This window comes from Pseudomonas sp. Z3-6 (genome assembly GCF_051131985.1).
GTDB classification, from domain to species: domain Bacteria; phylum Pseudomonadota; class Gammaproteobacteria; order Pseudomonadales; family Pseudomonadaceae; genus Aquipseudomonas; species Aquipseudomonas zanjanensis.
Map to the genome: position 1 here is coordinate 6845001 of NZ_CP071644.1, position 55857 is coordinate 6900857.

Here is a 55857-nt window from a genome sequence, read left to right on the forward strand (position 1 = left end):
TACCATACTCTAGCTCGACAGTTTTGAATGCAGTTCCCAGGTTGAGCCCGGGGCTTTCACATCCAACTTAACGAACCACCTACGCGCGCTTTACGCCCAGTAATTCCGATTAACGCTTGCACCCTCTGTATTACCGCGGCTGCTGGCACAGAGTTAGCCGGTGCTTATTCTGTCGGTAACGTCAAAACACTAACGTATTAGGTTAATGCCCTTCCTCCCAACTTAAAGTGCTTTACAATCCGAAGACCTTCTTCACACACGCGGCATGGCTGGATCAGGCTTTCGCCCATTGTCCAATATTCCCCACTGCTGCCTCCCGTAGGAGTCTGGACCGTGTCTCAGTTCCAGTGTGACTGATCATCCTCTCAGACCAGTTACGGATCGTCGCCTTGGTGAGCCATTACCCCACCAACTAGCTAATCCGACCTAGGCTCATCTGATAGCGCAAGGCCCGAAGGTCCCCTGCTTTCTCCCGTAGGACGTATGCGGTATTAGCGTCCGTTTCCGAGCGTTATCCCCCACTACCAGGCAGATTCCTAGGCATTACTCACCCGTCCGCCGCTCTCAAGAGGTGCAAGCACCTCTCTACCGCTCGACTTGCATGTGTTAGGCCTGCCGCCAGCGTTCAATCTGAGCCATGATCAAACTCTTCAGTTCAAACATCTTTGGGTTTTGAGAAAACCCTAAACTTGGCTCAGCAATCGTTGGTTACATCTTTGATTTCTCGCGGAGTAACTTGTGATGCTGATAATCTGTTGACTAGCAGTCTGACTCCACAAGCACCCACACGAATTGCTTGATTCAGTTGTTAAAGAGCGGTTGACTGAGTCTTTCGTCTCAACCGAGGCGCGCATTCTACAGCGCCCCGTGTATCTGTCAAGCGGTTATTTTAAGAAGTTTTCAAAGTTTCGCTTCGGAAACATCAACAACTTCAACCACTTGCGCTTCCGATCTCTCGTTAGCGGGAGGCGAATTCTACAGCGTTACTCGCTGCTGTCAACACCTCTTTTTCACCGCTTTCGACCGAGAAGATCGAACCGCCGATAGAGCCAAACATCACCGCTCTATCTGCTCCTTCCAAGCTTCGATGAACTGAAGCCCTGCATCTTCGAAACCTACTTAACTCATTGAATCTTAAGGAGTTTTCCGTTTCGACTGCGCCGGAAGTGGGGCGAATTATAGACTTCCAGAATCTGCCGTCAACCCCTAATTTCGCTTTTCTATCAATAAGTTGCGCAGCACCGGAAATCCCCCTTTAAAAACCCCTCTATATAGAAGAGAACGCTCAAAGAACCCCAGCCTGCCTGAATGCCGCCACTGCCGCTTCATCCAACCCCAACACTCGCTGCAATACCTCCAGCGTATGCTCCCCTAATAAAGGGGGCGCATTGCGATACTCCACCGGCGTCTCGGACAGTCGAATCGGGCTGGCCACCTGCGGCACGCTACCGGCCAATAGATGAGGCAATTCCATTGCCAATCCACGCGCTTGCACCTGAGGGTCGGCAAACACTTGGGCAAGGTCGTTGATTGGCCCGCACGGTACACCTGCCTGCTCCAACTGGACCACCCACTCAGCGGTGGTCTTGAACACCGTGGCCTGGCGGATCAACGGAATCAATACCGCACGGTTTGCGACCCGCAGCTTGTTCGTGGCAAAACGCGGATCATCAGCCCACTGCGGCTGCCCGGCCACCTCAGCGAACTTGCGGAACTGGCCGTCATTACCCACAGTAAGGATGAAGTCGCCGTCAGCCGTAGGAAAATCCTGATAAGGCACGATGTTCGGATGAGCATTGCCCAGCCGCTTCGGCGCATTGCCCGTAGTCAGGTAGTTCATCGCCTGGTTAGCCAGGCAAGCCACTTGGACATCCAGCAAGGCCATGTCGATGTGCTGCCCTGCGCCGGCATGATCCCGATGAGCCAGCGCCGCCAAAATGGCAGCCGTCGAGTACAACCCCGTGAGGATATCCGTCAGCGCAACCCCCACCTTCACCGGCCCCGCGCCCTCATCCCCCTCTGGGCGGCCGGTCAAGCTCATCAAGCCCCCCAGCCCCTGGATCATGAAGTCATACCCGGCGCGCTTGGCATAAGGGCCGGTCTGTCCGAACCCGGTGATCGAGCAGTAGATCAATTGCGGATTGATCGCCTTCAGCGAGTCATAGTCCAGGCCATACGCGGCCAGGCCGCCCACCTTGAAATTCTCGATCAGGATATCGGACTTGGCCGCCAGCTCCCGCACCAGCCGCTGACCCTCTGGCCGCGTAAAATCGATGGTCACCGACTGCTTGTTGCGATTGGCCGACAGATAATAGGCAGCTTCGGTCGTGTTCTCGCCTCTGGCATCCTTCAGGAAGGGCGGCCCCCAGGCGCGCGTATCGTCACCATTGCCGGGACGCTCGACCTTGATGACGTCAGCCCCCAGGTCCGCCAGGATCTGTCCGGCCCACGGCCCGGCCAAGACCCTCGATAAATCCAATACCCGCAGATGCGAAAGCGCGCCCATGACCGTTCTCCTATTAATAGAACGCCTGGATACCGGTTTGCGCACGCCCCAGGATCAGCGCATGAACGTCGTGCGTGCCTTCGTAGGTGTTCACGACTTCCAGGTTCACGAGATGACGAGCGATACCGAATTCATCGGAAATACCGTTGCCGCCCAGCATGTCCCGCGCCATCCGAGCAATATCCAAGGACTTGCCGCAGGAGTTTCGCTTCATGATCGAGGTAATCTCGACTGCCGCCGTGCCCTCATCTTTCATACGCCCCAAACGCAGGCACCCCTGCAGCGCAAGCGTGATTTCAGTCTGCATGTCGGCCAGTTTCTTCTGGATCAACTGATTGGCCGCGAGCGGACGACCGAACTGCTGGCGATCCAGCGTGTACTGGCGAGCGGTGTGCCAGCAGAATTCAGCGGCTCCCAAAGCGCCCCAGGAGATCCCGTAGCGCGCTGAGTTCAGGCAAGTAAACGGGCCCTTCAGGCCACGGACATCGGGGAAAATGTTCTCTTCCGGGACGAATACATTGTCCATGACGATTTCGCCGGTGATCGAAGCGCGAAGCCCGACCTTGCCATGGATCGCCGGCGCGCTCAGCCCCTTCCAGCCTTTTTCAAGAACGAAACCGCGGATATCGCCAGCATCGTCCTTGCCCCAGACGACAAAGACATCAGCGATCGGACTGTTGGTGATCCACATCTTGCTGCCCGTCAGGCTGTAGCCACCTTCCACTTTGCGTGCACGAGTAATCATCGCGCCTGGGTCTGACCCATGGTTCGGCTCGGTCAGACCAAAGCAGCCGATCCATTCGCCAGACGCCAGCTTCGGCAAATACTTCTGCTTTTGTGCTTCAGTCCCGAATTCATTGATCGGCACCATGACCAGCGAGGACTGCACACTCATCATCGAGCGATAACCGGAGTCGACGCGCTCCACTTCGCGAGCGATCAGGCCGTAGCTGACGTAGTTCAGCCCGCTGCCGCCGTACTGCTCAGGAATGGTTGCCCCCAGCAGGCCCACCTCACCCATCTCGCGGAAAATCGCCGGGTCGGTTTTCTCATGGCGGAACGCCTCCAGCACTCGCGGTGCCAGTTTCTGCTGGGCGAACTGCTCGGCAGTGTCGCGAATCATGCGTTCTTCTTCGGTGAGCTGCTGATCCAGCAACAATGGATCGATCCAGTTGAAGCTCGCTTTGCCGGCCATGAAAGAGTCCTCGCCAATTAAATGAAAATCGTGGATTGATCCTAGGCGCGGTTTCCTACAAGGGCAAACGAGGATTACGCACTATGCTGTGCTAATTTCTCACTCCGTAATCGCCGTAAACCCTGTTTAAGCAGCTATTGAGTGAGGCATACGTACATGCGCCGCAAAATCCCCAGTACCGCCGCCCTGGTCAGTTTCGAGGCTGCCGCACGCCATGAAAGCTTCACCAAGGCGGCACAGGAGCTTTCCCTCACGCAAGGCGCTATCTGCCGACAGATCGCCAGCCTGGAGGATTTCCTCAGCGTCGAGCTTTTCCGACGCTCGCGCCGTGGGGTCAAACTGACCGAAGCGGGTCTTTCCTACAGCCGCCGGGTTGCCACCCAACTGGATGCCGTCGAGCGCGACACACTTTCCGTGATGGGGCACACCGGCGCGAACGTGATTGAACTGGCCGTGGTTCCGACCTTCGGCACCCAATGGCTGCTGCCACGTCTCAAGGACTTCCAGCAGCAGCATCCGGAAGTCACCGTCAACCTGACCAACCGCACACGCCCCTTTCTCTTTGCGGACACAGAGTTTGACGCCGCCATCTACTTTGGCGACGCGGACTGGTCCGGTACCGAATCCCACAAGCTGATGGGCGAAAATCCGATGCCGGTATGCAGCCCTGCCTTACTGGGTGACCGGAAGAGCCTGACACCGGAGGCCATTGCCGATTTGCCCTTGCTCCAGCAGACCACTCGCCCGTATGCGTGGCGCCAGTGGTTCAACGCTCAGAACCTGAACATCGCACGAGACCTGACAGGCCCTCGTTATGAACTATTCTCCATGCTCGCCCAAGCGGCCATGCACGACATGGGCGTTGCGCTGATTCCGCCCTTTTTGATTCAGCGCGAGCTTGCAGAGCAACGTTTGGTCGTGGCCAACCGTAACGCACTGTCGAGCATCAAGGCCTACTACCTGATGATTCCAGAGCGAAAGGTCGAATCTGCCTCTCTTCGAGCTTTTCGTGATTGGCTGGTGAAACAAGCCACGAGCTATCACCTTGATTAATAAGGGAAAGCAAAAATCCTACTTAGGTAGTCAACTAACAAAAGTCGCTACAGATATAAGTTTATGTCGCATTCAGTCAATCTGTTATGAAACCCGTGCAGTAGTCTCCAAAGCGTCTAAATACATGGCTTAGAGCCATATCGCGCAGCGCATCAGCGCTTATTCATCTGGCCGATGGGAAGAATTGTCAATTTGAACCTAAATCCTTGGAAAGCACGGCCCACAAGGGCTGCCGATCGATAATTGCGACATTCGGTCACAGGGTGACTTGTAGTTAATTTTCCGTCACCCATCATAATCCCTTGAAGGGCTGAATTTTCGCCTGCAAAATGCCGCGCCCCGCCTGGTTTGGCGGGATCGTGCTGATCGGCCGCCCCAGCCGCACCATCCGAAGTGCCTGGGTTTACTCAATAAGATCACGCAGGAGATTTGACGTGCACATTGGTGTTCCCCTCGAAACCCAAACGGGTGAAACACGGGTTGCTGCTACCCCGGAAACCATCAAGAAGTTGATCGGCCAAGGCCATAAAGTCACTGTCCAAAGCGGCGCCGGTATCAAGGCCAGCGTTATCGACAGTGCCTATGAGGCAGCGGGCGCAACCATTGGCAGCGCCAGTGATGCATTCGGGGCCGAGCTGATCCTCAAGGTGATCGCTCCCAGCGACAGCGAACTGACACTGATCAAGAGCGGCACCGTTCTGGTGGGCATGCTCAATCCGTTCAACAACGAAACCATCGCCAAGCTGGCCGAACGCGGCATTACCGCTTTCGCCCTTGAGGCCGCGCCACGTACGTCCCGCGCCCAGAGCCTGGATGTGCTGTCGTCTCAAGCGAACATTGCCGGCTACAAAGCGGTGCTGCTGGCCGCTCATTACTATCCGCGCTTCATGCCGATGCTGATGACTGCCGCCGGGACCGTGAAAGCGGCGCGGGTATTGATCCTTGGCGCCGGCGTGGCGGGGCTGCAGGCAATTGCCACGGCCAAGCGTCTCGGAGCGGTGATCGAGGCATCGGACGTGCGTCCTGCGGTGAAGGAGCAAATCGAATCCCTCGGCGCCAAGTTCGTCGACGTGCCTTACGAGACCGACGAAGAGCGTGAATGCGCGGTCGGCGTCGGCGGTTATGCCCGGCCCATGCCGGCCAGCTGGATGCAGCGCCAGGCCCAGGCGGTGCATGAGCGCGCCAAGCAGGCCGACATCGTCATCACCACCGCATTGATTCCGGGCCGCAAGGCACCGACCTTGCTGAGTGCTGAAACCGTCGCGCAGATGAAACCCGGCTCGGTGGTCATCGACCTCGCGGCAGCCCAGGGTGGCAACTGTCCGCTGACCGTGGCTGATCAGGTGGTGATCGAGAACGGCGTCACCATCGCCGGCCCGACCAACCTGGCCGGCGAAGTCGCGGCCGATGCTTCGGCGCTGTACGCCCGTAACCTGCTGGACTTCCTGAAGCTGGTCTTCACCAAGGAAGGTCAGTTCGACGTGAACCTGGAAGACGACATTGTCGCCGCGTGCCTGATGTGCCGCGACGGCCAGGTCATCCGCAAAAACGCCTAAGCAGGGATTCAGACAATGGAAGAGCTCATCTCCCCCGGTATCTACAACCTGATCATCTTTGTGCTGGCCATTTATGTCGGTTATCACGTGGTCTGGAACGTAACGCCCGCGCTGCACACGCCATTGATGGCGGTGACCAACGCCATTTCGGCGATCGTGATCGTCGGCGCCATGCTCGCTGCAGCGCTGACCGTAACGCCGCTGGGCAAGACCATGGGCACCCTCGCCGTGGCCCTGGCCGCGGTGAACGTGTTCGGTGGCTTCCTGGTGACGCGCCGCATGCTTGAGATGTTCAAGAAAAAAGCCCCGAAAGCCGTAAAAGAAGAGGCGCCCAAGTAATGAGCATGAACCTGGTAACGACGCTCTACCTGATCGCGTCCATCTGCTTTATCCAGGCCCTCAAAGGCCTGTCGCACCCCACCACCTCCCGCCGCGGCAACCTGTTCGGCATGCTCGGGATGGCGTTGGCGGTGCTCACCACCGTGGGTCTCATCTATAAACTAGGTGCCGAGTTGGCAACCGCCGGCATTGGCTACGTCATCGTCGGCCTGTTGGTCGGCGGTACTGCTGGCTCGATCATGGCCAAGCGCGTCGAGATGACCAAGATGCCGGAACTGGTGGCTTTCATGCACAGCATGATCGGCCTGGCGGCGGTGTTCATTGCCATCGCGGCGGTCGTCGAGCCGCAATCGCTGGGCATCGTCAAGCAGTTGGGGGATTCGATTCCGGCGGGTAACCGTCTGGAGCTGTTCCTCGGCGCCGCCATCGGTGCAATCACCTTCTCCGGCTCGGTGATCGCGTTCGGCAAGCTCTCGGGCAAGTACAAGTTCCGCCTGTTCCAGGGCGCACCGGTACAGTTTGGTGGCCAGCACAAGCTCAACCTGATTCTGGGCCTGGCAACGCTGGGCCTGGGCCTGACCTTCATGTTTACCGGCAACCTCGGCGCGTTCGCCCTGATGCTGGCCCTGGCGTTTGTCCTGGGTGTACTGATCATCATCCCGATCGGCGGCGCGGACATGCCGGTGGTGGTCTCGATGCTCAACAGCTACTCCGGTTGGGCAGCGGCGGGTATCGGCTTCTCGCTGAACAACTCGATGCTGATCATTGCCGGTTCGCTGGTGGGTTCGAGCGGTGCGATTCTCTCGTACATCATGTGCAAGGCGATGAACCGTTCGTTCTTCAACGTGCTGCTCGGCGGTTTCGGCAACACCGCGGATGCTGCTGGCCCGGCAGGCTCGAAGGAGGCCCGTCCAGTGAAATCCGGCTCGGCTGACGACGCAACCTTCCTGCTGACCAACGCCGACACGGTGATCATCGTTCCAGGCTACGGCCTGGCGGTGGCCCGGGCGCAACACGCGCTGAAAGAGCTGACCGAGAAGCTGACCCACCATGGCGTGACCGTTAAATACGCGATCCACCCGGTGGCCGGTCGCATGCCAGGGCACATGAACGTCCTGCTGGCCGAGGCCGAAGTGCCTTACGACCAGGTGTTCGAGATGGAGGATATCAACTCCGAGTTCGGTCAGGCCGACGTGGTGCTGGTACTGGGCGCCAACGACGTGGTCAACCCAGCGGCGAAGAACGATCCGAAATCGCCGATTGCCGGCATGCCGATCCTCGAAGCCTTCAAGGCGAAGACCATCATTGTCAACAAGCGCTCCATGGCCAGCGGCTATGCCGGCCTGGACAACGAGCTGTTCTACCTCGACAAGACCATGATGGTGTTCGGTGACGCCAAGAAGGTCATCGAGGATATGGTCAAAGCCGTGGAATAACCCCATCGCTGTTTCACTCAAAAACGCCCCGACTTGTCGGGGCGTTTTGATTTGTATCAAGGCAAAATATTACCGATCCGGTAATGATGTTTTGCCTGAAACGCCCGTAATAGACGCCTAAAATGCGACCTTTGTAGCGGGTCGGGCACAGCGCTAATTCACTAGACTGCGCATCTTGCCTTCCAGCCCGAGATAACCCCTATGTACCGTGATCGCATCCGCCTGCCTTCGTTATTGAACAAAGTGATGAGCGCTGCCGAAGCAGCCTTGTTTATTCAGGACGGCATGACTGTCGGCATGAGCGGTTTTACCCGCGCTGGAGAAGCGAAAGCAGTGCCCCACGCCCTGGCTGAGCGCGCCAAGGTCACGCCGTTGAAAATCAGCCTGATGACCGGCGCGAGCCTGGGCAACGACCTCGACAAGGAGCTCACCGAAGCCGGTGTACTTGCACGACGCATGCCGTTCCAGGTCGACAGCACGCTGCGCAAGGCGATCAACGCGGGCGAGGTGATGTTCATCGACCAGCATCTCTCGGAAACCGTCGAACAACTGCGCAACGGCCAGCTCAAGCTGCCTGATATTGCCGTGATCGAAGCAGTAGCCATCACCGAGCAAGGGCATATCGTACCGACCACGTCGGTGGGCAACTCGGCCAGTTTCGCCATCTTCGCCCGGCAAGTGATCATCGAGATCAACCTGGCCCACAACCCGAACCTGGAAGGGCTGCACGACATTTATATCCCGACCTATCGCCCTACCCGCACGCCGATTCCCCTGGTGAAAGTCGACGACCGCATTGGCAGTCCCGCGATCCCGATCCCGCCGGAAAAAATTGCGGCCATTGTCATTACCAACCAGGGGGACTCGCCTTCGACCGTCGCGCCACCCGACAGCGACACCCAGGCCATTGCCGATCACATGATCGACTTCTTCAAGCAGGAAGTCGCGGCTGGACGCATGACCAATAAGCTCGGGCCGTTGCAGGCCGGAATTGGCAACATCGCCAACGCCGTGATGTGCGGACTGATCGATTCCCCGTTCGAAGACCTGACCATGTATTCCGAGGTCCTGCAGGATTCGACATTTGACTTGATCGACGCCGGCAAGCTGAGTTTCGCCTCTGGCAGCTCGATCACCCTGTCGGGTCGACGCAATGCCGACGTCTTCGGGAACCTGGAGAAGTACAAGGACAGACTGGTCCTGCGCCCCCAGGAAATTTCCAACCATCCCGAAGTGGTGCGCCGCCTGGGCATCATTGGTATCAACACCGCGCTGGAGTTCGACCTGTACGGCAACGTCAACTCCACCCATGTCTGCGGCACGCGGATGATGAACGGCATCGGCGGTTCGGGGGACTTCGCCCGTAACGCCCACCTGGCGATCTTCGTTACCAAGTCGATTGCCAAGGGCGGCGCCATTTCCAGTGTCGTGCCAATGGTCAGCCATGTAGACCATACCGAACATGACGTTGACATCCTGGTGACCGAGATCGGCCTGGCCGACCTGCGGGGCCTGGCGCCGAGGGAGCGGGCACGCGTGATCATCGACAATTGCGTGCACCCTTCCTATCGCCAGGCCTTGAATGACTATTTCGACGCCGCGTGCGCCTTGGGCGGGCATACCCCGCATATCCTGCGCGATGCACTGAGTTGGCACCTGAACCTGGAAGAAACCGGGCGCATGTTGGCCGTCTGATACAGCTCGATCACCGTTACCGCAAATACAGTTTTGGTTGCAGCCTGCCATTCGCTTCCATTGCGTCAAAAACTGTACTGCTGTACCGGTGTTTTCCTACAGTCTTTTCCCTCAAAACTGCCAGCAATGCATAAAATTGCACCAATAACGTGCAGACAGGTACAGTTGCTTCAATATCGACCAGTACACCGCTCTTTAACAGTTAACTGGTCTCTCACAATACAGGTGAACTGTATCTAGAGAGACTGGCCAAACGAGAGGATCATGGGCACCAGTTAAACCACTACCTAATCCCGCCACAAGCGGAAGGATGTCAACCATGGAACGTACACTCAGTTCCGAGCTGTTTTTCGAAGACAAAGCTGAAAAAAACCAGGCTTCCCTGCCTCTTCGCGTTATCGCCAACCTGATGTTGTGGCAGCGCCGCATCGCCAGCCGTCACCAACTGGCTCGTCTGGATTCGCGCCTGCTGGCTGATGCCGGTATCAGCGAAGCACAACGCTACGAAGAGCTGAGCAAGCCGTTCTGGCGCTAACTCAGCGTCGCTGGCCCTGACCCACCGGGTCCACTGCCAGCACCGAATTGAACAAACAAGACCCGTCGCGGATAACCGCGACGGGTCTTGTCGTTTCCGGGCCCCGATTTTTAGGGATGTCCGGAGGAAAATAACAGTTCCCATAAAAACAAAAACATACCAGTACAGTTATGCTTGAACCGTAACAACTCCATGCAAGCGTCCTACAGTGACTCGCAAGGGCTGTCAGCCAACGCGTTCCTGTCCTAATATCGAGGCGAACGTGGCGAAGCGAGTCGAACATGCGTCTCCTCTTCCAGCTACACGCACCGGCATCACCCTCATTCAAGGAGTTTCATCATGATCCGTCTTCGCCTGCTCAGCGCAGCTGCTCTCCTGGCCGTAGCCGCCCATTCCAACGCCAGCAGCTTCATTGTGACCACTGACTCCCTCGTCGGAGCGCTCAAAGCCACGTCCGACGTGACTTCCGATGCAACCTCGTCATTGCGTGACAACAAAATCGTTCAAGCCGCCCGTGACGACGCTGCCAGCTTCGTAGCCAGCGAAGGCGCCATCCGTGGTGTGAAACTGGAAAGTGCCCTGGATTACATCCGCCAACAGGCACCGCAACTCAACGCCACCGATGCGCAGCTGGCCCAGGCCATCCTGGTGATCTGATGCAACATGAAACATCGGGCGCCAATTGGTGTTCCGATGTTTCAGCACTGGCTCTGGCCCGCAGGTTTGCGCTAGCCTTCAGGCTCGCCATCAACCGTCGAGTCCCATGCGTTTTTACTCAGATCTGTTCATCGCGTCTTTCTTCGTCGTTTCTTGCTGGTCCGTGCCGGCCCATGCCTTCGATGTGTCTACCCAGCAAGTAGTGGTCAGCGGCTATGCCACGAGCATGGTGACGTCCGCGCCCTTCGACCATAAACTGATCGTCGCCGCTCGTGATGACGCTGCGGCCTTCATTGCCAGCGACGGGCAGTTGCGAGGTGCACAACTGGAATCGGCCCTGGACTACCTGCGCCGGACCCAGCCAAAACTTCATGCCAGCGACCTTGAACTGGCACAAGCAATTCTCGTCCAATAGTTATCCTTATTTTTCCGGAGTCGTTCCATGCGTAGCCCGCTGATTGCTGCCGCCCTCGGCCTGTTGGTTTTGGCCGATGTGGCCCAGGCACAAACCCTGGTAGCCACCAGTAACATCATCGTTCGCGCCTCCCAGCGCACGATCGATTTCACCTCCGACACCACCACGTCCATCCGTGATTCGAAAATCGTCCGCGAAGCCCATGACGATGCGGCCAGTTTTGTCGCCAGCAATGGTGAAATTCGTGGTGCTCATCTCGAGGCCGCCTTCGACACCTTGCGCACCCGCGTGCCGGAAGCCCGGGATGCCAGTGACCAGGTTCTCGCCGAAGCCATCCTCGCATTGTGAGGCGGTTCGCCGCCTGGATGGCGGCCGGGGTCTTGCTGCTCACCGCCAGCATGGCCCAGGCCGGCCTGCAACTGCACCTCAACGTCGAAGGACTGAGCCCGTCGCAACAGCAGGCCAGCCAGGCGCTGCTCGATGAAGCCATGCAGGCCCTGCCGCCGCGCTTCATCGAGCGACTGGACCGACGCATCAATGTCGGCTGGACCGACCAGATGCCCGCCAATGCCTACGGCCAGGCCTCGTTGGTGTCGCAACTGGACCTCAACAGCAACCTGCTCGACAGCCTTGTCGACGGCAGCGCCGCGACGCAAAAGACCCAGCGCCCCCACGGCACCGTCCGCCGGGAAATGCTCGCCACGGTCTTGCATGAACTGACCCACATCTACGACCGCTCGCGTCTATGGCCAGACGCCGAACGCACGCTGATCCAGCGTTGCACTCGACGCAACGGCAGCGCCGGGCTGATCGGCCTCCCCGATGAATGCCGGGGCCAGAACGACCGCCGCTTCACCCTCAGCGATGATCCGCGCTTGCTGGACCTCGCCGGCTGGCCGCAATACGTCGGCCGTCGCGGCGCGCGGGAACAGCACAACCGCCAGGTCGCCCGCAGCCCGGACCTCTATGAAACGAGCAGCCCCAAGGAGTTCGTCGCGGTCAACATGGAGTACTTTCTCCTCGACCCGAGCTACGCCTGCCGACGCCCGGCCCTGTATCGCTATTATCGGGAACACTTCGGCTGGGCGCCTGCCGCCAAGGATACCTGCGCCCAATCGTTCGCCTTCCTCAACGCCGGGAACGACTTCGCCAAGACGCCCCTGGGCAAGGTCGATCCAGAGCGGGTCTATGCCATTGATTACCTGCTGGCCGAGGCCAATCAGAACTGGGTAAGCCGCTGGGGCCACAGCATGCTCCGGCTGGTGATCTGCGCACCGGGCCGGCCACGCGGTCCAGACTGCCGGCTGGATCTGGACCAACACTTGGTGCTGTCCTACCGCGCCTTCGTGGGCGATGTGCAATTGTCGAGTTGGGACGGGCTGGTCGGCAAATACCCCTCGCGCCTGTTCATATTGCCGTTGGCCCAGGTGATCGATGAATACACCAAGACCGAGCTACGCAGCCTGGCATCGGTGCCGCTGAACCTGTCGCGCACCGAAATCGAGGAAACGGTCGAGCACGCCGCCGAAATGCACTGGAGCTATGACGGCAACTATTACTTCCTGTCCAATAACTGCGCCGTGGAGAGCCTGAAACTGCTGCGCAGCGGCAGCAACAACAAGCAGCTCAACGGCCTGGATAGCATCATGCCCAACGGTCTGCTGGAAGTGCTCAAGGGTCGGGGCCTGGCAGATACCAGCGTGTTGAATGACCCCAAGGAAGCATTGCGCCTGGGCTACCACTTCGACTCATTCCGCGAGCGGTACCAGGCCATGTTCGATGTGCTGAAGAAGTATCTGCCGATCAAGCAACAGACGGTGGAAGACTGGCTGGCCCTGGACGCCGCCGAACGCCGCGTCTGGTTCGACCAGGCGGACCTGCGCACCAGCGCGGCGTTGTTGCTGCTGGAGCAGGCCAGTTATCGTCGGCAGTTGTTGTTGGCGCAGGATGAAGTCAAACAGCGCTACCTCGGAGCCCGTGAGTTGCAGAACGGTGGTATGGAAAGGGCTAACGCGACGCTGCAGCAGATACTCGCCAACAGCGGCTTCCTCAGCCGCCCGGCCGAACTGCTGGGCAGCAGCGGCTACGGCTTGCCGCAACCCAGCGAGTGGCAACGCCTGGAATCGGAAAGCAGTTTGCGGCAAAAGCAACTGCAAACGCTGACAGGCGATCTGGACAAGGAAGTCCGGGCCTTGCTCGAACCGAGCCGCGCGGCTGAAATTGCTGCAAGCGAGGCCAATGTGAAGGAGATCGGCGAGCATTTGCGCGAGCTGCACAAGGCCGGGGGCGGGTTGGAGTTGCCCTGACGAACAGGGTCGTCATTGTGGCGAGGGAGCTTGCTCCCGCTCGGCTGCGAAGCAATCGTAAACCAGCCAATGCGCCCTCTCTGAAAAAATTGCATGAACCTGTTTGGGGCCGCTTCGCGACCCAGCGGGAGCAAGCTCCCTCGCCACAAAGGCAGTCCTGGTGCAAAAAAGGGGTTCAGAACCAAGTTCTGAACCCCTTTTTTTGGCTCAGCGCCGAACCAGGAATCAGCCCAGACGCGCCTTGCGTACACCATCAGCCAGTGCCGCACACAAGCTCAACACGCCATCGATCGCCTGTTCCGATGTGTCGGCGCTGGCGATATGGTCGATCAGCGCCGAGCCGACCACCACCCCGTCGGCCAGCCGTGCGATGGCCGCCGCCTGCTCCGGTGTACGAATACCGAAACCAATGCTGATGGGCAGATCGGTATGGCGGCGCAGGCGCGCCACGGCTTCTTCCACATGCTCCAGCGTCGCGGCGCCAGCACCGGTCACGCCCGCGACCGACACGTAGTACACAAAGCCCGAACTGCCGTTGAGGACCGTCGGCAAACGCACATCGTCAGTGGTCGGCGTGGTCAGGCGGATGAAATCCAGGCCAGCAGCCTGGGCCGGTTCGCACAGTTCGCTGTTGTGCTCGGGCGGCATGTCCACGACGATCAGGCCATCCACGCCAGCGTCCAGCGCCTCGCCAATGAAACGCTGCACACCATAACGATGGATCGGGTTGAAGTAGCCCATCAACACCAGCGGTGTCTCAGTGTTGTCTTTGCGGAACTCACGAACCATCTGCAGGGTTTTCGCAAGGTTCTGCTGGGCCCCCAGGGCGCGAATGTTCGCCAATTGAATCGCCGGGCCGTCAGCCATCGGGTCGGTGAATGGCATGCCCAACTCGATCACGTCGGCACCCGCCGCCGGCAGGCCCTTGAGGATCGCCAGCGACGTGTCGTAGTCCGGGTCGCCCGCCGTGACGAAAGTCACCAGGGCGGCTCGGTTCTGTTCCTTGAGTTCAGCAAAACGGGTTTGCAGGCGGCTCATCAGTGTTTCTCCTGCTGGGACTGTTCCATGTGGTGCATCACGGTTTGCATGTCTTTGTCGCCACGACCGGACAGGTTGACCACCATCAGGTGATCTTTCGGCAGGTTGGGTGCGCGTTTGAACACTTCGGCCAGGGCATGGGCGCTTTCCAGTGCAGGAATGATCCCTTCTAGGCGACAGCATTTGTGAAAGGCTTCGAGGGCTTCGGCGTCAGTGACCGAGGTGTACTGGACGCGGCCAATGTCGTGCAACCAGGCATGTTCCGGGCCGATACCGGGGTAGTCGAGCCCCGCGGAAATCGAATGGGCGTCGATGATCTGGCCGTCGTCGTCCTGCAACAGGAAGGTGCGGTTGCCGTGCAGTACGCCGGGGACGCCGCCGTTCAGGCTCGCCGCGTGCTTACCGGTCTCGATGCCATAGCCTGCGGCTTCGACGCCGATGATCTCGACACTCTTGTCGTCCAGGAACGGGTGGAACAGGCCCATGGCGTTGGAGCCGCCACCGATGCATGCCACCAGGCTATCCGGCAGGCGACCTTCCTGGGCTTGCAGCTGATCGCGGGTTTCCTTGCCGATCACCGCTTGGAAGTCACGCACCATCGCAGGGTAAGGATGCGGGCCCGCCACGGTGCCGATCAGGTAGAACGTACTGTCGACGTTGGTGACCCAGTCGCGCAGGGCCTCGTTCATGGCATCTTTCAGGGTGCCGGTGCCGGCGACCACCGGAATGACTTCCGCCCCGAGCAGCTTCATGCGGAACACGTTGGCCTGCTGGCGCTCGATGTCGGTGGTGCCCATGTAGATCACGCAATCCAGGCCGAAACGCGCGGCTACGGTGGCGGTGGCCACGCCGTGCATACCCGCGCCGGTCTCGGCGATGATGCGTTTCTTGCCCATGCGCCGCGCCAGCAGGATCTGGCCGATGCAGTTGTTGATCTTGTGCGCGCCGGTGTGGTTCAGCTCTTCACGCTTGAGGTAGATCTTGGCGCCACCGCAGTATTCGGTCAGGCGCTCGGCGAAGTAGAGCGGGCTCGGACGACCGACATAGTCACGCTGGAAGTAGGCCAATTCCTCGATGAAGGCCGGATCTTCCTTCGCCACTTCGTACTCACGGGCCAGATCAAGGATCAGCGGCATCAAGGTCTCGGCCACATAACGGCCGCCGAATGCGCCGAACAGGCCGTTGGCATCAGGGCCGCTGCGCAGGTTGAAAGAGGTCGTAGGCTGGGTCATCGGGCGCTCCAGGCAAATGCGTTGAAAGACAATGAGGTTCACTCTACCCCTGACATCCTTCAGTGAAAACCGATAAGATCGCCGCAACCTGTCAGGAAAACTCACAAATAAAATGAGCCACGACCTGCCCCCCCTCAACGCCTTGCGCGCCTTTGAGACTGCCGCCCGCCTGAGCAGCGTAAGCCAGGCGGCCGAACAGCTGCACGTTACCCATGGGGCCGTGAGCCGACAGTTGAAGGTGTTGGAAGAGCATCTGGGCGTCAGCTTGTTCATCAAGGACGGGCGCGGCCTGAAACTCACAGATGCCGGCGTGCGCCTTCGGGACGCCAGCACCGATGCGTTCGAGCGTTTACGCGGTGTTTGCGCGGAGCTGACACAAAGGACGGCGGACGCCCCGTTTGTACTGGGCTGCTCGGGAAGCCTGCTGGCGCGTTGGTTTATTCCTCGCCTGGGCAGGCTCAATGCTGACCTGCCGGATTTGCGCTTGCACCTGTCCGCCGGCGAGGGCGACCTAGACCCCAGGCGACCGGGATTAGACGCTTTGTTGGTATTCGCCGAGCCACCCTGGCCGGCCGACATGCAGGTGTACGAACTGGTGAGCGAACGGATAGGTCCCGTGATGAGCCCGCACTACGCCGGATTCGCTCGGTTGCAGGGTGCACCAGCCAGCGGGCTGCTCGATGAACCATTGCTGCACACCACCTCGCGTCCACAGGCTTGGCCGGCCTGGGCACGGCAAAACGACCTTGAACCCCAGGCATTGAAGTTCGGGCAAGGATTCGAGCATTTATATTATTTACTGGAAGCCGCCGTGGCGGGGTTAGGCGTGGCGATCGCGCCCGAACCGCTGGTGGCCGAGGACGTGCGCGCCGGTCGCCTGGTCGCGCCGTGGGGCTTTGATGAAACCGCGGCGCGACTGGCGTTGTGGCTACCCAAGCGCGCCGCGGACGGGCGCGCTCGGCAATTGGCCCAATGGCTCAGGCATGAGCTGGGCCAACCGGTTCAGTCACCGCGTTTGCACAGCAAGTAAGCAGCCAGCAAACCCAGCGCACCGACCGCGACACCGGCCGTGGTCCATGGGTGTTCCTGCGCGTAATCTCGCGTGGCGATCCCGGTCTCACGGGTTTTCACCTTGACCTCTTCATAGGCGTCGCTGAGCAGATGGCGAGAATGTTTCAGCGCGTTTTCGGCATTGGCCTTGAGCGACTTGAGGGTTTTACGCGACTCGTCCGAAGCGTCATCCTTCAGACTTTCCAACGACTTGAGCAGACTTTCGATCTCCGCTTCCATGCTTTGCAACGAGGCTTTGCGTAACGAAGTGCTGGCCATGGTGGCTCTCCTGCAGTGGTTGAGTTCGTGTGTGAATTGGGACTCCGACGGTTTGGGAAAGTGCAGTAAATCTGAACTTTCACCGCTTGAGCGGCCACACATGTAAGGCGAAAAATCGCTGCTAGGCTGTTAAAGACAACCAAGGAGAACGTTATGAGTGATCACCATACGTACAAAAAGGTCGAACTGGTCGGTTCCTCTCCCACCAGCATTGAAGACGCCATCAACAACGCCCTGGCCGAAGCCAGCAAAAGCCTCAAGCACTTGGAATGGTTCGAAGTCACGGAAACCCGCGGCCACATCGAAAATGGCCGGGCCGCGCACTTTCAAGTGACGATCAAGGTCGGCTTTCGGATTGCCAATAGCTGAGGTTCTTTGAACTTGCACGCTGGCGGAGTGCCATAGGGAGTGGCGATGCGCTATGGTCTGCGCATTACGTTTTCCAATACCTGCCCTATTTGATCCGACCAAGGAGTGCGAGCGATGAACAAATTGATGGTGGCCCTGGGTTTGCTGAGCCTTGCCGGTGGTGCGTTTGCGGCCGGCAAACCCTGCGAAGAGCTGAAAAGCGAAATCGCAGCAAAGCTGGACGCCAAGGGCGTGTCAGGTTATACGCTGGAAATCGTTGATAAAGGCGCAGCGGCTGACGCAAAAGTCGTCGGCACCTGTGAGGGCGGTACGAAAGAAATAGTCTACAAACGCGGCTGATAGCGCGTTCAGTTCAAAGCCGACGCACAGCGTCGGCTTTTTATTGACCGCGATTCAGCCCTTCATGACCTGCGCCAGCAACTCGTAGGAGTGCAAGCGATCGGCGTGCTCATACAGGTCGCTGGTAAAAATCAGCTCATCGGCCTGGGTCTGCTCGATCAGCACTTGCAGCTTGGCGCGAATTTTCTGCGGACCGCCGACCATGGCCAGCCCCAGGAAATCGCCGACCGCCTCCTTCTCATGGGGCAACCAAAGACCGTTCATGGATTCGACCGGCGGACGCTGCACCAGGCTCTGGCCGCGCATCAACGCCAGGATCCGCTGGTACACCGACGTCGCCAGGTAATCGGCCTGCTCATCGGTATCCGCAGCCACCAGCGGCACGCCGAGCATCACATAGGGCTTGTCGAGCACCGCCGACGGCTTGAAGTGGTTGCGGTAGATGCGAATCGCCTCGTGCATATATCGCGGTGCGAAATGGGAGGCGAATGCGTAGGGCAAACCGCGTTCACCGGCCAATTGCGCACTGAACAGGCTCGAACCCAGCAGCCAGACCGGCACGTTGGTGCCGGTGCCGGGCATGGCGATGATGCGTTGATCCGGGGTACGCGGGCCCAGGTAGCGCATCAGCTCGGCCACATCCTCGGGAAAATCGTCCGCGCTGCCGGAGCGCTCGCGACGCAGCGCCCGGGCGGTCATCTGGTCGGAACCTGGCGCGCGCCCCAGCCCCAGATCGATTCGACCCGGATAGAGGCTTTCCAGCGTGCCGAACTGTTCGGCGATGATCAACGGTGCGTGATTGGGCAGCATGACGCCACCGGAACCGACGCGAATGGTCGAAGTGCCCCCCGCCAGATAACCCAGCAGCACCGCTGTTGCCGAACTGGCGATACCGTCCATATTGTGGTGTTCGGCCACCCAGAAGCGGGTGTAGCCGTATTTTTCCACGTGCTGCGCCAAGTCCAGCGAGTTGTGCAAGGATTGAGCGGCATTGCCATCGGCGCGCACAGGCACCAGGTCGAGGGTTGAGAATTTCACGTCGGACAGCTGTTTCATGGGCCGGGATCTCCAACGGCGTTCCGGGCTTTTCCTACGGGTAAAAGCCTGCCGTTTCTAAAGGTGTGTGCCATTGCAATGTGGGCATATACCCGAGTTTCAATAGTTGCGACGAAATTTCCTACTAAATTCGTCGGCTAATCGACAAGGTGAACTTTTCCAGGCGGTCTATCCTCACAACCCAGACAGTTAAAAAACACCCAGGCGCGGCGTTCGCGCCGGATCTTCAGGAGGCAGACATGGCTATCATCAAGAAAGCATCGGCTCATTGGGAAGGTGACCTGAAAACCGGTATCGGCTCGATTTCCACGGAAACCGGCGTGTTGCGCGAGGCGCCCTATGGCTTCAAGGCGCGATTCGAAGGCGGCAAGGGCACCAACCCCGAGGAATTGATCGGCGCGGCCCACGCCGGCTGCTTTTCCATGGCCTTTTCGATGATCCTCGGCGACGCCGGGCTCAAGGCCGACAGCATCGACACCAACGCTGAAGTGACCCTGGACCAGGTCGAGGGCGGTTTCGCGATCACGGCGGTCAAGCTGATACTCAAGGCGAAAATCCCCGGCGCGAGCCAGGCGCAATTCGACGAATTGAGCAAGAAAGCCAAGGAGGGGTGCCCGGTTTCCAAAGTGCTGAACGCCAAGATTACCCTGGATGCGACGTTGGTGAACTGACCCATGAAAGGGTCGCAGCCTTCGCAGGCATTGTCGAAGGCTGCGATTTCTTGAACACGGTCGAGCTGTTTACCCTGGCGCAATTATGATCGAATGAAGCCCGCAGTTTCAGCGCACAGGCAGTGCGTGCTGCCATGAGGAATTCGAACATGAAACGATCAGCCCTGGTGGTCATCGGCTGCGCATTCGCTGCATCAGCCCTTGCGGCTCCCAAATCCTGTGAAGAGCTGAAAGGGGAAATCGAAGCGAAGATCCAGGCGAACAACGTGTCGTCCTACACGCTGGAAATCGTCACCAATGACGAAGTTCACGACCAGAACATGGTGGTGGGCAGTTGCGATAACGGCACGAAGAAAATCATCTACCAGAAGAACGACCGCTAGGGATTCCTACGGAACGCAATTGATCTGCCGTTCCTCGGCGACGATTTGACGCTTGTCGTCATAGAGCCGGGCGCTCGGCGTGAATGCCAGGTTGCGAGCCTCCAGACGATAGCGCTGGCCGGCCTCGAAATGGTCGTAACGCACGAGCATGTAGCACATCCGCTCTTGGGGTTCGGCCTGCATGCCCAACCCACCCCCACTGAATACTTCGAAGTCGAAGCGCACTTTCAGTTCGTGGCTGCCCGGCGAAACCTGGAAGAACCGTCCGTCGCGCAAGCGCTGGCCGTCCAGGCTTTCAGCCATCAGCATTTTGCCGCCCGGCATGGGCGTAGCAAAATCAACCCACGCCATGTTCGGGTCGACCTGGGGCAGCGGGCTCGTTGCGCAACCGCTCATGGAGACCAGGGCCAGTAACAGCAAGGATAAGCGCATGATGAGTTTCCTTAAAACCAGGTCCTGAGCATAGCGCCAATCACGTTTGTTGGCAGCCCGCCGGCGTACCTTGCCCCACCACCTTGCGCTGCTGATCGTAAAGCTTGGCCCATGGCCGGAAACCAATGCTGCCGGCCTGTAGCTGGTAACGTTGGCCTGCGTTGAAATCCTTGAATTTAAGGTTCAACCGGCAATCGCGCCACAGCGGCTCCGCGTCCGGGCCGATGTTGCCGGGTTCGACGGCAAACTGGTAGCGCACCGTCAACTCATGGCTGCCGGGTTGCACTTCGAAATAACGTCGGTCGACGGACATCTTGTCATCGACTTCCAGCGCCTGTAGCGCGGTGTCCTGCTGATTGCCCAGATCGATCCACGCTTGGGATGGATCGGGGTCAGGCAAGCCGGCACAACCGGTGAGCAACAACAGGCCACTCGTCAGCATCAACACGCGCATAGCGAAGCTCCAGGCAAGCGAGATAGTCTTGTGGGCAGACTTCCCAGGGTGATTCCAATTGATCAGGCCGCGTTCAAGCCATCGGTTACTCGACCGTGTTTTCCAGATTTTGTTTCCAGGCCTCCTGCTTTTGTTACTGAACGGTTGCGCTAGCGCCGGTTACTACAGCCAACTCGTCGGCGGGCAGCTGCGGTTGTTGCAGGCCCGCGAGCCTATCGACCAGGTCATTGCCGACCCCGCCCGCGATGCCCAGCTCAAGGCGCACTTGGCCCAGGCGCGTGAGGCACGGACGTTCGCCAGTAATCACCTGCATCTACCGGACAATCGAAGCTATCGCCTGTATGCGGATATTGGCCGGCCGTTCGTAGTCTGGAACGTCTTCGCCACGCCAGAGTTTTCCCTGGCACCGCACAACCATTGTTTTCCCATTGCCGGTTGCGTGGCTTATCGCGGTTATTACAGCCAGGGCGCCGCCCGTGGCGAGGCCGCGTTGCAGCGCTTGCAGGGCATGGACGTTACGATCGGTGGGGTAGAAGCCTATTCGACGCTGGGCTGGTTCGACGATCCGATCCTGAGTTCGATGATGCATTGGGGCGACGAACGCCTGGCGACGCTGATCTTTCATGAACTGGCGCACCAACGGTTTTATGTACAGGACGACACCGAATTCAATGAGTCCTTCGCCACCTTCGTCGAACAGGAAGGCACCCGGCAATGGCGCGCCAGTCGTGGGCTGGCGCCAGACAATGGCAAGCAGGTGCGCCAGCGCGACCAGTTCATCCAACTGATCCTCGATACCCGCCAGCGCCTGGAAAAGCTCTACGCCCAACCCTCGCCGGCCGAGGGAATGCGCCAACGCAAAGCGGCGGAGTTCGAACGCCTGCGCACCGACTATGAGCAACTGCGCGATACCCAATGGGCAGGCGACAAACGCTACGATGCCTGGGTCTATGCGCCCTTGAACAATGCACGATTGCTGCCGTTCGGGCTGTATGACCAGTGGGTGCCGGCGTTTGCGGCGCTGTTCAAGCAGAAGGATGGGGACTGGGTTGGGTTTTACGCGGCGGTGGAACAGCTGGGCAAATTGCCGGTCGACGAGCGCAAGGCGGCCTTGAAGGTGTTGGCGCAGCCGAAGACTTCCGCGGACTAGGCGGACGCCATCGCGAGCAAGCTCGCTCCCACTTAGGCATCTCCAACCTGTGACGAGGGAGCTTGCTCCCGCTCGGCTGCGCAGCAGTCGTCGCTTTTTTGGGGCCGCTTCGCGACCCAGCGGGAGCAAGCTCCCTCGCCACGGATAACGGGCACCAAGCCATCGCTGTCTCAAACTGCTTGCAAGCCACACAAAAAAGGGCATACCGATTCATCGGTATGCCCTTTCGATTGCTGCTTTCTTCCCCCTGGCCGAGGTACTCGTCGCAATTATGGGTTAACGCTGTCTTTCAAGAACTTGCCTGGTTTGAAGGCAACGGTGTTGCTGGCCTTGATCTTCACTGGCTCACCGGTTTGTGGGTTCTTGCCAGTGCGGGCGCCGCGGTGGCGTTGCAGGAAAGTGCCGAAGCCCACCAGGGTAACGCTGTCCTTGCGGTGCAGGGCGCCGGTGATTTCTTCGAGAACGGCGTTGAGGACGCGGTTGGCTTGTTCTTTGGTGAGGTCTGCTTTTTCCGCGATAGCGGCGGCGAGTTCTGGTTTACGCATGAATGAAGCCCCTTTGACGGTTTTTTTGTTGTTATGTCCGTGCTGTTCTCTTTGGAACAGCCCCTAAGGCGCCGCAGGCTCTACTCTGCGGCAGACGGGAGTGAGGATGGCACGGTGCCGAAAACCGCGCCAGTGTCCGGAAGACCTTTGTGGGACCAAAAGTAGGGTTTTTGCGACAGAACGACCAGTATTTACGCCAGCAGGGCTGGAAGCTCCTTGTTCAGCGCCAGTTTCTCCATCACTGCCGTGCCCGTCAGCGCGTAGCCCAACAGATTGCCTTGAGCGTCTCGGCACAGTGCCTTGATGTCCGCGCCCTGCCCTTCGACGCTCCACACGCCTTCGCTGCCTCGTGGTGGCGGCGACACGACCAATGGGCACACCGGGGTTTTTACGGTAATCGGCATGGCACCGTAACTGACGGCAGTCGGGTTGCCGGCCAGGGTTTGGGCCAAGGCTCGGGCGCAGCTCATCAGCGGCATGACATACAGCAGGTTCAAGCCGTCGACCTCGGCGCAATCGCCCAGGGCGTAGATATTGGCGTGGGAGGTTTTCAGGTGACGATCGACCACGACGCCGCGGTTGACCACCAGCCCGGCGGCCGCCGCCAGGTCGATGCGTGGACGCAGGCCGATGGCCGAGACCACCAGGTCGCAGGCGATCACCTGGCCGTCGGACAGGTGCGCCTCCAGCCCATCGGCGACCTTCTGCAAGCGGTTGAGCACAGGGCCCAAGTGGAAGCGCGCACCAAGGCTTTCCAGCCCGGCCTGGACCGCTGCCGCAGCGGCCGGATGCAGCAGCGTCGGCATGACTTGCTCGCACGGCGCCACCAACTCGACTTCGTAGCCCCCCAGGCTCAGGTCGTTGGCGAACTCGCAGCCAATCAGACCGGCACCCAACAACAACACCCGGCGCTTGCCGACGGCCGCAGCCCTGAAGCGCGCGTAGTCTTCCAGGTCGTTGATGGGAAAGATCAGGTCCGCCGCGTCGCCCTGTACCGGCACGCGCACGGTTTCGGCGCCCCAGGCCAGGATCAGGTCGCGGTAATTCACCGCCTCCTCGCCGATCCACAGCCGTTTGTGGCCCGGATCGATACCGCTGATGCGCGTGTGGGTGCGCACCTCGGCCTTGAGTTGTTCGGCCATGGCCCCCGGTTCAGCCATGCTCAAACCGTCGGCATCTTTGTTCTTGCCAAAGCCCGTGGAGAGCATCGGCTTGGAGTATGAACGACCGTCGTCCGCGGTGATCAGCAGCAGCGGGGTTTCGCTGTCGAGCTTGCGAAACTCCCGGGCCAGGTTATAACCGGCCAGCCCAGTACCGACGATGACGACAGGTGCACTCATGTTGCTCTCCATTTAAATGAAACGATCAGTTGATTTCGATCATTTCGAAATCCATTTTGCCGACACCGCAATCCGGGCACAGCCAGTCCGCCGGCACATCCTCCCAGCGCGTGCCGGGCACGATGCCATCGTCAGGCCAGCCGTCAGCTTCGTTGTAGATCAGGCCGCAGACGATACATTGCCACTTCTTCATTCCAATACTTCCTCGAGATGTCAGGCCTTGGCCGGTATTTTCCGGCTCAGGGCCGTTTTGTACTGATCGGTCGCGCCAGATGCAAGCACGATCGGCAGGCAGCAGGCCGGGCCGGTCAAAACCCGTGACCGACATGGTAAGCTCGCGGCCTCATTTGCTGCCATTCAAGACCTCTGTGCCGCATACAAATTCGATTTTTCCTACACTCCAATGGCTGCCCCAGCACCTGCTGTCGCCCCGCCCCGATGCCGGTGTACTCGATTGGTTGTTCGACGAAGGCTCCCTGACCCGGCGCCTCACGCGCCTGTCGGACGGCCATTTCAGCGTGACCCCATTGTTCGAAGGCTGGCAGCCATTGCGCGCCGACGAATGTGCCGCGCTGGACCTGACCGAGGGCAGCGAAGGTTGGGTACGCGAGGTGTATCTACGCGGTCGCGACCAGCCCTGGGTGTTCGCCCGCAGCGTGGCGGCGCGCAGCGCCTTGCAGGGTGACGGGTTGCAGATGGACGAGTTGGGCAGCCGCTCCCTGGGCGAATTGCTGTTTTGCGACCAGGCGTTCCAGCGCCGGGCCATCGAGGTTTGCCATTACCCCGAGGCCGGCTTGCCGGAAGACGTACGCGCCAGTGGCCTGTGGGGTCGCCGTTCACGTTTCGACCGCGGTGCGTTGAGCGTGCTGGTGGCGGAAATCTTCCTGCCCCGCTTGTGGACCGTTGCCCGCGCCTATTCGGAGAATTGCTGATGTACGTGCAACTGCTCAAATCCTTGAATCGCCTGAACCCACGGGCATGGGACTTCGTGCAACTGACCCGCATGGACAAGCCCATCGGCATCTACCTGCTGCTGTGGCCGACGTTGTGGGCACTGTGGATTGCCGGTGAAGGCTCGCCGTCCATCGCCAACGTGGTGATTTTCATCCTCGGTGTGGTGCTGACCCGTGCTGGCGGCTGCGTGATCAACGACTGGGCCGACCGCAAGGTGGACGGCCACGTCAAACGCACCGAACAACGCCCGCTGGTGAGCGGCAAGATCAGTTCGAAAGAGGCGCTGGTGTTCTTCGCCGTGCTGATGAGCGTGAGTTTCCTGCTGGTGTTGTGCACCAATGCACCGACCATCCTGCTGTCCCTCGGCGGCCTGGCCCTGGCATTCAGTTACCCGTTCATGAAGCGTTATACCTACTACCCGCAAGTGGTGCTGGGGGCGGCGTTCTCCTGGGGCATGCCGATGGCGTTCACCGCCGAAACCGGGCATCTGCCGGCGGCCGCCTGGTTGCTGTACATCGCCAATCTGCTGTGGACAGTGGGCTACGACACCTATTACGCCATGACCGACCGGGACGACGACCTGCGCATCGGCGTGAAGTCCACGGCGATTCTGTTTGGCGATGCCGACCGGGTGATCATCCTGACGCTGCAAGGCCTGGCCTTGGGTTGCCTGCTGTTGGCCGGGTCGAAATTCCAACTGGGTGGCTGGTTCCACCTGGGGCTGGTGGCCGCGGCCGCGTGCTTCGCCTGGGAATTCTGGTACACCCGAGGTAGGGACCGGATGCGCTGCTTCCAGGCTTTCTTGCACAACCATTGGGCCGGCTTGGCGATTTTCGTGGGGATTGTGTTGGATTACGCGTTGCGCTGAAGCCGAGCCCCAGCACTAAACTTGGCTCATGCCAGCATTGAACCTTGGCTTATGAAAGCCTTTGTGGCGAGGGAGCTTGCTCCCGCTGGGCTGCGCAGCGGCCCAAGATTTTTGCGGTCGCTGCGCAACCGAGCGGGAGCAAGCTCCCTCGCCACAAAAAAGCGTCTCAGCGGGACGCGTTACTTAGCCTTGGCCACTTTCCAGGCGCCGTCCATTTTGCCGTCGCCGGTCATGTCTCCGGCCTTCTTGTCCATCACGAAGGTGTACAGCGGCATGCCCTGATAGGCCCACTGCATTGAGCCATCATCGCGCTTGATTACGGTCCAGTCGCCCATGGATTTATCACCCGCCTCAGCCATCAGCGGTGGCCAGTTAGTCGCACATTTGTCATTGCATGCCGACTTACCAGCCGAGTCTTTGGCGAAGGTGTAAAGGGTCATGCCCTTATGGTCGGTGAACATGCCATCCTTCTCCATTGCAGGATCGGCAGCCATCGCAACCCCAGGCAGGGCCAGAGCAGCTGCCATCAGCAGGGCTTTGAAAGAAACAGTCATTTGTTTCATGGAAACCTTCCTTTGTAGTTGTCAGGATTCGGACTGAAAAGCGTAGTCCAGGATCCCCTCCCTTGCCGCAGGACGAAATAACTGTCACACGACTGCAATAATTCCGTTATCTAATGCGGCGCAAGACAGTTAAATGACAAGAGGATTACCCCATGGTTGGCAGGAGCATTCTGATCGTCGACGACGAGGCGCCCATCCGCGAGATGATCGCCGTTGCGTTGGAGATGGCCGGCTATGACTGCATGGAAGCAGAAAACTCTCAACAGGCCCATGCCATCATCGTCGACCGCAAGCCCGACCTGATCCTGCTGGACTGGATGCTGCCCGGCACGTCAGGCATCGAACTGGCGCGACGGCTCAAGCGCGACGAGCTGACCGGTGATATTCCGATCATCATGCTCACCGCCAAGGGCGAAGAGGACAACAAGATCCAAGGCCTGGAAGTCGGCGCCGACGACTACATCACCAAGCCGTTCTCCCCACGGGAGCTGGTGGCGCGCCTGAAGGCCGTGCTGCGACGCGCCGGACCGACCGATGGCGAAGCGCCGATTGAAGTCGGTGGCCTGCTGCTCGACCCGATCAGCCACCGCGTGACCATCGACGGCAAACCCGCCGAGATGGGCCCGACCGAATACCGTCTGCTGCAATTCTTCATGACTCACCAGGAACGTGCCTACACCCGCGGCCAACTGTTGGACCAGGTCTGGGGCGGCAACGTCTACGTCGAGGAGCGCACCGTGGACGTGCACATCCGACGCCTGCGCAAGGCCCTCGGCGATGCCTATGAAAATCTGGTACAAACCGTGCGCGGCACCGGTTATCGTTTTTCGACAAAGGCTTGAGAGCAGCTGCAAGCGTTCAGCTACTAGCGGCAAGTCAAAGCCGCGTAGCTCTTCGCTTGCCGCTTGAAGCTTGGAGCTGCTTTTCTCCCAAGGATTTTCCGTGAATCAAAACTGGCATGGCACCCTGATTCGCCACATGTTGTTGCTGGTGACTGGCTGTTTGCTGATCGGCCTGATCAGCGGTTATTACGGCTGGAGCCTGGCCGCGGGCCTGGGGCTTTACCTGGCCTGGACACTCAAGCAATTGCTGCGCCTGCATGAATGGCTGCGCCTGCATCAACCCGACGAAGCCCCGCCCGACGGCTATGGCTTATGGGGTGAGGTGTTCGACAGCATCTACCACCTGCAACGGCGTGACCAGCGCGTTCGCGGGCGCCTGCAGGCGGTAATCGACCGGGTCCAGGAATCCACCGCCGCGCTGAAAGACGCGGTGATCATGCTCGACAGCGAAGGCAACCTGGAATGGTGGAACCGCGCTGCCGAGACCCTGTTGGGCCTCAAGACACCCCAGGACAGCGGCCAACCGGTGACCAATCTGGTGCGCCATCCGCGCTTCAAGGAGTATTTCGAGCAAGCCAATTACGCCGAGCCGCTGGAGATCCCTTCGCCCACCAATGACCGGTTGCGTATCCAGCTGTACATCACCCGCTACGGCAACAACGAGCACTTGATGCTGGTGCGCGACGTCACGCGTATCCATCAGTTGGAACAGATGCGCAAGGATTTCATCGCCAACGTTTCCCACGAATTGCGCACGCCCTTGACGGTGATCTGCGGCTACCTGGAGACCCTGCTCGACAACGTCGAGGAGGTGAACCCGCGCTGGAGCCGGGCCTTGCAGCAGATGCACCAGCAAAGCGGGCGCATGCAGACCCTGCTCAACGACTTGTTGTTGCTGGCGAAGCTGGAAGCCACCGATTACCCGTCGGACAACCAGCCGGTGCCGATCGACGACCTGCTGCAAATCATTGTCGAAGATGCCCAGGAACTGTCCGGTTCCAAGCAGCAGACCATCACCCTGGAAGCCGACCCGGCCGTGCAGCTCAAAGGCAGCGAGGCGGAACTGCGCAGCGCGTTTTCCAACCTGGTGTTCAACGCGGTCAAGTACACGCCGGAGCAGGGCCGCATCCATGTGCGCTGGTGGGGCGACGAGCAAGGCGCGCACCTGAGCGTGCGCGATTCGGGCATCGGCATCGACAGCAAGCACCTGCCGCGCCTGACCGAACGTTTCTACCGCGTCGACTCCAGCCGCAACTCCAATACCGGTGGCACCGGGCTGGGCCTGGCCATTGTCAAACACGTCCTGCTGCGCCATCGCGCCCGCATGGAGATCAGCAGCGTGCCCGGCCATGGCAGCACGTTTACCTGTCATTTCGCCCCGGCCCAAGTGGTTCGCACACGCCTCGCTCGCCCCGCTGATTGAAAGCGCCCCCTAGGCAATCGCCGAGTCAGCCGCTACATTGACTGACTTGCGCCTGCCTTTTCAGGCGCTCATTTTCAATTCCTACGACTATTCGGAACCCGCAAAACCCCATCATGGACCCTTCCCCTGGCTTGTCCCTCGTCACACTCTTCGCCGAATTCGGCATGATTCTTTTTGCTCTGATCCTGGTGCTGCTCAACGGATTTTTCGTTGCGGCCGAATTCGCCATGGTCAAGCTGCGTTCGACCCGGGTCGAGGCCATCGCCGAGCAAAACGGCTGGCGCGGGCATATCCTGCGCACCGTCCACAGCCAGCTCGACGCTTACCTGTCGGCATGCCAGCTGGGTATCACCCTGGCGTCCCTGGGCCTGGGCTGGGTCGGTGAGCCAGCGTTTGCCCACATCCTCGAGCCGTTGCTGGGCGCGATTGGCGTGCAGTCGCCGGAAGTGATCAAAGGCGTGTCGTTCTTCACCGCGTTCTTCATCATTTCGTACCTGCACATCGTGGTCGGTGAACTGGCGCCCAAATCCTGGGCCATCCGCAAACCCGAGCTGCTGTCGTTGTGGACCGCCGTGCCGCTGTACCTGTTCTACTGGGCCATGTATCCGGCGATCTACCTGCTCAACGCCAGCGCCAACGCCATCTTGCGCATCGCCGGCCAAGGCGAGCCCGGGCCCCATCACGAACACCATTACAGCCGCGAAGAACTGAAGCTGATCCTGCACTCCAGCCGGGGCCAGGACCCGAGCGACCAAGGCATGCGCGTGCTGGCCTCGGCCGTGGAAATGGGCGAGCTGGAAGTGGTGGACTGGGCCAATTCCCGGGAAGACCTGGTGACGCTGGAGTTCAACGCGCCCCTCAAGGAAATCCTGGCGATGTTCCGTCGCCACAAGTTCAGCCGTTATCCGGTTTACGACAGCGAGCGCCAGGAGTTCGTCGGCCTGCTGCACATCAAGGACCTGCTGCTGGAACTGGCGGCCCTGGACCACATCCCCGAATCGTTCAACCTGGCCGAACTGACCCGGCCGCTGGAGCGCGTGTCGCGGCACATGCCGCTGTCGCAGTTGCTGGAGCAGTTCCGCAAGGGCGGCTCGCACTTCGCCGTGGTCGAGGAAGCCGACGGCAACATCATCGGCTACCTGACCATGGAAGACGTGTTGGAAGTGCTGGTAGGTGACATCCAGGACGAACACCGCAAGGCCGAACGCGGGATCCTGGCCTACCAGCCGGGCAAGCTGCTGGTACGTGGCGACACGCCGCTGTTCAAGGTCGAGCGCCTGCTGGGGATCGACCTGGACCACATCGAAGCCGAAACCCTGGCCGGGCTGGTCTATGAAACCCTCAAGCGCGTGCCGGAAGAGGAAGAGGTGCTGGAAGTCGAAGGCCTGCGGATCATCATCAAGAAGATGAAAGGGCCGAAGATCATCCTGGCGAAGGTGTTGATGCTCGATTGAGCATCAAACTTCCCGCAAGTTGAAGGCATAACCCGCTGTGGCGAGGGAGCTTGCTCCCGCTGGGTCGCGAAGCGGCCCCAAAAGCGACGACTGCTTCGCAGCCGAGCGGGAGCAAGCTCCCTCGCCACAAAAAGCCTCCCGAATCTAAAGCGCTACTGCTTGCCCAACGCAAAGTTGGGCAAGTCGCCCACCGGTTGATTGAACTGGTAGGGGATCGACACCAGCCCCAACCCGGTATTGCGCTGCACCACGAAATGCAGGTGCGGGCCTGAACTGTTGCCGGTATTGCCCGACAACGCCAACGGCGTGCCCACCGCGACCCGCTGCCCTTCCCGTACGCTCACCGAACCTTTCTGCAGGTGCAGGTAGACGCCCATGGTGCCGTCGTCGTGCAGCACCCGCACGAAGTTGCCCGCTGGGTCGTCCCCGCGGCCGGTCTGTTCGTTTTCGGTCTTGATCACCACGCCTCCCCGCGCGGCGGTGATCGGCGTGCCGACGGGCATGGCGATGTCCATGGCGTAGCGGTTCTTCGGGCCGTAATGGCTGTATTGGCCGTTGGCGCCTTGGCTCAGCCGGAATGGCCCGCCGCGCCAAGGCAGCGGGTATCGATAGGCCTCGGCGGCGCCTGCAGGGTCGCCCAGGGAATATTCGAACCTTGGGGTATACACCAGCGGCCGGCCGGGCCGGGTAGCCGTCAGCAGCGCCAGGCGCAGGTTGCTGCGTGCCGGCAGCACCCGACGAATCGGCCGGCTCGGCGCCCCGCTGACATTGCGCAGCCCGGCGAAACTCAACTCGATCTCCACCGGCGCGTACAAATCGTTGCGCACGAACACCGCGTCCGCGCCATTCTGCTTCTTGATATCGAGAAACACCTGGCGCTCCAGGCGTTCGACCATGCGGTCGCGGAACACGAACACCTGGGCGCCCTTGCTGGGACGGTCGCTATAGGACACCACGCCATTGGCATCGGTGGATTTGTAGATGGTCATGGCCATGGCCGGGGTGGCGGCCAGGACGAGACCACAGGCGAACAGCAACGGCACGAGCATGGGCAAGAATTCTGTCGATAAATGAAGGCCTGTACAGCAGCCTAGCAGCTGGGATGGACCAGCGTAGTCGACGGATGTTTCAAAATTGGATCAGTGATTGTTGTTAAGGTTGATGGCCCTATCGCGAGCAGGCTCGCTCCCACAGGGGGATCTGCTGTGGACACAAATTTTGTGAACACCTGAGATCACTGTGGGAGCGAGCCTGCTCGCGATAGCGGACTCAAAGGCGCCGAATCAAGCGCCCGGTACGAAGTGCTTCTGCGCCGTGCCGCGGGCGATCAGGCGGGAGATGTAGTCGAGCTTCTGCGGGTCTTTGTCGACGAAGCGGAACGTCAGTTGCAGCCATTCGCTGTCGGGCGTCTGCTCATGGGCGACGATGGCGTGCAAATAGCCGTTGAGACGCGCGGTTTCGGCGTTGTCGCCCTGTTCCATGTCCAGCACCGCGCCTTCGAGTACTTGCGGCAGGGTGTCGGAGCGTTTGACCACCAGCAGCGCTTCCTTGAGGCTCAGGGCCTTGATCACGCATTGCTGGGTGCCACTGGACAGGCGCAACTGGCCTTGGCCGCGATTGGCCGTCGAAGCGGCGGCTACCGGTGCCTTGACCGGTGGGCTGTTGAGCAAACCACGAGCCGGAGCAGCAGCGGCGGGAGCGGCAGCCGGTTTGGCAAACGGATTTACCGCTGGCGCCGACGCAACCGCCGCCACCGGAGCCTTGCCGCCCGTCAGGGCGCTGAGGGAGTCATTGCCGAACGCCGAGTTCATCTTGGTCGGAGCGCTGTTCATCAGCGTGTCGAGCTTGCCGACCTTGTGCAGGGCCTGCTTGACCTTGGTCAGCAACTGCTCGTTGGTGAACGGCTTGCTGACATAGCCGGAAACGCCGGCCTGGATCGCCTGTACCACGTTTTCCTTGTCGCCGCGGCTGGTCACCATCACGAACGGCATGCCCTTGAGATTGTCCTGCTGGCGGCACCAGGTCAGCAGTTCCAGGCCGGACATTTCCGGCATTTCCCAATCGCACAGCACCAGGTCGAACGCCTCGCGAGCCAGCAGGGCCTGGGCTTTCTTGCCGTTCACCGCGTCTTCGATACGCACGCCCGGGAAGTAGTTGCGCAGGCACTTCTTCACCAGGTCACGAATGAACGAAGCATCGTCCACGACCAACACACTGACCTTACTCATCCAGATACACCTCTAAAAAATCCCGGCAAGCATACCGCTTTTACTGATGGCACATTGCCAAAAAACCTTCAGTCACGCCGGGACTTTTCGTTCGCGGGGTGCTGCTTTCGATGAAAAAAAATCCAAAAAAAAGCCCGACCAGAAGGCCGGGCGCTTTTCTTGGCAATCTTACTTATCGTCAGTTGCGCTCGGAACATTAGCGGTTTCGGACAGGGTGCCCTCAACTTCTTCCTTCATGCGCTTGAGCCCCATATGGCGCACATCGGTGCCGCGCACCAGGTAGATGACAAGTTCCGAGATGTTGCGCGCATGATCGCCGATACGCTCCAAGGAACGCAGCACCCAGATAATGCTCAACACCCGGGAGATGGAACGCGGGTCTTCCATCATGTAGGTCGCCAGCTCGCGCAGGGCGGTCTTGTATTCGCGATCGATGATCTTGTCGTACTGGGCCACCGACAACGCCAGGTCGGCGTCGAAGCGGGCAAAGGCATCCAGCGCGTCGCGAACCATGTTGCGCACCTGGTCGCCAATGTGGCGAACCTCGACGTAACCACGCGGCGCTTCGCCTTCTTCGCACAACTGGATGGCGCGACGAGCGATCTTGGTGGCTTCGTCGCCGATCCGCTCAAGGTCGATGACCGACTTGGAGATGCTGATGATCAGCCGCAGGTCGGACGCAGCCGGCTGGCGACGGGCCAGGATACGCAGGCACTCTTCGTCGATGTTGCGTTCCATCTGGTTGATCTGGTCATCGATTTCGCGCACCTGCTGGGCCAGGCCGGAGTCGGCCTCGATCAGCGCGGTCACCGCGTCGTTGACCTGCTTTTCCACCAGCCCGCCCATGGCCAGCAAGTGACTGCGCACTTCCTCAAGCTCGGCATTGAACTGTGCGGAAATGTGGTGAGTAAGGCCTTCCTTCGAAATCATGGTTTTGCTCCGCAAAAGCTGTGAGCTGCAAGCTACAAGCTGCAAGCTGATGTGTGTCGTTACTCGGTTCGCTTTTACTTGCCGCTTGCAGCTTGACGCTGGCGGCTCTACGGCTAGCCGTAGCGACCCGTGATGTAGTCTTCGGTCTGTTTCTTGGCCGGATTGGTGAACAGCGTATCGGTATCGCCAAATTCCACCAGTTTGCCCATGTACATGAACGCGGTGTAGTCGGACACCCGCGCCGCCTGCTGCATGTTGTGGGTCACGATGACGATGGTGAACTTGGACTTGAGCTCGTAGATCAGCTCTTCGACTTTCAGCGTCGAGATCGGGTCCAGGGCCGAGCAGGGTTCGTCGAGCAGCAGCACTTCCGGCTCCACGGCGATGGTACGGGCGATCACCAGGCGCTGCTGCTGACCACCGGACAGGCCCAGGGCCGACTCATGCAGACGGTCCTTGACCTCATCCCACAGTGCCGCGCCCTTGAGGGCCCATTCCACGGCTTCGTCGAGGACGCGCTTTTTGTTGATGCCCTGGATGCGCAGGCCGTAGACCACGTTCTCGTAGATGGTTTTCGGAAACGGGTTAGGCTTCTGGAACACCATGCCGACGCGACGACGCAGCTCGGCCACGTCTTCGCCCTTGCGGTAGATGTTGTTGCCGTAGAGGTTGATTTCACCTTCGACGCGGCAGCCGTCCACCAGATCGTTCATGCGGTTGAAGGTGCGCAGCAAGGTCGACTTGCCGCAACCCGACGGGCCGATGAACGCGGTGACGCGCTGTTTCGGGATATTCAGGCTGACGTCGTACAGCGCCTGTTTCTCGCCGTAGAACAGGTTCAGGCCGGGCACTTCGATGGCGACGGTTTCCTGGGCCAGGTCCAGGCTCTGCTTGTCGCGGCCCAGGGCCGACATGTTGATGCCGTGTGTATGTGCTTCGTGTTGCATGGGAGGCTCCCTGTGCTAACAAATTCGGTTTGGTTGGCCACCCGAGTGGCCACGCCAATCTGTGTATTTGTGGGAGCGGGCTTGCTCGCGAAAGCGGTGTCTCAGCTTGCATCTCTTTTGGATGTGCCGCCGTCTTCGCGAGCAAGCCCGCTCCCACATGAAAATCAACTATCCAGTGCTTTGTATTTTTCGCGCAGGTGGTTACGGATCCACACCGCCGACAGGTTGAGGGTGGCGATCACCAGCACCAGCAGCAGTGCCGTGGCGTAGACCAACGGCCGCGCTGCCTCGACGTTCGGGCTCTGGAAGCCGACGTCATAGATATGGAAGCCCAGGTGCATGATCTTCTGGTCCAGGTGCAGGTACGGGTAGTTACCGTCCAGCGGCAGCGACGGGGCCAGCTTCACCACGCCCACCAGCATCAACGGTGCCACTTCACCGGCGGCACGGGCCACGGCAAGGATCATCCCGGTCATCATCGCCGGGCTCGCCATCGGCAGGACGATTTTCCACAAGGTCTCGGCCTTGGTCGCGCCGAGGGCCAGGGAGCCTTCGCGCACGGTGCGCGGGATCCGCGCCAGGCCTTCTTCAGTGGCCACGATCACCACCGGCACCGCCAGCAGCGCCAGGGTCAGGGACGCCCAGAGCAGGCCCGGGGTGCCGAAGGTCGGCGCCGGCAAGGCTTCGGGGAAGAACAAACGGTCGACCGAACCACCCAGCACATAGACGAAGAAACCCAGGCCGAACACACCGTAGACAATGGCCGGAACGCCGGCGAGGTTGTTCACCGCGATGCGGATCAAGCGGGTCATCGTGCCTTGGCGGGCATATTCACGCAGGTAGACAGCTGCCAGCACGCCGAACGGCGTGACGATCATCGCCATGATCAGGGTCATCATCACGGTGCCGAAAATCGCCGGGAAGATGCCACCTTCGGTGTTGGCTTCACGCGGGTCGTCGCTGAGGAATTCCCAGACCTTGCTGAAATAGAAACCCATCTTGGTGAACGTGCCCATGCCGTTTGGCTGGTAGGCGTGCACCACTTTGCCGATTTCGATTTCCACTTCCTTGCCGTTGGCATCGCGGGCCGTCAGGCTGTCGCGGTTGAACTGCGCATGCAGGTCGGCCAGGCGCGCTTCGATGTCCTTGTAGCGGGCGTTGAGTTCGGCGCGTTCGCTTTCCAGGTCGGCCTGGGCGGCGGCGTCGAGCTTGCCGTCCAGTTCCAATTTACGACCGTGCAGGCGGATACGCTCCAGGCCGGCGTTGATGGCGCCGATGTCGACTTTTTCCAGGGTCTTGAGCTCGGCGGCCAACTGGTTGACGCGCTGTACCCGAGCCTGCAGTTGCGGCCAGGCGGCCTCGCCTTCGGCGATGACCTTGCCGCCTTCCTTGACGTTGACCAGGTAGCCGTAGAAATTGCCCCACTCACGACGCTCGATGGCCATCAGTTCCGGCGGCGTCGTCTGGTTGGTCAGCCAATCGCCGACGATCCAGGTGAAGTCGGTGCCGTTCAGGTCGCGGTTGCCGACCTTGATCAGTTCGCGGGTCATGAACTCGGGGCCTTCGTCCGGCACCGGCAGGCCGGCGCTTTTCAGGCGCTCACGAGGCACTTCTTCTTTCTGTACGACTTCGCCGACCACCAGGTGCGCAGGCAAGCCCGGTACGTTGTAGCTGGCGTGGATCAGGTCCGCCGGCCAGAAGTGGCCCAGGCCGCGCACGGCGATCACCGCCAGCAGGCCAATGGTCATGATGACCGCGATGGACACTGCGCCACCGCTGATCCAGACGCCGGGGGCGCCGCTCTTGAACCATCCTTTCAGGGAGTTCTGTTTCACAGACTTCTACCTTTCTTAAAGCGACGAATATTTCTTGCGCAGACGCTGACGGATCAGCTCGGCGAGGGTGTTCATGACGAAGGTGAACAACAGCAGCACCAGGGCCGACAGGAACAGCACGCGGTAATGGCTGCCGCCGACTTCGGATTCCGGCATCTCCACCGCCACGTTGGCCGCCAAGGTGCGCAGGCCTTCGAACAGGTTCATTTCCATGACCGGCGTGTTACCGGTGGCCATCAACACGATCATGGTCTCGCCCACTGCACGGCCCATGCCGATCATCAACGCCGAGAAAATGCCCGGGCTGGCGGTGAGGATCACCACGCGAGTCATGGTCTGCCATGGCGTGGCACCGAGGGCCAGGGAGCCCAGGGTCAGGCCGCGCGGCACGCTGAAGACGGCGTCTTCGGCGATGGAGTAGATGTTCGGGATCACCGCGAAGCCCATCGCCAGGCCGACCACCAAAGCGTTGCGCTGGTCGTAGGTGATGCCCAGGTCATGGGAGATCCACATGCGCATGTCGCCGCCGAAGAACCAGGTTTCCATGTACGGGCTCATGTACAGCGAGAGCCAGCCCACGAACAGGATCACCGGGATCAAGAGGGCGCTTTCCCAACCGTCCGGCACTCGCAAGCGAATGGATTCCGGCAGGCGACTGAAGGTGAAACCGGCGACCAGGATGCCGATGGGCAGCAACATCAGCAGACTGAAGATGCCCGGCAGGTGCCCTTCGACGTACGGCGCCAGGAACAGGCCGGCGAAGAAACCGAGGATCACCGTCGGCATCGCTTCCATCAGCTCGATCACCGGCTTGACCTTGCGACGCATGCCCGGGGCCATGAAGTAGGCGGTGTAGATCGCCGCGGCCACCGCCAGCGGCGCGGCCAGGAGCATCGCGTAGAACGCCGCTTTCAGGGTACCGAAGGTCAGCGGCGAAAGGCTCAGCTTGGGTTCGAAGTCGGTGTTGGCGGCGGTCGATTGCCAGACGTATTTAGGTTCGTCGTAGTTTTCGTACCAGACCTTGCTCCACAACGCGCTCCAGGACACTTCCGGGTGCGGGTTGTCCAGTGTCAACGGTTGCAGCTTGCCGCCCTGCTCGACGATCAGGCGGTTGGCCCGTGGCGACAGGCCGAACAAGCCTTGGCCATCCACCACTTGGTCCACCAGCAGGGTGCGGTGGGCGGTGCTGTGGAACACGCCCAGCTTGCCGGCGGTGTCGAGTGCCACGAAACCTTTGCGACGTTCTTCGGCGCTGATCTCGACGATGGGCGCGCTGCCCATCTGGAAGGAACGAATCTGTTTGAAGCGCAGCTCGCCGTCCGGGTCGCGAGCCATGAACCACTGGGCCAGGCCGCCCTTGGAGTCGCCGATGATCAGCGAGATCCCGCCGACCAACTGGGCGGCGGCGGTGACTTGGGCCTCGCCGTTCTCCAGCAGTTTATAGCGACCGTTGAGGCTCTTGTCCCGCAGGCTGAACACATCGGCCTGGGCGCGACCGTTGACCACGTACAACCATTGCTGGCGCGGGTCGACAAAGATGTTCTTCACCGGCTCGGTCATCTGCGGCAGATCGATACGCGTCTGCTCGCTGGTGACTTCACCGGTCATCATGTTTTCTTCGCTGGTAAGCGACAGTACATACAGCTGGGCGCCGCTGGAGCCGGCCAGCAACAGAGTCGAATCGGTGGCGTTGAGGCTGACGTGCTCCAAAGGCGCGCCCTGCTCGTTCAACGCTATCGGCGCCTCGCCGTAAGGGTATTCGATGGCGGGCGAAATGGTTTTCTTGCCGTCGGGATAGCTGACTTTATAGGTGTGGCGGAACACCAGGGCCTGACCGTTGGACAGACCGATCGCCACCAGTGGGCTGCCGGGCTGGTCTTCCGCGATGGAGACCACAGTGGCACCGGCAGGAACCGGCAGGTCGACACGGCGCAGTTCGGCGCCGCTGTCGAGTTCGTAGAACAGTGCCTGGCCCTTGTCGGAAACGCGCATGGCCACTTGGTTCTGTTCTTCGATGGCGATCATCAGCGGTTTGCCGGCGTCTTGCATCCAGGCCGGGGTGATCGAATCCTTGGCGGTCAGGTCCGCGCCCTGGAACAGGGGCAGCACCACGTAGGCCAGGAAAAAGAAAATCAGCGTGATGGCTGCCAGGACGGCGAGACCGCCGACCAGCACATACCAGCGCGTCAGGCGATCCTTGAGCGCGCGGATGCGGCGCTTGCGTTGCAGCTCAGGCGTATTGAAGTCAATGCGCTTGGGAGGGGAAGTCGTAGTCATTGTGGAGTTGGCCAGATCATTCATGCGCACACCCTAGCGATCCTGTATGACAGAAAGATGACAGTGAAGTGACGCAACAAATCCGCCGCCAGCTAGAAGCGGCAGCGGATGGGAAAATTGGGCGGTGGCAGTGGTGTCCACTCCCACCGCAGCCCGGGCGTTGGCCCAGGCTCAGGTGTTACTGCTTGGCGACGTTGCCGCCTTCTTGCAGACCCAGGTCAGCCAGTGCCTTGGCGGCGACTTTGGCAGGTACCGGGATGTAACCGTCCTTGACGACGACTTCCTGGCCTTGCTTGGACAGGATCAGCTTCACGAACTCGGCTTCCAGCGGGGCCAGAGGCTTGTTCGGCGCCTTGTTGACGTACACGTAGAGGAAACGCGACAGCGGATACTTGCCGTTCAGGGCGTTTTCTTCGGTGTCCTCGACGAACTCGCCGCCTTCTTTCTTGGCCAGGGCAACGGTTTTCACGCTGGCGGTCTTGTAGCCGATACCCGAGTAGCCGATGCCGTTAAGCGAGCTGCTGATCGACTGCACGACCGAAGCCGAACCTGGCTGTTCGTTGACGTTTGGCTTGTAGTCGCCTTTGCACAGGGCTTCTTCCTTGAAGTAGCCGTAGGTGCCGGATACTGAGTTACGACCGAACAGCTGGACCGGCTTGTTGGCCAGGTCGCCGGTCACGCCCAGGTCGCCCCAGGTCTTGACGTCAGCCTTGGCGCCGCACAGGCGAGTCGAGGAGAAGATCGCATCGACCTGAGCCATGGTCAGGTGCTTGATCGGGTTGTCCTTGTGCACGAATACGGCCAGGGCGTCCACGGCTACCGGGATAGCGGTTGGCTTGTAGCCGTATTTGGTTTCGAAGGCCTGCAGCTCGTTGTCCTTCATCTTGCGGCTCATCGGGCCCAGGTTGGCGGTGCCTTCGGTGAGTGCGGGTGGCGCGGTGGAGGAACCGGCGGCCTGAATCTGGATGTTTACGTTCGGGTATTCTTTCTTGTAGTTCTCGGCCCACAAGGTCATCAGGTTGGCCAGGGTATCGGAGCCGACGCTGGAGAGGTTGCCCGATACACCAGTGGTCTTGGTGTAGCTCGGGATCGCAGGGTCAACAGCGGCAACCGCGTTGGCAGTCGCAACGCCAGCAGCGACAAACGTCATTGCCGCCATCAAACGCTTCAGTTTCATGCCTTACTCCTAGCAGATAGGGTGTGTTAAGTCGGCAAAGTATCGGTAAGCCGTATGAACACTCTATGGCTGAAATATGACAATTGGATGAAAGGCCAGCATTGAGTTTTGCAGGATGATTCTTGTGGCGAGGGAGCTTGCTCCCGCTTGAGTGCGCAGCACTCACAAAAACGGGGTGTCGCTGCGCAATCCAGCGGGAGCAAGCTCCCTCGCCACAATGAACACACCCGCCTTAGGTGGGCAGCGCCGCCTAGCGCCCCTGCTTCCAGAGATACCCGCCCACCACAATCCCGATCCCACAGATGGCCGCCACATAATATGCCGGCCCCATCGAGCTCTCTTTCAGCAACAGGGTCACGATCATCGGCGTCAACCCGCCAAAAATCGCGTAGGCCAAGTTGTAGGAAAACGACAGGCCGCTGAAGCGCACCACGGCCGGGAAGGCGTTGACCATGACATAAGGCACCGCGCCGATGGTGCCTACCAGCAAGCCACTCAGGGCATACAGCGGGAACAGCCACTCGGGGTGGTCGAACAGGCAGTGATAGAACGTCCAGAAGGTGATCAACAGCAAACCACTGCCGAAGACAAACACCCGGCCGGCACCAAAACGGTCGGCCAGCACACCCGCACCAATGCAACCCAAGCTCAGGAACACGATCGCCAGACTGTTGGCCTGCAGCGCGACGGTCGGGCTGAAGTGGTACACCGTCTGCAGCACGGTCGGTGTCATCAGGATGACCACGATGACGCCAGCCGACAGCAGCCAGGTCAGCAGCATGGAAATGGCGATGGCGCCGCGATGATCACGCAGCACGGCCCGCAGCGGCACTTCCTCGGCCAGGGCCTTGCGCAGTTGCAGTTCGGCGAACACCGGGGTTTCGTGCAGCCAGCGGCGCAAGTACACCGAAAACAGCCCGAACACGCCACCCAGCAGGAACGGGATCCGCCAGGCGTAATCGGCCACTTCCACCGGTGTATAAATGCTGTTGATCGCCGTTGCCACCAGCGACCCCAACAGGATCCCCGCCGTCAGGCCGCAGGTCAGCGTGCCACAGGCATAGCCGATGTGGCGCGCCGGAACGTGTTCGGAAACGAAGACCCAGGCGCCCGGCACTTCCCCGCCGATGGCCGCGCCTTGGATCACCCGCATCAGCAACAACAGGATCGGTGCCCACATGCCGATCTGTGCATAAGTCGGCAACAGCCCCATGATCAGGGTCGGAACGGCCATCATGAAGATGCTCAGGGTGAACATTTTCTTGCGCCCCAGCAGGTCGCCGAAGTGGGCCATGATGATCCCGCCCAGCGGCCGGGCCAGGTAACCGGCGGCAAAAATACCGAACGTCTGCATCAGGCGCAGCCACTCGGGCATTTCGGCCGGGAAAAACAATTTGCCGACCACGGTGGCAAAGAACACGAAAATGATGAAATCGTAGAACTCCAGCGCACCGCCCAGGGCTGAAAGCGACAGGGTCTTGTAATCGTTGCGGGTCAATGGACGTGCCGGTTGTGCGGGCGTCGCCGTGCTCGAAGGCGCAGTGGTCATGGCAAGGGCTTCTCTTATAGTCGGTTCTGCAACCCTGGCAACTCGGGTTGGGGCCTGGGCAGGTTCGGCACGATAGCAAATTGTTCGAAAAAGCACATAGAGGCGCGTATTTGACAGTCGAAATCAGAACCGAGTGGTCGTCTCGACGTCTATCGCCCGATATACTCGCAACCTTGCAATACTCTGTAAGGGGTTGCTGTGCGAAAACGTCGTTGGTGATGTAGTACAAGATCAGCCGGTTTCGCAGAGTTTCCCTTTGGCACGCCTTTACGAAAAACGTGACGAACGCAGTATGTTCGGGCTGAATCGTTTTTTACGAAGACGGCTATTCACCTGAAGTACCAGACAGCGTTACGGGTCAGAGGCACCCCCGGCATGATAGAGCTCGAACAAGAAGATCCCATCCCGCAAGGCGACCTGGCCCTGCAAATCACCGCGCTCCCACGGGAGACCAACGGCTTCGGCGATATTTTCGGCGGCTGGCTGGTGTCCCAGATGGACTTGGCCGGCACCGCCATGGCCAGCAAAGTGGCCGGCGGACGCGTGGCCACCGTGGCGATCGATCGCATGGCGTTCCTGGTGCCGGTGGCGGTGGGCGCGCAGTTGTCCTTCTATACCCAGGCGCTGGAAATCGGCCGCAGCTCGATCCAGATGATGGTCGAGGTCTGGAGCGACGACCCGCTGTCCAGTGAATGGCGCAAGGTGACCGAGGCGGTATTCGTCTTCGTCGCCATCGACGGCAGCGGTCGTACCCGCTCGGTTCCGCCGCGCGCCCGTTAAACACGGCGACCGTTTTGCGGTCCATTGCAGTCCCTGTCACCGAACGAGATTTGCAAAATGCCTACGCCCAACGTCGACGCGGTCAAACTGGATGAACTGAACGCCTGGCGCATCCGCCACGGTCAGGCCGAGTTGCTGGTGGCCCAGCAAGGCGCGCACATCCTCAGTTATCAAGTGGACGGCCAGCCGCCACTGATCTGGCTCAACGACCAGGCCACATTCAAGGCCGGCAAGAGCATCCGCGCGGGCGTGCCGGTGTGCTGGCCGTGGTTCGGCAACCTGACGCGCAACCCCGACAGCGTGCAGGCCATGCGCGTGAGCAATGACCCGGCCACCGCCCATGGCCTGGTGCGGGCGATGGATTGGGAACTGAAGGGCATCGAGGCCGAAGGCGAAAGCCTGAAAATCGAATTCATGCTGCCTTATCCCGAAAACGGCCTTGCGGGCTGGCCTCATCAGGTCGACCTGACGCTGGCCATCGTGATGGACGCGCAACTGCACATCCGCCTCACCAGCCATAACCGTGGCAGCGAAACCGTCAGCCTCAGCCAGGCGCTGCACAGCTACTTCGCCGTGAGCGACGTGCGCAACGTGCAGGTCGAAGGCGTCGATGGCTTGAACTACATCGAGACCCTCGACGACTGGAACACCCACACCCAGGCCGGCGACCTGCATTTCACCGGCGAGACCGACCGTATCTACCTCGACACCCCGCCGACGCTGAGCATCGTTGATCCGCAGTGGCAACGACGGATCGAGCTGACCAGCAGCGGTTCGCGCTCGGCGGTGATCTGGAACCCCTGGATCGAACGCGCCAAGGCCTTCAGCGACATGGCCGACGATGGCTGGCAGCGCATGCTGTGCATCGAGACGGCGAATGTGATGGAGGATGTGGTGACGTTGTTGCCGGACGCCAGCCATACCCTGGGTGTGAACATCCGCAGCAAACCGCTCTAAATCCCACTGCAAAAAACCTGTGGGAGCGGGCTTGCTCGCGAAGGCGGTGTGTCAGCCAACATACATATCGACTGACACACCGCCTTCGCGAGCAAGCCCGCTCCCACAAGGGTCCGCGCCAAGCTTATAGATCCGCCTCCTGCACCACCCTCACCTTCTCCGCCTCCAACGCATACGCCGCGCTCGCCAGATCGTTGTCGACCTTTTCGATCTTCAGCGTGCCCGTCACCCAGAGCGGCGTGTAGATGTCATCCAGCTTCAGGCCCTTGGGGTAACGCACCAGCACCAGTTGGTTAGGCGGCGGTGGCGGGACGTGGATGCAGGCGCCAGGGTAGGGCACCAGGAAGAACAGCGTGCTGTGGCCCTTGGCGTCGGTTTCCAGCGGCACCGGGTAACCGCCGATGCGGATGTGCTTGTCGTTCATCGCCGCCACGGTCTTGGTCGAATACATCACCGCCGGCAAGCCCTTGCTTTGCTTCAGGCCACCTTTTTCGGTGAAGGTGCCGTTGGCTTCCGGGGAGTTGTGGTCGATGTCGGGCATGGCCTCGAGGGCTTTCTGGTCCGACTTGGGCATCAGTTCGAGCCAGTCGGTTTCCGGCAGCTCGGCGGCATGGGCCAGGCCGCTGCCCAGCAGAAGAAGGGTCAATACTAGACGGCGCATGAAAGGGCTCGGCAATGAATGAAAAGTGAAACGCCGAGCATTCTAGCCCCCTCAGCTCGCGACGCAGAGGGGGCCTTGATGCATTTGGGTCAGTTTCTTTTGATCAGGCCGTAGATCACCAGCAGCACGATCGCGCCCACCAGGGCCCCGATAAAACCCGCGCCTTGGCCGGCCTGGTAGATGCCCAGGGCCTGGCCGCCGTAAGTGGCTGCCAACGAACCGCCGATACCGAGCAGGATGGTCATGATCCAGCCCATGCTGTCATCGCCCGGTTTCAGGAAGCGTGCCAGCAGGCCAACGATCAAGCCGATAAAAATGGTTCCGATGATTCCCATGGCATTCCCCTCTCATTGAGTCGCTAAGCCAAAGCCCGATCAGGTTTTGGCACTTAGCCATGAGAGAGGTTAGCCGACGAATGGTTCCAACGGTATGACAGATTATTGCTCGGCGATCAGCGTCTCGACCTTGATGATCTGCTGGGCCAGCGTGGCCCGATCAGCGCAGCGCAGGTTGGCGTGGCCGACCTTGCGCCCGACCTTGAACGCCTTGCCATAGTGATGCAGATGGCAGTCGGCGATCGACAGGACTTTCTCGGTGTCCGGCACCTTGCCGATAAAGTTGAGCATCGCGCTTTCGCCGATCTTGGCGGTCGACCCCAGCGGCAGCCCAGCCACCGCCCGCAGGTGGTTTTCGAACTGGCTGCACTCGGCGCCTTCGGTGGTCCAGTGCCCGGAGTTGTGGACCCGCGGTGCGATTTCGTTGGCCTTGAGGCCGCCGTCCACTTCAAAGAACTCGAACGCCATCACGCCGACATAGTCGAGCTGCTTGAGCACCCGGCTGGAATAGTCTTCGGCCAAGGCCTGCAACGGGTGATCGGTGCTGGCGACGGACAGCTTGAGGATGCCTTCCTTGTGGGTGTTGTGCACCAGCGGGTAGAAGCGGATTTCACCGTCGCGGGCACGCACGGCGATCAACGAGACTTCCCCAGTGAACGGCACGAAGCCTTCCAACAGGCAGGCCACGCTGCCGAGCTCGGCGAACGTACCGGCCACGTCTTCAGGCTTGCGCAGGACTTTCTGGCCCTTGCCGTCATAACCCAGGGTGCGGGTCTTGAGCACGGCGGGCAGGCCGATGGCCGCGACGGCGGCGTCCAGGTCGGCCTGGGACTGAATGTCGGCGAAGGCCGGCGTCGGGATGCCCAGGTCCTTGAACATGTTCTTTTCGAACCAGCGGTCACGGGCGATCCGCAAGGCTTCGGCGCTCGGGTAGACCGGCACGAACTGGGACAGGAAGGCCACGGTTTCGGCCGGGACGCTTTCGAACTCGAAGGTCACCAGGTCGACTTCATCGGCCAACTGGCGCAGGTGATCCTGGTCGCCGTAGTCGGCCCGCAGGTGTTCACCCAGCGCCGCGGCACAGGCGTCCGGCGCCGGGTCCAGGAAAGCGAAGTTCATCCCCAGCGGCGTACCTGCCAGGGCCAACATGCGACCCAACTGGCCGCCACCGATTACACCGATCTTCATTCGTCAACAACCTCAGGCAATGCGTGGGTCTGGATTGTCCAGGACGCTGTCTGTCTGCTCAGCGCGGAATTTTTTCAGCACGGTATGAAATTGTGGATGCTTGGCGCCCAGGATGCTCGCCGACAGCAGGGCCGCATTGATCGCGCCGGCCTTGCCGATGGCCAGGGTCGCAACCGGAATACCGGCGGGCATCTGCACGATCGACAACAACGAATCAACGCCCGAGAGCATCGACGATTGGACCGGCACGCCCAGCACCGGCAAGTGGGTCTTGGCCGCGCACATGCCCGGCAGGTGGGCCGCGCCACCGGCACCGGCGATGATCACCTCGATGCCACGCGCTTCGGCCTCTTCGGCGTACTGGAACAGCAGGTCCGGGGTACGGTGGGCAGAGACCACTTTCACCTCGTAAGGGATGCCGAGCTTTTCCAGCATATCGGCGGTGTGGCTAAGGGTGGACCAATCGGACTTGGAGCCCATGATCACGCCAACCAGTGCACTCATCGTCGTGCCTCTTCTCTCTGGGCGCCCGCAGGCGCGTCAAAAAACAACAAGCCACGCAGGAAACCGGCGTGGCTTGTTGTACGAATGATGGCCGGGCGAACCGACCGAAGGCCGGGCAGTATACCGAAAATGGTGCGTTAAACGCACTTTCGCCGACCATCTGTCATTTGCGCTGAAGCGGCGGTTTTATTGACTCGCAGGTCAGCGTCGAAACACCACAAATCCCCTGTGGGAGCGGGCTTGCTCGCGAATGCGGTGTGTCAGTCGCCACCTTCTGAGCTGACACACCGCATTCGCGAGCAAGCCCGCTCCCACAAAGGGGACTGCGTTGGTTTCAGGATCCGACAGCACCCTGCGCCACACCGCCTTCAAGCTTGCGCCATAGCAACCGCACATTGGCCTTGCGCACCAGGGCGCAGCGGTACAGACGGATCTCCAGCGGGACATGCCATTGCGCCCCGCCACAAATCACCAATTCGCCCCGGGCCAGTTCGTTGCGCACACTCAAATGCGGCACCCAGGCGATGCCCAGGCCTTCCAGGGCCATGCTTTTCAGGCTGTCGGCCATGGCCGTTTCGTAGATCGTGGTGAAACGCAGCGCCCGCTGGCGCAGCAACTGGTTGACCGAACGCCCGAGGAACGCCCCGGCGCTGTAGGCCAGCAACGGCACGCTGGCCTCGCCTTCAAGGTCGAACAGCGGGTTGCCGTTGGCATCGGCGGCGCACACCGGGAGCATTTCGGTCTGGCCCAAGTGCAGCGATGGGAAGATTTCCGGGTCCATCTGCATGGCCGAATCCGGGTCGTAGAAGGCCAGCATCAAATCGCAGCCGCCCTCGCGCAAGGCGTGGACCGCATCGCCGACGTTGGTCGCCACCAGGCGCGTGGCGATGTTCATCCCTTCGTTGCGCAGTTGCGCGATCCAGCGCGGGAAGAAGCCCAGCGCCAGGGAGTGGGCGGCGGCCACCTGGATGACTTCGCCCTGCCCGCCTTCCAAGTGATGCAAATGGCGCAGCACTTCGCCCAGTTGCTCCACCACCGTACGCGCCGTCACCAGGAACAACTGCCCCGCCGCCGTCAGCTCGACGGGCGTACGTGAACGGTTGACCAGGGTCAGCCCCAGCGCCGCCTCAAGGCTGCGGATTCGTCGGCTGAACGCCGGCTGCGTCACGAAACGCCGCTCGGCCGCCTGGGAAAAACTGCGAGTAGCGGCCAGGGCACTGAAGTCCTCAAGCCATTTGCTTTCAAGATTCATCACGCCTCCCTACACGCACCAAAACAGGTCACACGTTCGCCGCATCGTCGGCGTCACACCGGCATTATGCCGAATATGCATAGGCCAGTGTTTAACAGCATTGGCCCTATTTTTCCCCAGAGCCTAGGATCCACAGCGTTCCGGCACAGACCGGGTCCATATCGAGATGATTTCCGTCATGTCCTCCGCTGCATCATTCCGCACAGAAAAAGACCTGCTTGGCGTACTCGAAGTACCGGCGCAAGCGTATTACGGCATCCAGACCCTACGAGCGGTAAACAACTTCCGTCTCTCCGGCGTCCCGATCTCGCATTACCCGAAGCTGGTGGTCGGCCTGGCAATGGTCAAACAGGCCGCCGCTGACGCCAACCGCGAACTTGGCCAGCTCAGCGAAGCCAAGCACGCAGCCATCAGTGAAGCCTGTGCACGTTTGATCCGCGGCGATTTCCACGAAGAATTCGTGGTGGACATGATCCAGGGCGGCGCCGGCACGTCGACCAACATGAATGCCAACGAAGTCATCGCCAACATCGCGCTGGAGGCCATGGGCCACCAGAAAGGCGAGTACCAATACCTGCACCCCAACAACGACGTGAACATGGCGCAGTCCACCAACGACGCCTACCCGACCGCGATCCGCCTGGGTCTGCTGCTGGGTCACGACGCGTTGCTGGCCAGCCTCGACAGCCTGATCCAGGCGTTCGCGGCCAAGGGTGAAGAATTCAGCCACGTCCTGAAAATGGGCCGCACCCAGCTGCAGGACGCCGTGCCGATGACCCTCGGCCAGGAATTCCGCGCCTTCGCCACCACCCTGAGCGAAGACCTGGCACGCCTGAAAACCCTGGCGCCTGAACTGCTCACCGAAGTGAACCTGGGCGGCACCGCCATCGGCACCGGTATCAACGCCGATCCGCGCTACCAGGCCTTGGCCGTACAGCGCCTGGCAACCATCAGCGGCCAGCCGCTGGTCCCGGCCGCCGACCTGATCGAAGCCACCTCCGACATGGGCGCCTTCGTGCTGTTCTCCGGCATGCTCAAGCGCACCGCGGTCAAGCTGTCGAAGATCTGCAACGACCTGCGCCTGCTGTCCAGCGGCCCACGCACCGGCATCAACGAAATCAACCTGCCGGCCCGCCAGCCAGGCAGCTCGATCATGCCCGGCAAGGTCAACCCGGTGATCCCGGAAGCGGTCAACCAGGTGGCGTTCCAGATCATCGGCAACGACCTGGCCCTGACCATCGCGGCTGAAGGCGGCCAACTGCAACTGAACGTGATGGAACCGCTGATCGCCTTCAAGATCTTCGACTCGATCCGCCTGCTGCAACGGGCCATGGACATGCTGCGCGAGCACTGCATCGTCGGCATCACCGCCAACGAAGCGCGCTGCCGTGAGCTGGTCGAGCACTCGATCGGCCTGGTCACCGCCCTGAACCCGTACATCGGCTATGAAAACGCCACCCGTATCGCCCGCATCGCCCTGGAAAGTGGCCGCGGCGTACTGGAACTGGTGCGCGAAGAAGGCTTGCTCGACGACGCCATGCTCGACGACATCCTGCGCCCGGAAAACATGATTGCTCCGCGTCTGGTCCCGCTCAAAGCGTGATCGACACGGCCACCGCTCACCAGGTCGAGGGACTAGACACCTCTCACCTTTTGAGGGCTTGGGGATCTTCCCCAAGCCCTTTTTTTAATTGATAGCCGCCAAGGATGACTGAATCTGTGGGAAGGAACCTGCTCGCGATAAACAACGACGCGCTGCCCGTTGTAAACCGCGTCGCCAGCCAACGCGAGCAGGCTCGTCCCCACAAGAACCTGACCGGAAGGCCAGGTGTTTCAAAGGGTCCGCTTCGTCGGACGCACCACAACTGTGCAGACGGGCACCGCACTGATAGGTATAGTGCCGCCCCTCTTCGCATGAGCGGTCGTCCGCAACGAGACCTTTAAACATGCGAAAACCGAACTAATAACAAACCCGCGAAAATGGACCGGGACGAAACTCCGCCTCACCTGTCAGGCCGCGCGCCGACCGATGTAACGCGATGTTTCCAAATGGCCAGCATTTGCTTAAACAAAAAACAGCGAGGAATACTCATGCTCGAAGTCATCAACGACTTCCTATCAGGGAAAGTGCTGATCGTGCTCATTGTCGGGCTCGGTGGCTACTTCACGATCCGCTCGCGTTTCGTCCAGTTCCGTCACTTCTTCCACATGTTCACGGTGTTCCGTGACAGCCTGAAAAGCAGCACTGACCAGCTCAGTTCCTTCCAGGCCCTGATGCTCAGCCTGGCCGGCCGTGTCGGCGCGGGCAACATCGCCGGTGTCGGCATCGCCGTGACCCTCGGTGGTCCTGGTGCGGTGTTCTGGATGTGGGTGACCGCGCTGGTCGGCATGTCCAGCAGCTTCTTCGAATGCTCCCTCGGCCAGCTCTACAAGCGCTGCGACTCCGAAGGCCAGTACCGTGGCGGCCCGTCCTATTACATCCAGCACGGCCTGCAGAAACGCTGGCTGGGCATGATCATGGCATTCCTGTTGTTGGTGACCTTCGGCTTCGCCTTCAACGGCCTGCAAGCCCACGCGGTCACCCACTCTCTGAACAACGCCTTCGGCTTTGACACCACCTACACCGGCCTGGGCCTGGCGGTGCTGCTGGGCCTGGTGTTCATCGGTGGGATCAAGCGTATCGCCAAGGTTGCCGACCTGCTGGTTCCGGTCAAGACCCTGGCGTACATCGGCGTGACCCTCTACGTAATCGTGCTGCAGTTCGAACATGTACCGGACATGCTGGCGACCATCGTCAGAAGCGCCTTCGGTCTGGACCAGGCCTTCGGCGGCCTGATCGGCAGCGCCATCGTCATGGGCGTCAAGCGTGGCGTGTTCGCCAACGAAGCCGGCCTGGGCAGTGCGCCTAACGTTGCCGCCGTCGCGTCGGTCGAGCACCCGGTCGCCCAGGGCGTGGTCCAGGCGTTCAGCGTATTCCTGGACACCTTCGTGATCTGCACCTGCACCGCGCTGCTGATCCTGCTGTCGGGCTTCTACACCCCAGGTTTCGAAGGCGACGGCATTGCCCTGACCCAGAACTCCCTGGCGGCGGTCGTGGGTGACTGGGGCCGGATATTCATCTCTGTGGCCCTGTCGTTGTTCGTGTTCACCTCGATCCTCTACAACTACTACCTGGGCGAGAACAACCTGCGCTTCATGATCGGTGACAATCGCAAGGTCCTGATGGGCTACCGTGCGCTGGTCCTGGTCCTGATTTTCTGGGGTGCCATCGAAAACCTCGGCACCGTGTTCGCGTTCGCCGACATCACCATGACCCTGCTGGCGTTCGTGAACCTGATCGCGCTGTTCCTGCTGTTCAAGGTCGGCATGCGCATCCTGCGTGACTACGATGACCAGCGTGCGGCCGGCATCAAGGTCCCTGTGTTCGACTCCAGCAAGTTCCCGGACCTGGACCTGGACCGCAACGCATGGCCAGCCACCCCGTCGGCACCGGTTGCCAAACCTGACGCCGCGACTGCCGGCGTGGCCGCAGCGCAACGCTGAGCCGCAGGCTGATGTAAAAAACCGGGCGCATCCCCTGCGCCCGGCGTGACACAGCGTAAGGTCGGCGTCATGCTCGGCCTTATGTTGTGGCGGCTGACCCAAGCCGCCGTTTTCGTCCTCGGAGAACAACCATGAATTCCTTGACCTACCCTGCCGCCCAGCACGTCATGGTGCTCTACACCGGCGGCACCATCGGCATGCAAGCCAGCGCCCACGGCCTGGCCCCGGCATCCGGTTTCGAAGCGCGGATGCGCGACTACCTGCACAGCCAGCCCGAACTCGTCATACCGCAATGGCGCTTCCGGGAGATGTCGCCGCTGATCGACAGCGCCAACATGACCCCGGCCTATTGGCAGCAACTGCGCGAAGCGGTGGTCGACGCCGTGGATGTGCAGGGCTGCGACAGCGTGTTGATCCTGCATGGCACCGACACCCTGGCCTATAGCGCGGCGGCGATGAGCTTCCAACTGCTGGGCCTGCATGCGCGGGTCTGCTTCACCGGCTCGATGCTGCCCGCCGGCGTGACCGACAGCGACGCCTGGGAAAACCTCGGCGGTGCCCTGGTTGCCCTCGGCCAGGGCCTGGCGCCGGGCGTGCACCTGTACTTCCACGGTGAGCTGCTGGCGCCGACCCGTTGCGCGAAAGTACGCAGCTTCGGTCGCCACCCATTCAAGCGCCTGGAACGCCAGGGCGGCGGCACCCCGGCGCCGGCCCTGCCGGCGCAGTTGAATTACAACCAGCCCAAGCAATTGGCGAACATCGCGGCGCTGCCGCTGTTTCCCGGCATCAGCGCCCAGGTGCTCGATGGTCTATTGGGCAGCGGTATCCAGGGCCTGGTGCTGGAGTGCTACGGCAGCGGCACCGGGCCGAGCGACAATCCGGCCTTCCTCGCCAGCCTCGAGCGGGCGCGGGACAGCGGTGTGGTGGTGGTGGCGGTGACCCAATGTCATGAAGGTGGCGTTGAGCTGGACGTGTACGAAGCCGGCAGTCGCTTGCGCGGTGTCGGCGTGCTGTCCGGTGGCGGCATGACCCGCGAGGCCGCGTTCGGCAAATTGCAGGCGTTGATTGGCGCCGGGCTGCCGGTGGAAGAGGTTCGGCGGCTGGTAGAGCTGGACCTGTGTGGCGAGCTGAGCTGATCCGAACCTGCATCAACTTGTGGTGAGGGGCTTTTGTGGCGAGGGAGCTTGCTCCCGCTCGGTCGCGCAGCGGCCGCAAGCTTTCGGGGGCCGCTTCGCCCGAAGCGTCGGACCAGCCCAGCGGGAGCAAGCTCCCTCGCCACAAAAGCGACGTCATGCCAAAGTACCCGGCATATAACTTGCTCCGTCTCCAGCCTACCCCAGGCTGGAAACGGACATGCTGCATTCCCACCTCACTACCCTCAACGCCGTCTCGCTGGTACTGAGCACCTTAAAAAACGAAGGGCTGTCCAGCGATGCCTTGTTGGCCGGCAGCGGCATCAGCGCCGCGGACCTGAGCCGGGCCGATACGCGCATCACCACCAACCAGGAGATGCAGGTCTGCGCCAACGCCGTGGCCCTAAAGCGCGACATCGGCCTGGAGCTGGGCCTGCGCATGCACGTTTCGTCCTACGGCATGCTCGGCTATGCCCTGCTCACCAGTGCCACCTTAGGTGACGCCTTGCGCCTGGCGCTGCGCTATCCGGCGCTATTGGGAACACTCTTCGCGCTGAACCTGGACGACGACGGCGAGCACATCTGGTTCAGCGCCAGCGACTATCGGGAGAACCCGGCCCTGGCGGTGTTCAATGCCGAGTTCTGCATGGTTTCGCTGAAGGTAATCTGCAATGACCTCCTCGGCCATGTCTTGCCCTTGCACGCTGCGCGCTTCGAACATCCGGCGCCCGATTACCAGGCGCGCTACACCGAACTTTTCGATTGCCCGGTGCGCTTCGACAGCGTCGATAACGCGTTTGCCTTCGACCGCCACTGGCTCGAACAACCCTTGCCCCTGGCCGACCCCATCACCCATCACGCCATGGCCGAACGCTGCCGCCGGCAGAACACCGAATTCACCGGACGCCAGGCCTGGCTAGGAAGGATCCGCCAGTTGCTCGACGCCCAACTGAACGCAGCCCCCGGCCTGGAAGGCTTGGCCGAGCAAATGAACTGCTCGGCGCGCACCTTGCGGCGGCACCTCAAGGACCTGGGCTGCAGCTATCAGGAACTGCTGGACGAACTGCGCTTCGAACGAGCCAAGCAGATGCTCTGCGAGGACCAATTGCCGATCCATCGGATCGCCGAACGACTGGGCTTCAGCGAAACCGCCAGCTTCCGCCATGCCTTCGTGCGCTGGAGCGGCGTGGCGCCGAGCCAGTTCAGGGCCTGAACTGTCGCGTTCATCTATACCCCCTGTGCGGGCGGGGATCTGGCTAACCCCTGTGGCGAGGGAGCTTGCTCCCGCTGGGCTGCGCAGCAGCCCCAAAAAAGACAACTCATTTCCACAGACAAACCGCATCAGCGAGCTTACGACGGCTGCGCCGCCGAGCGGGAGCAAGCTCCCTCGCCACGATAGTGTTGTCTTGAGGCCGGGGATGTCTGTGCCGCCGCTATCGCGAGCAAGCTCGCTCCCACAGGGGTTTGGCGGTGGGCACCCGTATTGTGGACGTCTCGGAAAAATGTGGGAGCGAGCTTGCTCGCGATGGCCATCTAGTCAACGCCGCAGAAACGCCTGATGCAACGCATCCACCGTCTGGAAGTGATACGCCGGGCCCTCGGTGTTGAGTTCTTCGTGGCTGCCAAACCCATACCCCACCGCCGCGGCATCCAGGCCATTGCTGCGGGCGCCGATCAGGTCGTGCTTGCGATCGCCGATCATCAGGGTGCTGGCCGGGTCGAGGCCTTCTTCGGCCAGCAGGTGGGCGATCAGCTCGACTTTGTCGGTGCGGGTGCCATCCAGTTCGCTGCCGTAGATCACCTTGAAGTGCCGGGCGAAGTCAAAGTGACGGGCGATTTCCCGGGCGAAGACCCAAGGCTTCGAGGTGGCGATGTACAACTGGCGTCCTTGGCCGCCCAAGGTTTCCAGCAGCGGCATCACACCGTCAAAGACACGGTTCTCATAAAGGCCGGTGACCTTGAAGCGCTCACGATAGAAATTCACCGCCTCCCAGGCCTTCGCTTCGTCGAAGTCATAGAACTGCATGAACGCCTGCAACAACGGCGGGCCGATGAAGTGTTCGAGGCGGGTCAGGTCGGGTTCGTCGATGCCCAGCTTGGCCAAGGCGAACTGGATCGAACGGGTGATGCCCTCACGGGGGTCGGTGAGGGTGCCGTCGAGGTCGAAGAGTACGGTCTGGTAGTGCATGGCTGTTCCTGCGTGGTCATGCAGTTCACTCAACAGGCTTGAATGAAACTGTGGCGAGGGGATTTATCCCCGCTGGGCTGCGCAGCAGCCCCCAAAAAATTGAATGTAACAAACCTGACACGCTGTGCTGGCAGGGTTTGGGGCTGCTGCGCAGCCCAGCGGGGATAAATCCCCTCGCCACAATGGTTCATTCGACATCTTGGGGGGCGATTCAAGGCTGGTCGTAGCCTTCGGCCAGATGCAGGTCCTTGAGCTTCACGTAGTTCGCCGCGCTGTAGGTGAAGAACGCGCGCTCCTTGTCCGTCAGCGGCCGCACCTGCTTCACCGGGCTGCCCACGTACAAAAAGCCGCTGTCCAGGCGCTTGCCCGGCGGTACGAGGCTGCCGGCGCCGATGATCACATCGTCTTCGACCACCGCGCCGTCCATGACGATGCTGCCCATGCCGATCAGGATCCGGCTGCCCACCGCGCAGCCATGGAGCATGACCTTGTGGGCGATGGTCACGTCGTCGCCGATCAGCAACGGGAAGCCATCCGGATTGAAGGGGCCGGCGTGGGTGATGTGCAGCACGCAACCATCCTGGACGCTGGTGCGCGCACCGATACGGATGCGGTGCATGTCGCCACGAATGACCGTCAGCGGCCAGACGGAGCTGTCTTCGCCGATCTCGACGTCGCCGATCACCACCGCGGTGCTGTCGACAAACGCCCCACGGGCAAGCTTCGGGCTGTGGTTCTGGTACGTGCGAAGGGTCACGATAGGCTCTCTCTTATCCGGTGATAGGCGCTGCTAGCTGCGGTGAGCGTCGATTGTAATTAAGATGGGCCGATGTTTCTTCCAGCCAAGGTGTCGACCGTGAGCGTGAACAACCCTCTTTTGCAGCCCTATGACCTACCGCCATTCTCGGCGATCCGTGCCGAGCACGTGCAACCGGCCATCGAGCAGATCCTGGCGGACAACCGTGCGGCCATCGCCGAAATCCTCAAGACCCAAGTCCAACAGCCTACCTGGGCCGGCCTGGTGTTGGCGATGGACGAGCTCAACGATCGCCTCGGCGCGGCCTGGAGCCCGGTCAGCCATTTGAACGCCGTGCGCAACAGCCCGGAACTGCGCGAGGCCTACGAGGCCTGCCTGCCGGCGCTGAGTGCCTATTCCACCGAGCTGGGCCAGAACCGTGAACTGTTCCAGGCCTTCGAAGCCCTGGCGAACAGCCCGGAGGCGGCCGGTTTCGACGTGGCGCAGAAAACCACCCTGGAACATTCCCTGCGGGATTTCCGCCTGTCGGGCATCGACCTGCCGCCCGAGCAACAGAAGCGCTACGCCGAAGTGCAGAGCAAACTGTCCGAGCTGGGCAGCCGCTTCTCCAATCAACTGCTGGACGCAACCCAGGCCTGGACCAAGCACGTCACTGACGAAGCCGCCCTCGCCGGCCTGACCGACTCGGCCAAGGCGCAAATGGCCGCCGCTGCCCAGGCCAAGGAACTGGACGGCTGGCTGATCAACCTGGAATTCCCTAGTTACTACGCGGTGATGACCTACGCCGAAGACCGCGCCCTGCGCGAAGAAGTCTACGCCGCCTACTGCACCCGCGCCTCGGACCAAGGCCCGAATGCCGGCCAGAACGACAACGGCCCGGTGATGGAACAGATCCTCGACCTGCGCCAGGAACTGGCCCATTTGCTCGGTTTCGCTAACTTCGCCGAGTTGAGCCTGGCAACCAAGATGGCCGAATCCAGCGATCAGGTCCTCAGTTTCCTGCGTGACCTGGCCAAGCGCAGCAAGCCGTTCGCCGCCCTCGACCTGGAACAGCTCAAAGCCTATGCCGCCGAGCAGGGCTGCCCCGACCTGCAAAGCTGGGACAGCGGTTTCTACGGCGAAAAACTGCGCCAGCAGCGCTACAGCGTGGCCCAGGAAGCCCTGCGCGCCTACTTCCCGATCGACAAGGTACTGAGCGGCCTGTTCGCCATCGTGCAGCGCCTCTATGGCATCGAGATCGCCGAACTGAAAGGCTTCGACAGCTGGCACCCGGACGTGCGCCTGTTCGAAATCAAGGAGAACGGCCAGCACGTCGGCCGCTTCTTCTTCGACCTCTACGCCCGCGCCAACAAGCGTGGCGGTGCCTGGATGGACGGTGCCCGTGACCGTCGTCGCACCTTCGACGGCGTCCTGCAAAGCCCGGTCGCCAACCTGGTGTGCAACTTCACCCCGGCCGACAGCGGCAAGCCCGCGCTGCTGAC

General features: G+C 60.9%; 55 protein-coding genes and 1 rRNA gene (2 of these 56 running past the window's edge). 28 read left to right on the plus strand and 28 right to left on the minus strand.

What is annotated here, in order from left to right; translation table 11 throughout:
* The 3 genes from J3P88_RS29520 to J3P88_RS29530 form a co-directional block, all read right to left on the minus strand.
* Window positions 1–657, minus strand: a 16S ribosomal RNA gene (locus J3P88_RS29520) (it extends 880 nt beyond the left edge of the window).
* A 628-nt stretch (window positions 658–1285) separates the two neighbouring features.
* Complete coding sequence (locus J3P88_RS29525; RefSeq protein WP_434573207.1) at window positions 1286–2506, minus strand: CaiB/BaiF CoA transferase family protein; 1221 nt, start codon at window positions 2504–2506, stop codon at window positions 1286–1288.
* Window positions 2507–2519: 13 nt separating this feature from the next.
* Window positions 2520–3701: an acyl-CoA dehydrogenase gene (locus J3P88_RS29530; protein ID WP_014335919.1), complete on the minus strand. Its 1182-nt coding sequence runs from the start codon at window positions 3699–3701 to the stop codon at window positions 2520–2522.
* Between the two features lie 156 nt (window positions 3702–3857).
* Between J3P88_RS29530 and J3P88_RS29535 the strand changes: the two genes are divergently transcribed.
* The 10 genes from J3P88_RS29535 to J3P88_RS29580 all read left to right on the plus strand — a co-directional run bounded on the left by J3P88_RS29535 (window position 3858) and on the right by J3P88_RS29580 (window position 13693).
* Window positions 3858–4754: a LysR family transcriptional regulator gene (locus J3P88_RS29535; RefSeq protein WP_186730262.1), complete on the plus strand. Its 897-nt coding sequence runs from the start codon at window positions 3858–3860 to the stop codon at window positions 4752–4754.
* Window positions 4755–5188: 434 nt separating this feature from the next.
* The gene (locus J3P88_RS29540; protein WP_434573210.1) at window positions 5189–6310 is read left to right on the plus strand and encodes a Re/Si-specific NAD(P)(+) transhydrogenase subunit alpha; all 1122 of its coding nucleotides are present in this window, start codon (window positions 5189–5191) and stop codon (window positions 6308–6310) included.
* A 15-nt stretch (window positions 6311–6325) separates the two neighbouring features.
* Entirely contained in the window at window positions 6326–6649 is a 324-nt protein-coding gene (locus J3P88_RS29545) for an NAD(P) transhydrogenase subunit alpha (protein WP_003187010.1), read from the plus strand.
* Complete coding sequence (locus J3P88_RS29550) at window positions 6649–8085, plus strand: NAD(P)(+) transhydrogenase (Re/Si-specific) subunit beta (protein WP_186708190.1); 1437 nt, start codon at window positions 6649–6651, stop codon at window positions 8083–8085. The genes J3P88_RS29545 and J3P88_RS29550 overlap by 1 nt, the downstream gene beginning before the upstream one ends.
* 201 nt (window positions 8086–8286) lie before the next feature.
* Entirely contained in the window at window positions 8287–9780 is a 1494-nt protein-coding gene (locus J3P88_RS29555; RefSeq protein ID WP_434573213.1) for an acetyl-CoA hydrolase/transferase family protein, read from the plus strand.
* A 319-nt stretch (window positions 9781–10099) separates the two neighbouring features.
* A complete protein-coding gene (locus tag J3P88_RS29560) occupies window positions 10100–10315 on the plus strand; it encodes a DUF1127 domain-containing protein (RefSeq protein WP_003187014.1) in 216 nt (71 codons plus the stop codon).
* Between the two features lie 339 nt (window positions 10316–10654).
* A complete protein-coding gene (locus J3P88_RS29565; protein WP_186708194.1) occupies window positions 10655–10972 on the plus strand; it encodes a DUF2388 domain-containing protein in 318 nt (105 codons plus the stop codon).
* Window positions 10973–11078: 106 nt separating this feature from the next.
* Window positions 11079–11387: a DUF2388 domain-containing protein gene (locus J3P88_RS29570; RefSeq protein WP_186708196.1), complete on the plus strand. Its 309-nt coding sequence runs from the start codon at window positions 11079–11081 to the stop codon at window positions 11385–11387.
* A gap of 27 nt (window positions 11388–11414) precedes the next feature.
* The gene (locus tag J3P88_RS29575) at window positions 11415–11735 is read left to right on the plus strand and encodes a DUF2388 domain-containing protein (RefSeq protein WP_186708198.1); all 321 of its coding nucleotides are present in this window, start codon (window positions 11415–11417) and stop codon (window positions 11733–11735) included.
* 17 nt (window positions 11736–11752) lie between these two features.
* A complete protein-coding gene (locus J3P88_RS29580; RefSeq protein ID WP_434573216.1) occupies window positions 11753–13693 on the plus strand; it encodes a DUF4105 domain-containing protein in 1941 nt (646 codons plus the stop codon).
* 225 nt (window positions 13694–13918) lie between these two features.
* Here the strand turns inward: J3P88_RS29580 and trpA are convergent, their stop codons facing one another.
* Together trpA and trpB are read right to left on the minus strand one after the other, a co-directional pair.
* Complete coding sequence (trpA, locus tag J3P88_RS29585) at window positions 13919–14731, minus strand: tryptophan synthase subunit alpha (protein ID WP_186708202.1); 813 nt, start codon at window positions 14729–14731, stop codon at window positions 13919–13921.
* The gene (trpB, locus tag J3P88_RS29590) at window positions 14731–15963 is read right to left on the minus strand and encodes a tryptophan synthase subunit beta (RefSeq protein WP_072411224.1); all 1233 of its coding nucleotides are present in this window, start codon (window positions 15961–15963) and stop codon (window positions 14731–14733) included. Before trpB ends, trpA begins: the two co-directional genes overlap by 1 nt.
* A gap of 112 nt (window positions 15964–16075) precedes the next feature.
* Between trpB and J3P88_RS29595 the strand changes: the two genes are divergently transcribed.
* Window positions 16076–16993 (plus strand): LysR family transcriptional regulator, encoded by a 918-nt coding sequence (locus J3P88_RS29595; RefSeq protein ID WP_434573219.1) that lies wholly within the window; start codon window positions 16076–16078, stop codon window positions 16991–16993.
* On the opposite strand, the gene J3P88_RS29600 is transcribed toward J3P88_RS29595, so the two are convergent.
* Window positions 16966–17292: a DUF883 family protein gene (locus tag J3P88_RS29600; protein ID WP_053127069.1), complete on the minus strand. Its 327-nt coding sequence runs from the start codon at window positions 17290–17292 to the stop codon at window positions 16966–16968. The two genes, J3P88_RS29595 and J3P88_RS29600, sit on opposite strands and share 28 nt — an antisense overlap.
* Window positions 17293–17445: 153 nt before the next feature.
* Between J3P88_RS29600 and J3P88_RS29605 the strand changes: the two genes are divergently transcribed.
* Entirely contained in the window at window positions 17446–17661 is a 216-nt protein-coding gene (locus J3P88_RS29605) for a dodecin (RefSeq protein WP_003177209.1), read from the plus strand.
* 114 nt (window positions 17662–17775) lie between these two features.
* The gene (locus J3P88_RS29610) at window positions 17776–18000 is read left to right on the plus strand and encodes a DUF1161 domain-containing protein (protein ID WP_434573221.1); all 225 of its coding nucleotides are present in this window, start codon (window positions 17776–17778) and stop codon (window positions 17998–18000) included.
* Window positions 18001–18054: 54 nt separating this feature from the next.
* On the opposite strand, the gene J3P88_RS29615 is transcribed toward J3P88_RS29610, so the two are convergent.
* Window positions 18055–19056: an LLM class flavin-dependent oxidoreductase gene (locus J3P88_RS29615; RefSeq protein WP_434573223.1), complete on the minus strand. Its 1002-nt coding sequence runs from the start codon at window positions 19054–19056 to the stop codon at window positions 18055–18057.
* Between the two features lie 239 nt (window positions 19057–19295).
* Here J3P88_RS29615 and J3P88_RS29620 point away from each other — a divergent pair, with 239 nt between their 5' ends.
* The gene (locus J3P88_RS29620; RefSeq protein WP_434573225.1) at window positions 19296–19727 is read left to right on the plus strand and encodes an OsmC family protein; all 432 of its coding nucleotides are present in this window, start codon (window positions 19296–19298) and stop codon (window positions 19725–19727) included.
* A gap of 149 nt (window positions 19728–19876) precedes the next feature.
* On the plus strand, window positions 19877–20110 hold the full coding sequence (locus J3P88_RS29625; protein ID WP_186708212.1) for a DUF1161 domain-containing protein: 234 nt from the start codon (window positions 19877–19879) through the stop codon (window positions 20108–20110).
* Window positions 20111–20116: 6 nt separating this feature from the next.
* Here J3P88_RS29625 and J3P88_RS29630 read toward each other — a convergent pair whose 3' ends face one another.
* Both J3P88_RS29630 and J3P88_RS29635 read right to left on the minus strand, forming a co-directional pair.
* Window positions 20117–20542 carry a hypothetical protein gene (locus tag J3P88_RS29630; RefSeq protein WP_186708214.1) on the minus strand — a complete coding sequence of 142 codons (426 nt, stop codon included), beginning with the start codon at window positions 20540–20542 and terminating at the stop codon, window positions 20117–20119.
* Between the two features lie 40 nt (window positions 20543–20582).
* Window positions 20583–20996 carry a hypothetical protein gene (locus J3P88_RS29635; RefSeq protein ID WP_186708216.1) on the minus strand — a complete coding sequence of 138 codons (414 nt, stop codon included), beginning with the start codon at window positions 20994–20996 and terminating at the stop codon, window positions 20583–20585.
* A gap of 58 nt (window positions 20997–21054) precedes the next feature.
* On the opposite strand from J3P88_RS29635, the gene J3P88_RS29640 reads away from it, so the two are divergent.
* The gene (locus J3P88_RS29640) at window positions 21055–22146 is read left to right on the plus strand and encodes an aminopeptidase (protein WP_434573228.1); all 1092 of its coding nucleotides are present in this window, start codon (window positions 21055–21057) and stop codon (window positions 22144–22146) included.
* A 269-nt stretch (window positions 22147–22415) separates the two neighbouring features.
* Here the strand turns inward: J3P88_RS29640 and J3P88_RS29645 are convergent, their stop codons facing one another.
* The 3 genes from J3P88_RS29645 to J3P88_RS29655 all read right to left on the minus strand — a co-directional run bounded on the left by J3P88_RS29645 (window position 22416) and on the right by J3P88_RS29655 (window position 24224).
* Window positions 22416–22691: an HU family DNA-binding protein gene (locus J3P88_RS29645; RefSeq protein ID WP_003177201.1), complete on the minus strand. Its 276-nt coding sequence runs from the start codon at window positions 22689–22691 to the stop codon at window positions 22416–22418.
* Between the two features lie 191 nt (window positions 22692–22882).
* Window positions 22883–24031: an NAD(P)/FAD-dependent oxidoreductase gene (locus J3P88_RS29650; protein WP_186708220.1), complete on the minus strand. Its 1149-nt coding sequence runs from the start codon at window positions 24029–24031 to the stop codon at window positions 22883–22885.
* A gap of 25 nt (window positions 24032–24056) precedes the next feature.
* The gene (locus J3P88_RS29655; protein ID WP_160388651.1) at window positions 24057–24224 is read right to left on the minus strand and encodes a rubredoxin; all 168 of its coding nucleotides are present in this window, start codon (window positions 24222–24224) and stop codon (window positions 24057–24059) included.
* A gap of 175 nt (window positions 24225–24399) precedes the next feature.
* On the opposite strand from J3P88_RS29655, the gene J3P88_RS29660 reads away from it, so the two are divergent.
* Together J3P88_RS29660 and ubiA are read left to right on the plus strand one after the other, a co-directional pair.
* A complete protein-coding gene (locus tag J3P88_RS29660) occupies window positions 24400–24963 on the plus strand; it encodes a chorismate lyase (protein WP_186708222.1) in 564 nt (187 codons plus the stop codon).
* Window positions 24963–25853, plus strand: a complete 891-nt coding sequence (gene ubiA / locus J3P88_RS29665; protein ID WP_186708224.1) for a 4-hydroxybenzoate octaprenyltransferase — start codon at window positions 24963–24965, stop codon at window positions 25851–25853. The genes J3P88_RS29660 and ubiA overlap by 1 nt, the downstream gene beginning before the upstream one ends.
* Before the next feature lie 179 nt (window positions 25854–26032).
* Here the strand turns inward: ubiA and J3P88_RS29670 are convergent, their stop codons facing one another.
* Window positions 26033–26416: a COG4315 family predicted lipoprotein gene (locus J3P88_RS29670; RefSeq protein ID WP_434573232.1), complete on the minus strand. Its 384-nt coding sequence runs from the start codon at window positions 26414–26416 to the stop codon at window positions 26033–26035.
* A 152-nt stretch (window positions 26417–26568) separates the two neighbouring features.
* Between J3P88_RS29670 and phoB the strand changes: the two genes are divergently transcribed.
* The 3 genes from phoB to J3P88_RS29685 all read left to right on the plus strand — a co-directional run bounded on the left by phoB (window position 26569) and on the right by J3P88_RS29685 (window position 30135).
* Complete coding sequence (phoB, locus tag J3P88_RS29675) at window positions 26569–27258, plus strand: phosphate regulon transcriptional regulator PhoB (protein WP_003177195.1); 690 nt, start codon at window positions 26569–26571, stop codon at window positions 27256–27258.
* Window positions 27259–27394: 136 nt separating this feature from the next.
* Window positions 27395–28681 (plus strand): phosphate regulon sensor histidine kinase PhoR, encoded by a 1287-nt coding sequence (phoR, locus tag J3P88_RS29680; RefSeq protein WP_189674362.1) that lies wholly within the window; start codon window positions 27395–27397, stop codon window positions 28679–28681.
* Window positions 28682–28794: 113 nt separating this feature from the next.
* Complete coding sequence (locus J3P88_RS29685; protein ID WP_186708230.1) at window positions 28795–30135, plus strand: hemolysin family protein; 1341 nt, start codon at window positions 28795–28797, stop codon at window positions 30133–30135.
* A 152-nt stretch (window positions 30136–30287) separates the two neighbouring features.
* Here J3P88_RS29685 and J3P88_RS29690 read toward each other — a convergent pair whose 3' ends face one another.
* The 8 genes from J3P88_RS29690 to J3P88_RS29725 form a co-directional block, all read right to left on the minus strand.
* Entirely contained in the window at window positions 30288–31184 is an 897-nt protein-coding gene (locus tag J3P88_RS29690) for a peptidoglycan DD-metalloendopeptidase family protein (protein WP_434573234.1), read from the minus strand.
* 234 nt (window positions 31185–31418) lie between these two features.
* Window positions 31419–32363 (minus strand): response regulator, encoded by a 945-nt coding sequence (locus J3P88_RS29695; RefSeq protein WP_434573236.1) that lies wholly within the window; start codon window positions 32361–32363, stop codon window positions 31419–31421.
* A 168-nt stretch (window positions 32364–32531) separates the two neighbouring features.
* Window positions 32532–33293: a phosphate signaling complex protein PhoU gene (gene phoU, locus J3P88_RS29700; RefSeq protein WP_434573238.1), complete on the minus strand. Its 762-nt coding sequence runs from the start codon at window positions 33291–33293 to the stop codon at window positions 32532–32534.
* 113 nt (window positions 33294–33406) lie between these two features.
* A complete protein-coding gene (gene pstB, locus J3P88_RS29705) occupies window positions 33407–34240 on the minus strand; it encodes a phosphate ABC transporter ATP-binding protein PstB (RefSeq protein ID WP_053127038.1) in 834 nt (277 codons plus the stop codon).
* A 164-nt stretch (window positions 34241–34404) separates the two neighbouring features.
* Entirely contained in the window at window positions 34405–36075 is a 1671-nt protein-coding gene (gene pstA, locus J3P88_RS29710; protein ID WP_186708238.1) for a phosphate ABC transporter permease PstA, read from the minus strand.
* Between the two features lie 15 nt (window positions 36076–36090).
* Complete coding sequence (locus tag J3P88_RS29715) at window positions 36091–38124, minus strand: ABC transporter permease subunit (protein ID WP_434576651.1); 2034 nt, start codon at window positions 38122–38124, stop codon at window positions 36091–36093.
* 406 nt (window positions 38125–38530) lie between these two features.
* Window positions 38531–39529 carry a phosphate ABC transporter substrate-binding protein PstS gene (locus J3P88_RS29720; protein WP_250963871.1) on the minus strand — a complete coding sequence of 333 codons (999 nt, stop codon included), beginning with the start codon at window positions 39527–39529 and terminating at the stop codon, window positions 38531–38533.
* A 250-nt stretch (window positions 39530–39779) separates the two neighbouring features.
* Window positions 39780–41078: an MFS transporter gene (locus J3P88_RS29725; protein WP_186708242.1), complete on the minus strand. Its 1299-nt coding sequence runs from the start codon at window positions 41076–41078 to the stop codon at window positions 39780–39782.
* Window positions 41079–41453: 375 nt separating this feature from the next.
* Between J3P88_RS29725 and J3P88_RS29730 the strand changes: the two genes are divergently transcribed.
* Window positions 41454–41858 carry an acyl-CoA thioesterase gene (locus tag J3P88_RS29730; RefSeq protein ID WP_003177184.1) on the plus strand — a complete coding sequence of 135 codons (405 nt, stop codon included), beginning with the start codon at window positions 41454–41456 and terminating at the stop codon, window positions 41856–41858.
* A 57-nt stretch (window positions 41859–41915) separates the two neighbouring features.
* Window positions 41916–42815, plus strand: a complete 900-nt coding sequence (locus J3P88_RS29735) for a D-hexose-6-phosphate mutarotase (RefSeq protein WP_434573241.1) — start codon at window positions 41916–41918, stop codon at window positions 42813–42815.
* Between the two features lie 124 nt (window positions 42816–42939).
* Here J3P88_RS29735 and J3P88_RS29740 read toward each other — a convergent pair whose 3' ends face one another.
* From J3P88_RS29740 to J3P88_RS29760, 5 genes are all read right to left on the minus strand, one after another.
* Window positions 42940–43476 (minus strand): DUF3299 domain-containing protein, encoded by a 537-nt coding sequence (locus J3P88_RS29740; RefSeq protein WP_186708246.1) that lies wholly within the window; start codon window positions 43474–43476, stop codon window positions 42940–42942.
* 89 nt (window positions 43477–43565) lie between these two features.
* A complete protein-coding gene (locus J3P88_RS29745; protein WP_003187057.1) occupies window positions 43566–43811 on the minus strand; it encodes a GlsB/YeaQ/YmgE family stress response membrane protein in 246 nt (81 codons plus the stop codon).
* Window positions 43812–43913: 102 nt separating this feature from the next.
* A complete protein-coding gene (locus tag J3P88_RS29750) occupies window positions 43914–44999 on the minus strand; it encodes a 5-(carboxyamino)imidazole ribonucleotide synthase (RefSeq protein ID WP_434573244.1) in 1086 nt (361 codons plus the stop codon).
* Between the two features lie 12 nt (window positions 45000–45011).
* Window positions 45012–45503: a 5-(carboxyamino)imidazole ribonucleotide mutase gene (gene purE / locus J3P88_RS29755; protein ID WP_003196369.1), complete on the minus strand. Its 492-nt coding sequence runs from the start codon at window positions 45501–45503 to the stop codon at window positions 45012–45014.
* Window positions 45504–45837: 334 nt separating this feature from the next.
* Window positions 45838–46755, minus strand: a complete 918-nt coding sequence (locus J3P88_RS29760) for a LysR substrate-binding domain-containing protein (RefSeq protein ID WP_434573246.1) — start codon at window positions 46753–46755, stop codon at window positions 45838–45840.
* Window positions 46756–46933: 178 nt separating this feature from the next.
* On the opposite strand from J3P88_RS29760, the gene aspA reads away from it, so the two are divergent.
* The 4 genes from aspA (at window position 46934) to J3P88_RS29780 (ending at window position 52644) form a co-directional block, all read left to right on the plus strand.
* Window positions 46934–48358, plus strand: a complete 1425-nt coding sequence (gene aspA / locus J3P88_RS29765; RefSeq protein WP_186708252.1) for an aspartate ammonia-lyase — start codon at window positions 46934–46936, stop codon at window positions 48356–48358.
* A gap of 488 nt (window positions 48359–48846) precedes the next feature.
* Window positions 48847–50298 carry an alanine/glycine:cation symporter family protein gene (locus J3P88_RS29770; RefSeq protein WP_186708254.1) on the plus strand — a complete coding sequence of 484 codons (1452 nt, stop codon included), beginning with the start codon at window positions 48847–48849 and terminating at the stop codon, window positions 50296–50298.
* A gap of 131 nt (window positions 50299–50429) precedes the next feature.
* The gene (locus J3P88_RS29775) at window positions 50430–51434 is read left to right on the plus strand and encodes an asparaginase (RefSeq protein WP_186708256.1); all 1005 of its coding nucleotides are present in this window, start codon (window positions 50430–50432) and stop codon (window positions 51432–51434) included.
* Between the two features lie 217 nt (window positions 51435–51651).
* Window positions 51652–52644, plus strand: coding sequence for an AraC family transcriptional regulator (locus J3P88_RS29780; protein WP_434573249.1), 993 nt, complete (start codon window positions 51652–51654; stop codon window positions 52642–52644).
* A 324-nt stretch (window positions 52645–52968) separates the two neighbouring features.
* Here J3P88_RS29780 and J3P88_RS29785 read toward each other — a convergent pair whose 3' ends face one another.
* On the minus strand, window positions 52969–53619 hold the full coding sequence (locus tag J3P88_RS29785) for an HAD family hydrolase (protein WP_434573251.1): 651 nt from the start codon (window positions 53617–53619) through the stop codon (window positions 52969–52971).
* 211 nt (window positions 53620–53830) lie between these two features.
* Entirely contained in the window at window positions 53831–54376 is a 546-nt protein-coding gene (locus J3P88_RS29790; protein WP_434573253.1) for a gamma carbonic anhydrase family protein, read from the minus strand.
* A 72-nt stretch (window positions 54377–54448) separates the two neighbouring features.
* Between J3P88_RS29790 and prlC the strand changes: the two genes are divergently transcribed.
* Window positions 54449–55857 carry the 5' portion of an oligopeptidase A gene (gene prlC / locus J3P88_RS29795; protein WP_434573255.1) on the plus strand. Its footprint extends 670 nt past the window's final position, so only the first 1409 of its 2079 coding nucleotides appear in the window; its start codon is at window positions 54449–54451; the stop codon falls past the right edge of the window.

Bases quoted from the DNA above. Each gene is read 5' to 3' on its own strand.
- J3P88_RS29525 (WP_434573207.1), bottom strand. From the start codon at position 2,506: ATGGGCGCGCTTTCGCATCTGCGGGTATTGGATTTATCGAGGGTCTTG.
- J3P88_RS29530 (WP_014335919.1), bottom strand. From the start codon at position 3,701: ATGGCCGGCAAAGCGAGCTTCAACTGGATCGATCCATTGTTGCTGGAT.
- J3P88_RS29535 (WP_186730262.1), top strand. From the start codon at position 3,858: ATGCGCCGCAAAATCCCCAGTACCGCCGCCCTGGTCAGTTTCGAGGCT.
- J3P88_RS29545 (WP_003187010.1), top strand. From the start codon at position 6,326: ATGGAAGAGCTCATCTCCCCCGGTATCTACAACCTGATCATCTTTGTG.
- J3P88_RS29550 (WP_186708190.1), top strand. From the start codon at position 6,649: ATGAGCATGAACCTGGTAACGACGCTCTACCTGATCGCGTCCATCTGC.
- J3P88_RS29555 (WP_434573213.1), top strand. From the start codon at position 8,287: ATGTACCGTGATCGCATCCGCCTGCCTTCGTTATTGAACAAAGTGATG.
- J3P88_RS29560 (WP_003187014.1), top strand. From the start codon at position 10,100: ATGGAACGTACACTCAGTTCCGAGCTGTTTTTCGAAGACAAAGCTGAA.
- J3P88_RS29565 (WP_186708194.1), top strand. From the start codon at position 10,655: ATGATCCGTCTTCGCCTGCTCAGCGCAGCTGCTCTCCTGGCCGTAGCC.
- J3P88_RS29570 (WP_186708196.1), top strand. From the start codon at position 11,079: ATGCGTTTTTACTCAGATCTGTTCATCGCGTCTTTCTTCGTCGTTTCT.
- J3P88_RS29575 (WP_186708198.1), top strand. From the start codon at position 11,415: ATGCGTAGCCCGCTGATTGCTGCCGCCCTCGGCCTGTTGGTTTTGGCC.
- J3P88_RS29580 (WP_434573216.1), top strand. From the start codon at position 11,753: ATGGCGGCCGGGGTCTTGCTGCTCACCGCCAGCATGGCCCAGGCCGGC.
- trpA (WP_186708202.1), bottom strand. From the start codon at position 14,731: ATGAGCCGCCTGCAAACCCGTTTTGCTGAACTCAAGGAACAGAACCGA.
- trpB (WP_072411224.1), bottom strand. From the start codon at position 15,963: ATGACCCAGCCTACGACCTCTTTCAACCTGCGCAGCGGCCCTGATGCC.
- J3P88_RS29595 (WP_434573219.1), top strand. From the start codon at position 16,076: ATGAGCCACGACCTGCCCCCCCTCAACGCCTTGCGCGCCTTTGAGACT.
- J3P88_RS29600 (WP_053127069.1), bottom strand. From the start codon at position 17,292: ATGGCCAGCACTTCGTTACGCAAAGCCTCGTTGCAAAGCATGGAAGCG.
- J3P88_RS29605 (WP_003177209.1), top strand. From the start codon at position 17,446: ATGAGTGATCACCATACGTACAAAAAGGTCGAACTGGTCGGTTCCTCT.
- J3P88_RS29610 (WP_434573221.1), top strand. From the start codon at position 17,776: ATGAACAAATTGATGGTGGCCCTGGGTTTGCTGAGCCTTGCCGGTGGT.
- J3P88_RS29615 (WP_434573223.1), bottom strand. From the start codon at position 19,056: ATGAAACAGCTGTCCGACGTGAAATTCTCAACCCTCGACCTGGTGCCT.
- J3P88_RS29620 (WP_434573225.1), top strand. From the start codon at position 19,296: ATGGCTATCATCAAGAAAGCATCGGCTCATTGGGAAGGTGACCTGAAA.
- J3P88_RS29625 (WP_186708212.1), top strand. From the start codon at position 19,877: ATGAAACGATCAGCCCTGGTGGTCATCGGCTGCGCATTCGCTGCATCA.
- J3P88_RS29630 (WP_186708214.1), bottom strand. From the start codon at position 20,542: ATGCGCTTATCCTTGCTGTTACTGGCCCTGGTCTCCATGAGCGGTTGC.
- J3P88_RS29635 (WP_186708216.1), bottom strand. From the start codon at position 20,996: ATGCGCGTGTTGATGCTGACGAGTGGCCTGTTGTTGCTCACCGGTTGT.
- J3P88_RS29645 (WP_003177201.1), bottom strand. From the start codon at position 22,691: ATGCGTAAACCAGAACTCGCCGCCGCTATCGCGGAAAAAGCAGACCTC.
- J3P88_RS29650 (WP_186708220.1), bottom strand. From the start codon at position 24,031: ATGAGTGCACCTGTCGTCATCGTCGGTACTGGGCTGGCCGGTTATAAC.
- J3P88_RS29655 (WP_160388651.1), bottom strand. From the start codon at position 24,224: ATGAAGAAGTGGCAATGTATCGTCTGCGGCCTGATCTACAACGAAGCT.
- ubiA (WP_186708224.1), top strand. From the start codon at position 24,963: ATGTACGTGCAACTGCTCAAATCCTTGAATCGCCTGAACCCACGGGCA.
- J3P88_RS29670 (WP_434573232.1), bottom strand. From the start codon at position 26,416: ATGAAACAAATGACTGTTTCTTTCAAAGCCCTGCTGATGGCAGCTGCT.
- phoB (WP_003177195.1), top strand. From the start codon at position 26,569: ATGGTTGGCAGGAGCATTCTGATCGTCGACGACGAGGCGCCCATCCGC.
- phoR (WP_189674362.1), top strand. From the start codon at position 27,395: ATGTTGTTGCTGGTGACTGGCTGTTTGCTGATCGGCCTGATCAGCGGT.
- J3P88_RS29685 (WP_186708230.1), top strand. From the start codon at position 28,795: ATGGACCCTTCCCCTGGCTTGTCCCTCGTCACACTCTTCGCCGAATTC.
- J3P88_RS29690 (WP_434573234.1), bottom strand. From the start codon at position 31,184: ATGCTCGTGCCGTTGCTGTTCGCCTGTGGTCTCGTCCTGGCCGCCACC.
- J3P88_RS29695 (WP_434573236.1), bottom strand. From the start codon at position 32,363: ATGAGTAAGGTCAGTGTGTTGGTCGTGGACGATGCTTCGTTCATTCGT.
- phoU (WP_434573238.1), bottom strand. From the start codon at position 33,293: ATGATTTCGAAGGAAGGCCTTACTCACCACATTTCCGCACAGTTCAAT.
- pstB (WP_053127038.1), bottom strand. From the start codon at position 34,240: ATGCAACACGAAGCACATACACACGGCATCAACATGTCGGCCCTGGGC.
- J3P88_RS29715 (WP_434576651.1), bottom strand. From the start codon at position 38,124: ATGCAAGACGCCGGCAAACCGCTGATGATCGCCATCGAAGAACAGAAC.
- J3P88_RS29720 (WP_250963871.1), bottom strand. From the start codon at position 39,529: ATGAAACTGAAGCGTTTGATGGCGGCAATGACGTTTGTCGCTGCTGGC.
- J3P88_RS29725 (WP_186708242.1), bottom strand. From the start codon at position 41,078: ATGACCACTGCGCCTTCGAGCACGGCGACGCCCGCACAACCGGCACGT.
- J3P88_RS29730 (WP_003177184.1), top strand. From the start codon at position 41,454: ATGATAGAGCTCGAACAAGAAGATCCCATCCCGCAAGGCGACCTGGCC.
- J3P88_RS29735 (WP_434573241.1), top strand. From the start codon at position 41,916: ATGCCTACGCCCAACGTCGACGCGGTCAAACTGGATGAACTGAACGCC.
- J3P88_RS29740 (WP_186708246.1), bottom strand. From the start codon at position 43,476: ATGCGCCGTCTAGTATTGACCCTTCTTCTGCTGGGCAGCGGCCTGGCC.
- J3P88_RS29745 (WP_003187057.1), bottom strand. From the start codon at position 43,811: ATGGGAATCATCGGAACCATTTTTATCGGCTTGATCGTTGGCCTGCTG.
- J3P88_RS29750 (WP_434573244.1), bottom strand. From the start codon at position 44,999: ATGAAGATCGGTGTAATCGGTGGCGGCCAGTTGGGTCGCATGTTGGCC.
- purE (WP_003196369.1), bottom strand. From the start codon at position 45,503: ATGAGTGCACTGGTTGGCGTGATCATGGGCTCCAAGTCCGATTGGTCC.
- J3P88_RS29760 (WP_434573246.1), bottom strand. From the start codon at position 46,755: ATGAATCTTGAAAGCAAATGGCTTGAGGACTTCAGTGCCCTGGCCGCT.
- aspA (WP_186708252.1), top strand. From the start codon at position 46,934: ATGTCCTCCGCTGCATCATTCCGCACAGAAAAAGACCTGCTTGGCGTA.
- J3P88_RS29770 (WP_186708254.1), top strand. From the start codon at position 48,847: ATGCTCGAAGTCATCAACGACTTCCTATCAGGGAAAGTGCTGATCGTG.
- J3P88_RS29775 (WP_186708256.1), top strand. From the start codon at position 50,430: ATGAATTCCTTGACCTACCCTGCCGCCCAGCACGTCATGGTGCTCTAC.
- J3P88_RS29780 (WP_434573249.1), top strand. From the start codon at position 51,652: ATGCTGCATTCCCACCTCACTACCCTCAACGCCGTCTCGCTGGTACTG.
- J3P88_RS29785 (WP_434573251.1), bottom strand. From the start codon at position 53,619: ATGCACTACCAGACCGTACTCTTCGACCTCGACGGCACCCTCACCGAC.